This window comes from Burkholderia sp. BCC1640 (assembly GCF_902833125.1).
Classification (GTDB): Bacteria; Pseudomonadota; Gammaproteobacteria; order Burkholderiales; family Burkholderiaceae; genus Burkholderia; species Burkholderia diffusa.
The window spans coordinates 57524-113176 of the sequence record NZ_CADFEF010000014.1; the positions used below are offsets into that span (position 1 = coordinate 57524).

The 55653-nt window shown below is 68.0% G+C and carries 55 protein-coding genes (1 of these 55 running past the window's edge); 44 read left to right on the forward strand and 11 right to left on the reverse strand.

Annotated features, from left to right (window positions below):
- The 8 genes from HWX25_RS16840 to HWX25_RS16875 all read left to right on the forward strand — a co-directional run.
- On the forward strand, positions 1 to 271 hold the 3' end of the coding sequence (locus tag HWX25_RS16840) for an MlaD family protein (protein WP_175909257.1). 662 nt of this gene lie to the left of the window's left edge; only the last 271 of its 933 coding nucleotides appear in the window; the start codon falls outside the window, past its left edge; it ends in the stop codon at positions 269 to 271.
- A gap of 95 nt (positions 272 to 366) precedes the next feature.
- Positions 367 to 990, forward strand: coding sequence for an ABC-type transport auxiliary lipoprotein family protein (locus HWX25_RS16845; protein ID WP_059819997.1), 624 nt, complete (start codon positions 367 to 369; stop codon positions 988 to 990).
- 19 nt (positions 991 to 1009) lie between these two features.
- Positions 1010 to 2161, forward strand: a complete 1152-nt coding sequence (locus HWX25_RS16850; RefSeq protein ID WP_175909259.1) for a VanZ family protein — start codon at positions 1010 to 1012, stop codon at positions 2159 to 2161.
- Between the two features lie 157 nt (positions 2162 to 2318).
- Entirely contained in the window at positions 2319 to 2636 is a 318-nt protein-coding gene (locus tag HWX25_RS16855; protein WP_011694422.1) for a ferredoxin, read from the forward strand.
- A gap of 13 nt (positions 2637 to 2649) precedes the next feature.
- Positions 2650 to 3294 carry an alpha/beta hydrolase gene (locus HWX25_RS16860; RefSeq protein WP_175909260.1) on the forward strand — a complete coding sequence of 215 codons (645 nt, stop codon included), beginning with the start codon at positions 2650 to 2652 and terminating at the stop codon, positions 3292 to 3294.
- 485 nt (positions 3295 to 3779) lie between these two features.
- Positions 3780 to 5096 carry a D-alanyl-D-alanine carboxypeptidase family protein gene (locus HWX25_RS16865; RefSeq protein ID WP_059703286.1) on the forward strand — a complete coding sequence of 439 codons (1317 nt, stop codon included), beginning with the start codon at positions 3780 to 3782 and terminating at the stop codon, positions 5094 to 5096.
- Between the two features lie 48 nt (positions 5097 to 5144).
- A complete protein-coding gene (locus HWX25_RS16870; RefSeq protein ID WP_175909262.1) occupies positions 5145 to 6071 on the forward strand; it encodes a D-amino acid aminotransferase in 927 nt (308 codons plus the stop codon).
- Positions 6071 to 6379 (forward strand): YbeD family protein, encoded by a 309-nt coding sequence (locus HWX25_RS16875; RefSeq protein WP_059524041.1) that lies wholly within the window; start codon positions 6071 to 6073, stop codon positions 6377 to 6379. Before HWX25_RS16870 ends, HWX25_RS16875 begins: the two co-directional genes overlap by 1 nt.
- Here the strand turns inward: HWX25_RS16875 and HWX25_RS16880 are convergent.
- Complete coding sequence (locus tag HWX25_RS16880; RefSeq protein ID WP_175909264.1) at positions 6363 to 7352, reverse strand: transcriptional regulator GcvA; 990 nt, start codon at positions 7350 to 7352, stop codon at positions 6363 to 6365. The two genes, HWX25_RS16875 and HWX25_RS16880, sit on opposite strands and share 17 nt — an antisense overlap.
- A gap of 102 nt (positions 7353 to 7454) precedes the next feature.
- Here HWX25_RS16880 and HWX25_RS16885 point away from each other — a divergent pair, with 102 nt between their 5' ends.
- From HWX25_RS16885 to HWX25_RS16910, 6 genes are all read left to right on the forward strand, one after another.
- Complete coding sequence (locus HWX25_RS16885) at positions 7455 to 7781, forward strand: DUF2917 domain-containing protein (RefSeq protein ID WP_059524043.1); 327 nt, start codon at positions 7455 to 7457, stop codon at positions 7779 to 7781.
- 83 nt (positions 7782 to 7864) lie between these two features.
- Positions 7865 to 8620, forward strand: coding sequence for a lipoyl(octanoyl) transferase LipB (gene lipB, locus HWX25_RS16890; protein WP_175909266.1), 756 nt, complete (start codon positions 7865 to 7867; stop codon positions 8618 to 8620).
- Positions 8613 to 9605 (forward strand): lipoyl synthase, encoded by a 993-nt coding sequence (gene lipA, locus HWX25_RS16895; protein ID WP_057928546.1) that lies wholly within the window; start codon positions 8613 to 8615, stop codon positions 9603 to 9605. Before lipB ends, lipA begins: the two co-directional genes overlap by 8 nt.
- A 257-nt stretch (positions 9606 to 9862) precedes the next feature.
- Positions 9863 to 10879, forward strand: coding sequence for a taurine ABC transporter substrate-binding protein (gene tauA / locus HWX25_RS16900; RefSeq protein WP_175909268.1), 1017 nt, complete (start codon positions 9863 to 9865; stop codon positions 10877 to 10879).
- Positions 10880 to 10927: 48 nt separating this feature from the next.
- Positions 10928 to 11725, forward strand: coding sequence for an ATP-binding cassette domain-containing protein (locus HWX25_RS16905; protein ID WP_175909270.1), 798 nt, complete (start codon positions 10928 to 10930; stop codon positions 11723 to 11725).
- On the forward strand, positions 11725 to 12678 hold the full coding sequence (locus HWX25_RS16910) for an ABC transporter permease subunit (protein WP_175909358.1): 954 nt from the start codon (positions 11725 to 11727) through the stop codon (positions 12676 to 12678). Before HWX25_RS16905 ends, HWX25_RS16910 begins: the two co-directional genes overlap by 1 nt.
- 43 nt (positions 12679 to 12721) lie before the next feature.
- Here the strand turns inward: HWX25_RS16910 and ggt are convergent, their stop codons facing one another.
- Together ggt and HWX25_RS16920 are read right to left on the reverse strand one after the other, a co-directional pair.
- Positions 12722 to 14605 (reverse strand): gamma-glutamyltransferase, encoded by a 1884-nt coding sequence (gene ggt / locus HWX25_RS16915; RefSeq protein ID WP_175909272.1) that lies wholly within the window; start codon positions 14603 to 14605, stop codon positions 12722 to 12724.
- Positions 14606 to 14675: 70 nt separating this feature from the next.
- On the reverse strand, positions 14676 to 15638 hold the full coding sequence (locus tag HWX25_RS16920) for a LysR family transcriptional regulator (RefSeq protein WP_059691426.1): 963 nt from the start codon (positions 15636 to 15638) through the stop codon (positions 14676 to 14678).
- A gap of 250 nt (positions 15639 to 15888) precedes the next feature.
- On the opposite strand from HWX25_RS16920, the gene HWX25_RS16925 reads away from it, so the two are divergent.
- From HWX25_RS16925 to HWX25_RS16965, 9 genes are all read left to right on the forward strand, one after another.
- The gene (locus tag HWX25_RS16925; protein ID WP_175909274.1) at positions 15889 to 18042 is read left to right on the forward strand and encodes a 3-hydroxyacyl-CoA dehydrogenase NAD-binding domain-containing protein; all 2154 of its coding nucleotides are present in this window, start codon (positions 15889 to 15891) and stop codon (positions 18040 to 18042) included.
- Between the two features lie 29 nt (positions 18043 to 18071).
- Positions 18072 to 19268 (forward strand): acyl-CoA dehydrogenase family protein, encoded by a 1197-nt coding sequence (locus tag HWX25_RS16930; RefSeq protein ID WP_175909276.1) that lies wholly within the window; start codon positions 18072 to 18074, stop codon positions 19266 to 19268.
- A gap of 14 nt (positions 19269 to 19282) precedes the next feature.
- Positions 19283 to 20428, forward strand: coding sequence for an acyl-CoA dehydrogenase family protein (locus HWX25_RS16935; protein ID WP_175909278.1), 1146 nt, complete (start codon positions 19283 to 19285; stop codon positions 20426 to 20428).
- A gap of 30 nt (positions 20429 to 20458) precedes the next feature.
- On the forward strand, positions 20459 to 21664 hold the full coding sequence (locus HWX25_RS16940; protein WP_175909280.1) for a CaiB/BaiF CoA-transferase family protein: 1206 nt from the start codon (positions 20459 to 20461) through the stop codon (positions 21662 to 21664).
- A gap of 102 nt (positions 21665 to 21766) precedes the next feature.
- Complete coding sequence (locus HWX25_RS16945) at positions 21767 to 22072, forward strand: DUF485 domain-containing protein (RefSeq protein WP_175909282.1); 306 nt, start codon at positions 21767 to 21769, stop codon at positions 22070 to 22072.
- Positions 22073 to 22083: 11 nt separating this feature from the next.
- Positions 22084 to 23775 carry a cation/acetate symporter ActP gene (gene actP, locus HWX25_RS16950; protein ID WP_175909284.1) on the forward strand — a complete coding sequence of 564 codons (1692 nt, stop codon included), beginning with the start codon at positions 22084 to 22086 and terminating at the stop codon, positions 23773 to 23775.
- Positions 23776 to 24128: 353 nt separating this feature from the next.
- The gene (locus tag HWX25_RS16955) at positions 24129 to 25418 is read left to right on the forward strand and encodes a dicarboxylate/amino acid:cation symporter (protein ID WP_059526276.1); all 1290 of its coding nucleotides are present in this window, start codon (positions 24129 to 24131) and stop codon (positions 25416 to 25418) included.
- 4 nt (positions 25419 to 25422) lie between these two features.
- Positions 25423 to 27432 (forward strand): ATP-binding protein, encoded by a 2010-nt coding sequence (locus tag HWX25_RS16960; protein WP_175909286.1) that lies wholly within the window; start codon positions 25423 to 25425, stop codon positions 27430 to 27432.
- Between the two features lie 71 nt (positions 27433 to 27503).
- Positions 27504 to 28859, forward strand: a complete 1356-nt coding sequence (locus HWX25_RS16965; RefSeq protein ID WP_059465914.1) for a sigma-54 dependent transcriptional regulator — start codon at positions 27504 to 27506, stop codon at positions 28857 to 28859.
- A gap of 97 nt (positions 28860 to 28956) precedes the next feature.
- On the opposite strand, the gene HWX25_RS16970 is transcribed toward HWX25_RS16965, so the two are convergent.
- Complete coding sequence (locus HWX25_RS16970; protein ID WP_175909289.1) at positions 28957 to 29493, reverse strand: TlpA disulfide reductase family protein; 537 nt, start codon at positions 29491 to 29493, stop codon at positions 28957 to 28959.
- Positions 29494 to 29657: 164 nt separating this feature from the next.
- Here HWX25_RS16970 and HWX25_RS16975 point away from each other — a divergent pair, with 164 nt between their 5' ends.
- Positions 29658 to 30230: a hypothetical protein gene (locus tag HWX25_RS16975; RefSeq protein ID WP_175909291.1), complete on the forward strand. Its 573-nt coding sequence runs from the start codon at positions 29658 to 29660 to the stop codon at positions 30228 to 30230.
- A 333-nt stretch (positions 30231 to 30563) separates the two neighbouring features.
- On the opposite strand, the gene HWX25_RS16980 is transcribed toward HWX25_RS16975, so the two are convergent.
- Both HWX25_RS16980 and HWX25_RS16985 read right to left on the reverse strand, forming a co-directional pair.
- On the reverse strand, positions 30564 to 32198 hold the full coding sequence (locus tag HWX25_RS16980) for a YifB family Mg chelatase-like AAA ATPase (RefSeq protein WP_175909292.1): 1635 nt from the start codon (positions 32196 to 32198) through the stop codon (positions 30564 to 30566).
- 240 nt (positions 32199 to 32438) lie between these two features.
- A complete protein-coding gene (locus HWX25_RS16985; protein ID WP_059526259.1) occupies positions 32439 to 32690 on the reverse strand; it encodes an accessory factor UbiK family protein in 252 nt (83 codons plus the stop codon).
- A gap of 354 nt (positions 32691 to 33044) precedes the next feature.
- On the opposite strand from HWX25_RS16985, the gene HWX25_RS16990 reads away from it, so the two are divergent.
- From HWX25_RS16990 to ptsP, 7 genes are all read left to right on the forward strand, one after another.
- Positions 33045 to 33383 carry a P-II family nitrogen regulator gene (locus tag HWX25_RS16990; RefSeq protein WP_006398175.1) on the forward strand — a complete coding sequence of 113 codons (339 nt, stop codon included), beginning with the start codon at positions 33045 to 33047 and terminating at the stop codon, positions 33381 to 33383.
- Between the two features lie 33 nt (positions 33384 to 33416).
- Positions 33417 to 34934 (forward strand): ammonium transporter, encoded by a 1518-nt coding sequence (locus HWX25_RS16995; RefSeq protein WP_059819831.1) that lies wholly within the window; start codon positions 33417 to 33419, stop codon positions 34932 to 34934.
- Positions 34935 to 35176: 242 nt separating this feature from the next.
- On the forward strand, positions 35177 to 36466 hold the full coding sequence (gene gshA / locus HWX25_RS17000; RefSeq protein WP_059451518.1) for a glutamate--cysteine ligase: 1290 nt from the start codon (positions 35177 to 35179) through the stop codon (positions 36464 to 36466).
- 25 nt (positions 36467 to 36491) lie between these two features.
- Positions 36492 to 37448: a glutathione synthase gene (gshB, locus tag HWX25_RS17005; protein ID WP_175909295.1), complete on the forward strand. Its 957-nt coding sequence runs from the start codon at positions 36492 to 36494 to the stop codon at positions 37446 to 37448.
- A 231-nt stretch (positions 37449 to 37679) separates the two neighbouring features.
- Complete coding sequence (locus HWX25_RS17010) at positions 37680 to 38150, forward strand: PTS fructose transporter subunit IIA (RefSeq protein WP_059526247.1); 471 nt, start codon at positions 37680 to 37682, stop codon at positions 38148 to 38150.
- A 74-nt stretch (positions 38151 to 38224) separates the two neighbouring features.
- Complete coding sequence (locus HWX25_RS17015) at positions 38225 to 38494, forward strand: HPr family phosphocarrier protein (RefSeq protein ID WP_006477716.1); 270 nt, start codon at positions 38225 to 38227, stop codon at positions 38492 to 38494.
- Between the two features lie 201 nt (positions 38495 to 38695).
- Positions 38696 to 40468 carry a phosphoenolpyruvate--protein phosphotransferase gene (gene ptsP, locus HWX25_RS17020; protein WP_059526298.1) on the forward strand — a complete coding sequence of 591 codons (1773 nt, stop codon included), beginning with the start codon at positions 38696 to 38698 and terminating at the stop codon, positions 40466 to 40468.
- Positions 40469 to 40551: 83 nt separating this feature from the next.
- On the opposite strand, the gene HWX25_RS17025 is transcribed toward ptsP, so the two are convergent.
- The 3 genes from HWX25_RS17025 to gpmA form a co-directional block, all read right to left on the reverse strand.
- Positions 40552 to 41304: a HesA/MoeB/ThiF family protein gene (locus tag HWX25_RS17025; protein WP_059526244.1), complete on the reverse strand. Its 753-nt coding sequence runs from the start codon at positions 41302 to 41304 to the stop codon at positions 40552 to 40554.
- A gap of 112 nt (positions 41305 to 41416) precedes the next feature.
- Positions 41417 to 42958, reverse strand: coding sequence for a S41 family peptidase (locus tag HWX25_RS17030; protein WP_059526241.1), 1542 nt, complete (start codon positions 42956 to 42958; stop codon positions 41417 to 41419).
- 249 nt (positions 42959 to 43207) lie between these two features.
- Positions 43208 to 43954, reverse strand: coding sequence for a 2,3-diphosphoglycerate-dependent phosphoglycerate mutase (gpmA, locus tag HWX25_RS17035; protein WP_059526237.1), 747 nt, complete (start codon positions 43952 to 43954; stop codon positions 43208 to 43210).
- A 136-nt stretch (positions 43955 to 44090) separates the two neighbouring features.
- On the opposite strand from gpmA, the gene HWX25_RS17040 reads away from it, so the two are divergent.
- The 5 genes from HWX25_RS17040 (at position 44091) to HWX25_RS17060 (ending at position 47015) form a co-directional block, all read left to right on the forward strand.
- Complete coding sequence (locus HWX25_RS17040) at positions 44091 to 44513, forward strand: rhodanese-like domain-containing protein (protein ID WP_050014781.1); 423 nt, start codon at positions 44091 to 44093, stop codon at positions 44511 to 44513.
- The gene (gene grxC, locus HWX25_RS17045) at positions 44510 to 44770 is read left to right on the forward strand and encodes a glutaredoxin 3 (RefSeq protein WP_006752069.1); all 261 of its coding nucleotides are present in this window, start codon (positions 44510 to 44512) and stop codon (positions 44768 to 44770) included. The genes HWX25_RS17040 and grxC overlap by 4 nt, the downstream gene beginning before the upstream one ends.
- A 107-nt stretch (positions 44771 to 44877) precedes the next feature.
- On the forward strand, positions 44878 to 45360 hold the full coding sequence (secB, locus tag HWX25_RS17050) for a protein-export chaperone SecB (protein WP_059681636.1): 483 nt from the start codon (positions 44878 to 44880) through the stop codon (positions 45358 to 45360).
- A gap of 26 nt (positions 45361 to 45386) precedes the next feature.
- Positions 45387 to 46385 (forward strand): NAD(P)H-dependent glycerol-3-phosphate dehydrogenase, encoded by a 999-nt coding sequence (locus tag HWX25_RS17055; RefSeq protein ID WP_175909297.1) that lies wholly within the window; start codon positions 45387 to 45389, stop codon positions 46383 to 46385.
- A 105-nt stretch (positions 46386 to 46490) separates the two neighbouring features.
- A complete protein-coding gene (locus HWX25_RS17060) occupies positions 46491 to 47015 on the forward strand; it encodes an O-acetyl-ADP-ribose deacetylase (protein WP_175909299.1) in 525 nt (174 codons plus the stop codon).
- Positions 47016 to 47047: 32 nt separating this feature from the next.
- Here HWX25_RS17060 and trmL read toward each other — a convergent pair whose 3' ends face one another.
- Both trmL and HWX25_RS17070 read right to left on the reverse strand, forming a co-directional pair.
- On the reverse strand, positions 47048 to 47518 hold the full coding sequence (gene trmL / locus HWX25_RS17065) for a tRNA (uridine(34)/cytosine(34)/5-carboxymethylaminomethyluridine(34)-2'-O)-methyltransferase TrmL (RefSeq protein WP_059691434.1): 471 nt from the start codon (positions 47516 to 47518) through the stop codon (positions 47048 to 47050).
- A 107-nt stretch (positions 47519 to 47625) separates the two neighbouring features.
- Entirely contained in the window at positions 47626 to 48438 is an 813-nt protein-coding gene (locus HWX25_RS17070) for a phosphoribosyltransferase family protein (RefSeq protein ID WP_175909301.1), read from the reverse strand.
- An 83-nt stretch (positions 48439 to 48521) separates the two neighbouring features.
- On the opposite strand from HWX25_RS17070, the gene HWX25_RS17075 reads away from it, so the two are divergent.
- From HWX25_RS17075 to HWX25_RS17110, 8 genes are all read left to right on the forward strand, one after another.
- Positions 48522 to 49487, forward strand: coding sequence for a methyltransferase domain-containing protein (locus HWX25_RS17075; RefSeq protein ID WP_059526219.1), 966 nt, complete (start codon positions 48522 to 48524; stop codon positions 49485 to 49487).
- A 195-nt stretch (positions 49488 to 49682) separates the two neighbouring features.
- Positions 49683 to 50207 carry a DUF2244 domain-containing protein gene (locus HWX25_RS17080; RefSeq protein ID WP_059599867.1) on the forward strand — a complete coding sequence of 175 codons (525 nt, stop codon included), beginning with the start codon at positions 49683 to 49685 and terminating at the stop codon, positions 50205 to 50207.
- A gap of 56 nt (positions 50208 to 50263) precedes the next feature.
- On the forward strand, positions 50264 to 51847 hold the full coding sequence (gene coxB / locus HWX25_RS17085; RefSeq protein WP_059819827.1) for a cytochrome c oxidase subunit II: 1584 nt from the start codon (positions 50264 to 50266) through the stop codon (positions 51845 to 51847).
- A gap of 43 nt (positions 51848 to 51890) precedes the next feature.
- A complete protein-coding gene (gene ctaD, locus HWX25_RS17090; protein WP_175909304.1) occupies positions 51891 to 53498 on the forward strand; it encodes a cytochrome c oxidase subunit I in 1608 nt (535 codons plus the stop codon).
- Positions 53499 to 53567: 69 nt separating this feature from the next.
- Positions 53568 to 53708, forward strand: a complete 141-nt coding sequence (locus HWX25_RS17095; RefSeq protein WP_006760728.1) for a cytochrome oxidase small assembly protein — start codon at positions 53568 to 53570, stop codon at positions 53706 to 53708.
- A 35-nt stretch (positions 53709 to 53743) separates the two neighbouring features.
- Positions 53744 to 54352: a cytochrome c oxidase assembly protein gene (locus HWX25_RS17100; protein ID WP_059507798.1), complete on the forward strand. Its 609-nt coding sequence runs from the start codon at positions 53744 to 53746 to the stop codon at positions 54350 to 54352.
- 16 nt (positions 54353 to 54368) lie between these two features.
- Positions 54369 to 54569 (forward strand): DUF2970 domain-containing protein, encoded by a 201-nt coding sequence (locus tag HWX25_RS17105; RefSeq protein ID WP_006760730.1) that lies wholly within the window; start codon positions 54369 to 54371, stop codon positions 54567 to 54569.
- A 146-nt stretch (positions 54570 to 54715) separates the two neighbouring features.
- Positions 54716 to 55573: a cytochrome c oxidase subunit 3 gene (locus HWX25_RS17110; protein WP_059819826.1), complete on the forward strand. Its 858-nt coding sequence runs from the start codon at positions 54716 to 54718 to the stop codon at positions 55571 to 55573.
- Positions 55574 to 55653: the final 80 nt, after the last annotated feature.

A 55653-nucleotide genomic window follows, 5' to 3' on the forward strand; every position in this document is an offset into this window, starting at 1 on the left:
GCCGCTCGTGTCGAACCTGAACAAGGCCGGCTCGGCTGCCGAGCAGGTCGGCGTCGCGCTGAACGACCTGAACGCGCGGGTCCAGTACGACACGCTGCCGCGCTTCAACGTGCTGGCCGGCAGCGTCGGCGATGCGTCGCGGCAATTGAAGGACGTCGCCGGTGAACTCGGCCGCAACCCGAGCAGTCTGTTGTTCGGTTCGCCCGGCTCCGCGCCCGGCCCCGGCGAGGCGGGCTTCGTCTGGCCGGGGGCAGGGGCCGCCGGGAAATGAAGCAGATCGCCAGCCCATCGACGTCGATCGACCGGCCCGGCGCCAGACCGGGCCACGATGTCATCGAAACCGGAAACATCATGCAGGAACATGCCATGCCACGAATCCTTGATCGCGCGCTGCGTCCCGCCGCGACCGCGCTCGCGACGCTGACGCTCGTGTTCGCCGCCGGCTGCGCCGGCAACGGCGCGGCGCTGTCGAACGTCCGCTACGACCTCGGGCCGGCCGCATCGGCCGTCACGGCCGGCACGGGCCCCGCGCTGAAGGTGCTCGACGTCGCCGCGCCCGACGCGCTCGACACGGACAAGTTCGTCTACCGCCTCGCGTATGCGGATGCGCAGCGCACGGCCGTCTATCGCGACAGCCGCTGGACCGCGCCGCCCGCGCAACTGCTCACGCAGCGGCTGCGCGGCGCGCTGTCGTCGCGCGGCGCGGTGCTCGAAGGCTCCGACGGCGTGCGCGCGCCGACGCTGAAGGTCGACCTGAACGAATTCGAGCAGGTGTTCGACGGGCAGTCGCAGAGCCACGGCGCGGTCACCGCGCGCGCGACGCTGATGCAGGACGGCAAGGTGCTCGGCCAGCGCACGTTCGTCGCGCGCGCGCCGTCGAGCACGCCCGACGCGGCCGGCGGCGCGCGCGCGCTCGCGGCCGCGAGCGACGAGCTCGTGTCGCAGATCGCCGCGTGGGTCGGCGTGCAGGCGTACGCGGGCAACCCGTGACGCAGCGCGCGCAGCCGCGATGAGCGCGCCGGGCACGTCGCGCGCGTCGTCGCTGGCGCGGCAGGCGTTCGCCGCGTATGCGGCGCTCATCGTCTATGCATCGCTGTATCCGTTCGACGGCTGGGTATCGCTCGGCATCGGGCCGTTCGACTACCTGTTCGCGCCGATGCAGCGTTATGTGACCGCGTTCGACGTGGTCACCAACGTGCTCGGCTACATGCCGTTCGGCGCACTCGGCGTGCTCGCGCTGCATCCGCGCTGGCGCGGGGTGGCCGCGACGCTGATCGTGGGCGGCCTCGGCGTACTGCTGTCGGGATCGATGGAGGCGCTGCAGACCTACCTGCCGACGCGCGTCGCGTCGAATCTCGACCTCGCGGCCAACGCGCTCGGCGCGCTGCTCGGCGCGGCGCTCGCGGCACCGGCCACCGGCGCGCTGCTCGACCGCGGCGCATTGCGCCGGCTGCGCTTCGCGTGGTTCGAGGCCGACGGCGCGACGCCGCTGCTGCTTGCCGCGCTGTGGCCGTTCGCGATCCTGTTTCCGTCGCCGTTCCTGTTCGGCATCGGCGACTGGCCGGCCGCGCTGTGGGAGCGCGCCGACGGCTCGATGCAGGACGCGCTGCTCGCATGGCTGCCGGCCGCGTGGCGCGTGAGCGAATGGCCCGAGCGCGTCGACGGCTGGCTGTCCGATTCCGCGTGGGAAGCCGCGCTCGGCGGGTTGATGCTGTTCGCCGCGCTGGCGATCGCGTCGCTCGCGATGCGCGCCCGCGCGCCGCGCGTGCGGCTCCTGATCGCGTTCGTCGCCGCGACGCTTGCGCTGAAGGCGGCCGCGACCTTCATGCAGTCGAGCACCGGCCTCGTCGTCGTGTGGGCGACGCCCGGCGCGCGGCTCGGCATCGAGCTCGGCTTCGCGGCGGCGCTGCTCGCATTGCGCGTGCCGGCCGCGTGGCGCGCGCTGCTCGCGGCGCTCGCGCTGCTGGCCGGTGTGGCGCTCGTCAACCTGCTGCCCGTCAACCCGTTCTTCGACTTCACATTGTCGGGCTGGCGGCAGGGCCGCTACGTGCACTTCAACAGCATCGCGCGCTGGCTCGCGTGGATCTGGCCCTACGCGGCGCTGATCTGGCTCGGCCAGCGGGTCGAGCACGCGTGGCTGCCGGTCGCGCGGCGGCGCTGACGCGGCGGGAGAGGTAACGGGCGGCGCGGCCGCGCCTCGTCGGTCGCGGGCAGCCGCGCGCGCCGGTCGCTATAATCGTCCGCACATCCGTTGCCGCGCGCAACGGCAATCGCCCCTTCTTTCCGCCCGGCGCCGCGCCGGGCCGCACGTCACCATCATGGATTCCTACTACCAGCACCACGTCTTCTTCTGCCTGAACCAGCGCGAACCGGGCGCCGAGCGCCCGAGCTGCGCGCAATGCGACGCGCAGACCATGCAGGAGTACGCGAAAAAGCGCGTGAAGGAACTCGGCCTCGCGGGGCCGGGCAAGGTGCGCATCAACAAGGCCGGTTGCCTCGACCGCTGCGAGGAAGGGCCCGTGATGGTCGTGTATCCGGAAGGCACGTGGTACACGTATGTCGACCAGGCCGACATCGACGAGATCGTCGAATCGCACCTGCGCGACGGCAAGGTCGTCGACCGCCTGAAGATCTGAGCGGGCCGGCCGAATGAACGTTCATACGCAGAAGTCGCTGATCCCCGGCCCGGTCGGGCAGATCGAAATCGCGGTCGACCTGCCCGACGCGGTGCGCGAAAGCGGCGCCGCGCCGCGCGGCATCGCGCTCGTCGCGCACCCGCATCCGCTGTTCGGCGGCACGATGGACAACAAGGTCGCGCAAACGCTCGCGCGCACGCTGGTTCAGCTCGACTACGTGGTGTATCGGTCGAATTTCCGCGGCGTCGGCGCGACCGAGGGCGTGCACGACAACGGCGTCGGCGAGGCCGACGACCTGCTCGCCGTGCTCGCGCACATGCGCGCGCAGCCCGCCTATGCGGACCTGCCGCTGGTGCTCGCAGGTTTCTCGTTCGGCACCTTCGTGCTGTCGCACGTCGCGAAGCGGTTGCGCGACGCGGGCGAGACGATCGAGCGGATGGTGTTCGTCGGCACGGCCGCGAGCCGCTGGCAGGTCGCCGACGTGCCGGAGAACACGCTCGTGATCCACGGCGAAACCGACGACACGGTGCCGATCGGATCGGTCTACGACTGGGCGCGGCCGCAGGAACTGCCGGTCGTCGTGATCCCCGGTGCCGAGCATTTCCTGCATCGCAAGCTGCACGTGCTGAAGCGCATCATCGTCGACGCGTGGCGCTGATCCGCTGAACCCGGCGTGCGGCGCCGCTGCCGCACGACCGCGATGTCGCCGCGCGCGCGACATCGCGCCGCATCGTGTCCCGACGCGATCGCACATACCCGCTCCCGCACGGCGCAACCCGGCTTGCACGGCGCCTGCGCACGCCTTTCGCGCGGCTTCGAGCACGATTCTCCACAGCGAAGCCGCGCTATCCTCCCGAAGCCTGTGTGTGGCCACCTGAGCCCTGGTTCGCGAAAACGCCGTTCGCGGCCACGTATAATGGCCGCATTTCGCGTCGCCCGCGGCCCGGCCGGGCCCATGCGGCGCTCGTTTCGCCGCCTGTCCGCCCGCTCGCGACGGCCGCGAACCGAACGCGTCCGCACGAGTCCAACCGGCGCGTTTCGCGCCGTCCGACGCAGTCGGACGAACGCCGGAACGCTCGCCGCCTTGCCGTTCAACCCCTGCGCGTTTCGCGCCGCACTTTCTGCCACCAGCCTGAATCGATCATGCGTCTGTCTCCCCAAGGCCTCAAGTCCCTCGCTTCTTCCATCGCCTTCGGCACCGCCGCGCGCAACGTCGCGCTGGGCGTGATGCTGCCCGTCGCACTCGCGTCGACGATCGTCGTCGCCGAGGCGAAGCCGGCCGCCAAGGCCAAGGCCGCGCATGCCGCGCCGGCCGCCGCCACCGAGCAGTTCACCGGCGCGCCCGCGACCTTCATGCCGGGCGCGGTGCCGCCGCCGGGCGTGAACGCGCGCTCGTGGGTGCTCGTCGATGCGACCAGCAACACCGTGCTCGCATCGGGCAACGCGGACGAACGCGTCGAGCCCGCGTCGCTGACGAAGCTGATGACGGCCTACCTGGTGTTCGAAGCGCTCGACAAGAAGAAGATCTCGATGGAGCAGATCGTCACGCCGAGCGTAGCGGTGCGCCGTGTCGGCACTGACGAGTCGCGCATGTTCATCGAGGCGAACAAGCCGGTGTCGGTGCACGACCTCGTGTACGGGATGATCATCCAGTCGGGCAACGACGCCGCGATCGCGCTGGCCGAACTGGTCGGCGGCAGCGAAGGGCAGTTCGTCACGCTGATGAACGACGAGGCGGCGCGCCTCGGCATGAAGGGCACGCACTTCGCCGACGTGAACGGCATGCCCGACCCGAACCACTACACGACGGCCGGCGACCTCGCGAAGCTGTCCGCGCACCTGATCCGCGATTTTCCGCAGTACTACAGCATCTTCTCGGAGAAGGAATTCAAGTACAACAACATCCGCCAGGGCAACCGCAACCGCCTGCTGTGGCTGGATCCGACGGTCGACGGCCTGAAGACGGGCCATACGCAAGCGGCCGGCTATTGCCTGATCGCGTCGGCCAAGCGCGCGATCCCGGGTGTCGACAGCCAGCGCCGTCTCGTGTCGGTGATGATGGGCGAGCAGAAGGAAAGCGAGCGCACGCAGGACAGCATGAAGATGCTGAACTACGGCTATAGCGCGTTCGACGCGGTGCGCCTGTTCAAGGGTGGTCAGGCGATGTCGACGCCGCGCATCTACAAGGGCAAGGAAAACACCGTGCAGGTCGGCGTGAAGGGCGACCAGTGGGTGACCGTGCCGCGCGGCCTGGGCGACAAGGTCAAGCCGGAAGTCGAGGTCAACGCGCCGCTGATCGCGCCGCTCGCGGAAGGCCAGCAGGTCGGTACCGTGAAGATCGTCGCCGACGGCAAGACGCTGTCGGAGTTCCCGGTCGTCGCGCTGCAGGCGGTGCCGGAAGCGGGTATCTTCGGTCGTATCTGGGACTCGATCCTGCTGATGTTCAGCAAGAAGAAGTAAGCACGACGGGCCTTTGTTTTCACGACTTCATCCCCATCTGGTATAGCCATGAGCCAAGCCGAATTCGAACCGATCGTCTACCTCAGCGTGTCGTCGCAGGAGGAGCTGGTGCCGCTGTCGCAAGCCCGGGTCCCGGTGCTCGACCGCGGGTTCATCTTCGGCGATGGCGTGTATGAAGTCGTCCCCGTTTATGCGCACGACGGCGCGCACGTGCCGTTCCGGATCGAACAGCATCTGGAGCGGCTCGCGCGCAGCCTGAAGAAGATCGGCATCGACGATCCGCATGACGCGGCCGGCTGGCGCGCGCTGATCGAGCGCGTGGTCGCCGCGAACGCGGAAGGCCTCGGCGACAGCAATGCGCTCGTCTACCTGCAGGTGACGCGCGGCGTCGCGAAGCGCGGCCATGCGTTCCCGGCGAACGCGGTGCCGACGGTGTTCGCGATGACGAGCCCGCTGCGCCTGCCGTCGGACGAGGAGTGCGCGCGGGGCGTGCGCTGCGTGACGGCCGAGGATCGTCGCTGGCTGCATTGCGACATCAAGTCGATTTCGCTGCTCGGCAACGTGCTGATGGCGCAGCATGCGGCCGAACGCGATGCGTTCGAGACGATTCAGCTGCGCGACGACAACGTGACCGAAGGTTCGTCGTCGAACGTATGGATCGTGAAGAACGGCGAGCTGATGGCGCCGCCGCGCAGCAACAGGATCCTCGAAGGGATCCGCTACGCGCTGGTCGAGCAGCTGGCCGAGGAATGCGGCATTCGGTTCGTCGCGCGCGAAATCAGCGAGGTCGAGCTGCGCTCGGCGGACGAGATCATGATCACGTCGGCCACGAAAGAGATTTTGCCCGTCACGTCGCTCGACGATCTGCCCGTGCAGGGCGGCAAGCCGGGCCCCGTGTTCGCGGCGTTGTACGACGCGTACCAGCGTGCGAAGGCGCGCGAGTTTGAACAGTTTGACCTAACCCGGAGAAAATGATGAGCGAACCGACCAAAACCATCGAGGTCACCGGCGCGATCGATACCCGGAAGGAGTCGCTGCTGGAGTTTCCGTGCGATTTCCCGATCAAGATCATGGGCAAGGCGCACCCGGAATTCAAGGACACGATCTTCAAGGTCGTGGCCGTCCACGACAACGAGATCGACGTCGAGAAGATCGAGGAGCGTGCCTCGAGCGGCGGCAACTACACCGGCCTCACGATCACCGTGCGCGCGACGAGCCAGGAACAGCTCGACACCATCTATCGTGCACTGACTGGCCATCCGATGGTCAAGGTCGTGCTCTAAGCGCCGCTTTCCATCCTCCTTCCTGCGCGCACTCGGCGGGGGTCTTCCCCGCCGCGCGCCGCGCGTCCAGCTCGTCGCACAGCAGCTTGTATTCGGCGACTTCCTGAAGCAGCCAGGTCCTGAACGCCTGCACGCGCGGCGTGTTCAGGAGCGGCGGCGGACACACGAAAAAATAGTGCCACGGGCTCTGCCCGTCGATGTCGAACAGGCGCACGAGGCGCCCGTCCAGCAGGTCGTGCACCGCGAGCGAGCGGCGCACCAGCGCAATGCCCTGGCCGTCGATCGCGGCCAGCAGCAGGTTCGACGAATCCTGGTACAGAATCCCCCGTTTCGGCTCGGTCAGCGTATCGAGCCCGGCCGCGTCGAACCACGGCCGCCACAGCTCGTCGTCCGAGCGCAGCAGGTTGTAGTGCACGAGATCGGCGGGCGTCCGCGGCAGCTTGCCGCCGTTCAGCGTCGGCGCGCACGCCGGAAAGAACACCTCCTCGAACAGCGGCTCGACGTGCAGCCCCGGATAGGTGCCGGAGCCGAAGCGGATCGCGAGGTCGACATCGTCGCGCGCGAAATCGGTGAGCGAGTTGGTCGACTGCAGCTCGACGTCGATTTCCGGATGCCGCTCGATGAACGTGCCGATGCGCGGCGTGATGAAGCGCGCCGCGAACGACGACAGCATCGACACCACCAGCCGTCGCCCGCGGTCGCTTGCGCGCACCTCGCGCGTCGCGTCGGCGATCACCATCAGCGCGGTGCGGACCTGCTGCGCATAGCGCATGCCGGCGTCGGTCAGGCACAGCCGCTTGCCGTTGCGCGTGAACAGCTGCACGCCGAGCTCCTCCTCGAGCGCGCGAACCTGGTGGCTGACCGCGCCGTGCGTGACGTACAGCTCGTCGGCGGCGCGGGAGAAATTCTCGTGGCGGGCGGCGGCTTCGAACGCGCGAATCGCGTTCAGCGCAGGCAGCTGGCGGAGGTCCATTTGCTAATTTTCCTCACATCGACGTGAAAATTGGTCGTTTTGTCGGACGCCTTGAAGTGACTACGATTGTAGCCATCGAAGCATTTATTGGCGGAGACGATCATGCAAGAAATTTCTTCAAGCATCACGTTCGAAATTCCCGCGGGCGAAACCGTGCCGATGAAGGTGCAGCGCAGCACCCGTCTGACGGTGCAGTGCGGGCCGGTGTGGGCGACGCGCAGCAACGACGTCGAAGACTACTTCCTGGTCGACGGCGAGACGCTCCGGCTGCGCCGCGGCGAGCGGCTTTGGCTCAGCGCGGAAGGCCGGCAGGGCGCGCATGTCGCGTTCTCGGTGTCGCGGCCGGCCGGGGAGATCGCGCGCGGCGCGCTCGCACGGCTGCGCGATCGCGTGAATGCGCTGCTCCACGACGGCTGGCGCACCGTCTGACGGGCCTTTCCTCCGACGGATACTCGCGATCCGTCCCCTTCCGGAGCCGGCGAGACGCATGGGTTTTCGGTAAACTACCGCCCATGTCCGTCTCGCCGGTTGCCATCGTGTCCACGCCTGTCGCTGTTTCCGAATCGCCCGCCGGGTCTCCGGTTCAGCCCGTCGCGTCGGTCACCGTGCGCTGGCGGGGCAGCGAGGCCTACGAGACGAGCTTCGACGCGATGCGCGCGTTCACCGACACGCGCACGACCGACACCGGCGACGAAATCTGGGTCGTCGAGCATCCGCCCGTCTACACGCTCGGCCAGGCCGGCGACCCGGCCCACCTGCTGGTGGCCGACAGCGGCGTGCCGCTCGTGAAGGTCGACCGCGGCGGACAAATCACCTACCACGGCCCCGGCCAGATCGTCGTCTACCTGCTGCTGGACCTGCGCCGGCGCAAGCTGATGGTGCGCACGCTCGTGACGAAGATCGAGGAAGCCGTGATCGAAACCCTCGCGGCGTATAATCTCGCTTCGGTCCGCAAGGCGGGCGCGCCGGGAATCTACGTGGCATCCGGCGTGCACGAAGGCGCGAAGATCGCGGCCCTCGGCCTGAAGATCCGCAACGGCTGCAGCTATCACGGGCTGAGCCTGAACGTGAAGATGGATCTGCGCCCGTTTCTCGCGATCAACCCGTGCGGCTATGCCGGACTGGAAACCGTCGACATGGCGAGCCTCGAGGTTGCCGCCGACTGGAACGACGTCGCCCACACGCTGGTGGGGCGTCTGATCGCCAACCTCGACGGCGAATCCGCGGCCGCCGACAAGCCGCAGGCACTGGAACATTCGAATGACTGACGTTACCGCTTCCCCCGCACCGGCCGATTCGGCCGCGACCCCTGCCTACGATCCGACCGCCAAGCAGAAGGCGCAGGCGAAGACGGCGCGCATCCCGATCAAGGTCATTCCGATCGAGAAGCTGAAGAAGCCGGAATGGATCCGCGTGAAGGCGGCCACCGGCAGTTCGCGCTTCAACGAGATCAAGACGATCCTGCGCGAGCACAACCTGCATACCGTGTGCGAGGAAGCGAGCTGCCCGAACATCGGCGAATGCTTCGGCAAGGGCACCGCGACGTTCATGATCATGGGCGACAAGTGCACGCGCCGCTGCCCGTTCTGCGACGTCGGCCACGGCCGTCCCGATCCGCTCGACGCGGACGAACCGAAGAACCTGGCCCGCACGATCGCCGCGCTGAAGCTCAAGTACGTGGTGATCACGAGCGTCGACCGCGACGACCTGCGCGACGGCGGCGCCGCTCACTTCGTCGAGTGCATCCGCGAAGTGCGCGAGCAGTCGCCGGAAACGCGCATCGAGATCCTGACGCCGGACTTCCGCGGCCGTCTCGACCGCGCGATCTCGATCCTGAACGCGGCACCGCCCGACGTGATGAACCACAACCTCGAAACGGTGCCGCGCCTGTACAAGGAAGCGCGCCCGGGTTCGGACTACGCGCACTCGCTGAAGCTGCTGAAGGACTTCAAGGCGCAGCATCCGGACGTCGCGACGAAGTCGGGCCTGATGGTCGGCCTCGGCGAGACCGAAGAGGAAATCCTGCAGGTGATGCGCGACCTGCGCGCGCACGACGTCGACATGCTGACGATTGGCCAGTACCTGCAGCCGTCCGAGCACCACCTGCCGGTGCGTGCGTACGTGCATCCGGACACGTTCAAGATGTACGAGGAAGAGGCGTACAAGATGGGCTTCACGCACGCGGCCGTCGGCGCGATGGTGCGTTCGAGCTATCACGCCGATCTGCAGGCGCACGGGGCCGGGGTGGTCTGAGCGCCGCGTTCGCGCATCAGCCTCACATCTCATGCAGTTGAAGAAGCCCGCAGCGATGCGGGCTTTTTCGTTGGTGCGGCCGCCGCCTGCGCGTTCGCACGACAATCGCCATCCGACCGGACGCGCGATCCGGTCGAACGTGGAAAGCAAAGCTGAAACGGCATCGATAGCTTCGCAGGATAAGTTCGCTCCCGCCGCGCGCAAAGCTCGTAAAGTCGGCTCTCCCGCAGCAATGCCCGCATTCGAAGGAGAGCCGCATGTCCCGTTTCAGCTTCGTCCGCCGCGCCGCCGTCGCGCTGACCGCCTTTGCCGCGCTGGGCGCGGCGCACGCCGAATCGCGCGAAGTCGTGATCGCGTATCAGGACATGGTCGTGCCGTGGCGCTACGCGCAGGCGAGCGGTGAAGTCGAAAAGGCGACCGGCTACAAGGTCACGTTCCGCAAGCTCGACAGCGGCGCCGACGTGATCCGCGCGCTCGCGTCGGGCTCCGTGCAGCTCGGCGAGGCCGGGTCGAGCCCGATCGCGGCCGGCCTGTCGCAGGGGCTCGACATCTCGCTGTTCTGGGTGCTCGACAACATTAACGACGCCGAGGCGCTCGTCGCGCGCAACGGCTCGGGCGTGACCAGCGTCGCCGCGCTGAAGGGCAGGAAGATCGGCGTGCCGTTCGTGTCGACGTCGCATTTCCATACGCTCGTCGCGCTGCAGGCCGCCGGCGTGAATCCGAACGACGTGAAGATCGTCAACCTGCGTCCGCCCGAGGTCGCGGCCGCGTGGACGCGCGGCGACATCGACGCGACCTACATCTGGGATCCGGTGCTCGCGAAGGTCAAGCAGTCGGGCACCGTGCTGACGACGTCGGGCCAGGTCGCGAAGCAAAGCGGCAAGGCGACCTTCGACGGCTTCGTCGTGAGCCGCAAGTTCGCGCGCGAGAACCCCGAGTTCGTCGCGCGCTTCGTGAAGGTGCTCGCGTCCGCCGATGCCGACTACCGCGCGCATGCGGCCGCGTGGAAGGCCGGTTCGCCGCAGGTCGCGGCGGTCGCGAAGGTGTCGGGCGCGAACGTGCAGGACGTGCCCGCGAGCCTCGCGCTCTACGCGTTCCCGACGCCGGCCGAGCAGGCGTCGCCGACCTGGCTCGGCGGCGGTGCGCAGTCCGGCGCCGCGAAGTCGCTCGCGGCCACCGCCGCGTTCCTGAAATCGCAGGGCACGATCCAGACGGTGCTCGCCGACTACTCGGTCGGCGTCGATCCGCAGTTCGTGCAGAAGGCCGCGCGCTGAACGCGGCGCGTCAGGCGACTCAGGCCACTCATCGCGGAGCCCTCGATCATGAGCATGCTGGAAGTCCGTCAGGTATCGGTCGCCTATCCGGGCGAACGCGGTCGGCCGACGACGCAGGCGCTCGCGCGCGTCGACCTGCGCATCGATTCCGGTGAATTCGTCGTCGCGCTCGGCGCGTCCGGGTGCGGGAAGACGACGCTGCTGAACTGCATGGCCGGCTTCGTCGCGCCGACGACGGGCGACGTGCGCGTCGACGGCGTGCCGGTCGCGGGCCCCGGCGCCGATCGCGGCGTCGTGTTCCAGAAATATGCGTTGCTGCCTTGGCTCGACGTGCTCGAGAACGTCGCGCTCGGGCTGCGCTTCGCACGCGTGTCGAAGGCGGAGCGCGAAGCGCGCGCGACGGAGATGCTCGCGCTCGTCGGCCTCGAGCGCCATGCGCATGCGCGCGTGTACGAACTGTCGGGCGGGATGCAGCAGCGCGTCGGCATCGCGCGTGCGCTCGCGAGCGATCCGCGCGTGCTGCTGATGGACGAGCCGATGGGCGCGCTCGACGCGATGACGCGCGGCACGATGCAGGCGCTCGTCCTCGACGTATGGGCGCGCACGGGCAAGACGGTGTTCTTCATCACGCACGACGTCGAGGAGGCGCTGTTCCTCGCGACGCGCCTCGTCGTGATGACGCCCGGCCCCGGCCGCATCGCGGAAACCTTCGAGCTGCCGTTCGCGCGGCGCTACGTCGAATCGCGCGATGCGCGCGCGGTGAAGTCGTCGCCGGAATTCATCGCATGGCGCGAGCGGCTGATCGCGTATCTGCATCGCGACGAGGCGGTCGCGGAGGTCACGTGATGCACGAATTCGCGCGGCAGGGCGCGTCCGTCGGGCGCGGCCGGATCAGTACTTTGCACAGGCAGGACGACATGAGCACGCAGGATTCCTGGGCGGCCGACCGAGTGGCCGGGAGGGGCGAGCAGGACGAGCACACGACGCGGCGCAAGGCGGCGCGGCCGTCGCGCCGCTACCGCTTGCCGGGCCAGGGCAAAACCGCGGGGCTCAGCGCGGCGACGGTCGCGGCGCTGGCCGTGCTGTGGTGGAGCGCAACGCATTGGCAGTGGTTGCCGCCGCTGTTCCTGCCCGCGCCGGAAGCGGTGTGGGCGGCATTCGTCGATGCGTGGCACGGCCGCATCCAGGGCGGCCTGCCGCTGTCCGAGCATTTGCTGTGGAGTGCCGCGCGCGTGTTCGGCGCATTCCTGCTCGCCACTGCGATCGGCGTGCCGGCCGGCGTCCTGATGGGCGTGAGCCGTGTCGCGCGCGGCGTGCTGGATCCGCTGCTGGAGTTCTACCGGCCGCTGCCGCCGCTGGCGTACCTGCCGCTCGTCGTGATCTGGTTCGGCATCGACGAGACGGCGAAGCTGGTTGTGATCTTCCTCGCGTGCTTCGCGCCGATCGCAATGGCCGCCCGTGCGGGCGTGCGCGCGGCAACGGTCGAGCAGATCAACGCCGCCTATTCGCTCGGCGGCAGCTTCGCGCAGATCGTGCGCCACGTCGTGCTGCCGGCCGCGCTGCCGGAAATTCTCACCGGCCTGCGGATTGCGATCGGCTTCGGCTGGACGACGCTCGTCGCGGCCGAGATGGTCGCCGCGACGGCCGGGCTCGGGCAGATGGTGCTCAATGCGTCGAGCTTCCTGCGCACCGATATCGTCGTGATGGGCATCCTGATCATCGGCGCGATCGCGTGGCTGTTCGATCTCGCGATGCGCTGGGTCGAGCGGCGGATCGTGCCGTGGAAAGGGCGCGGATGACACGCAGCAGGCGGCGCATTCAAGCCGCCTCTGCCGGCCGCCTTCAATCCCCCATCGCAATCCCTTCCCGCCGCGGGTCGGCCCCGCCGAACCACACCGTCTGCCCCTGCACGTTCAGCCGCTGGATCCCCTGCAGTCCGGAATTCATCTCGACGACCTGCACGTCGTGCCCGCGTCCCTTCAGCCCGTCGACGAGCGCGTCCGACACGCGGCCGCGCTCGAGCTGCGTCGGCCCGTTCATCGACCCGATGTTCGGTAGCGCGATCGCCTGCTGCATCGTCATCCCCCAGTCCATCACGCCGATCAGCGTCTTCGCGACGTGGTTGATGATCGCGGGGCCGCCGGCCGAGCCGACGATCATCGTCACCTGTTTCGTCTTCTTGTCGAACACGAGTTCCGGCGCCATCGACGAGCGCGGCCGCTTGCCCGGCTGCACGCGGTTCGCGACGGGCCGGCCGTTCTCGCTCGCCACGAACGAGAAATCGGTGAGCTGGTTGTTCAGCATGAAACCGCGCACCATCAGCCGCGAACCGAACGCGTCCTCGACGCTGGTCGTCATCGACAGCGCCTGGCCGTAGCGGTCGACGATCGCGATGTCGGACGTCGACGGCAATTCGGGGCTGCGGTCGTCGGCCAGCGCGAGCGTCGCGCCCTGCGGCGTGCCGGCCTGCGCGACGCCCATGCTCGTGTCGCCGATCAGGCGCGCGCGCTGCGCGAGATAGGTCCTGTCGGCGAGGCTCGCCCAGCTGCCGCCCGGCAGCGGCGCGAAATCGGGATCGGCGACGTAGCGCGCGCGGTCCGCATATGCGAGGCGCCCGGCTTCGCTGAACAGGTGCGCGGCGAACGGCGTCGGCTCGTAGCCGAGCTCGGTCCGCACTGGCTTCTGCGCGCCGATCTGCTGCCAGTCGGGCATCGCCTCGAGGATGCCGAGCATCTGCGCGACCGCGAGGCCGCCCGACGACGGCGGCGGCATCCCGCACACCACCGAGCGCCGGTAGTCGGTGCACAGCGGCGCACGCACCTTCGCCTTGTAGCGCGCGAGATCCTGCAGCGACAGCAGGCCCGGGTTGGTCGGGTGCTTGCGCACCTTCGCGACGATGTCGCGCGCGATCGCGCCGGTGTAGAACGCATTCGCGCCGCGGTCGGCGACCTGGCGCAGCACGGTCGCGAGCGCGGGGTTCTTCAGCACCGTGCCGGCCGCCTTCGGCGTGCCGTCCTTGTTGTAGAAGTACGCGCGCGCGGCCGGGTCGTTCATCAGGTACTTGTCGTTCGCGATCAGCATCGCCAGGCGCGGGCTGATCGTGAAGCCGTGCTCGGCGAGCCGGATCGCGGGCTGGAACAGCCGGCGCCACGGCAGCTTGCCGTGCGCGCGGTGCGCGGCGTCGAGCATGCGCAGCACGCCCGGCGTGCCGACCGAACGGCCGCCGACGACACCTTCGTAGAAGCCCATCGGCTGGCCGGTCGGGCCGTAGAACAGGCGGTCGGTCGCGGCAGCCGGCGCGGTTTCGCGGCCGTCGTATGCCTGCGTCGTCTTGCCGTCGGCGTACAGCATGAACGCACCGCCGCCGAGCCCCGACGATTGCGGCTCGACGAGCGCGAGCACCATCTGCGTCGCGATCGCCGCGTCGATCGCGGTGCCGCCGGCCTTCAGCATGTCGTAGCCGGCCTGCGTCGCGAGCGGGTTCGCGGCCGCGATCATGAAGTGCTGCGAGGTCCAGCCCGGCTTGTCGATCCAGCCGGACGAGCGTTCGGGCGCGTGGACGCCGGGCAGCGGCACCGCGGTGCCCGACGCGGCGGCGACCGGGACGACGGCGCCCGACGGCGCGGACGGGGACGTGCAGCCGGCGCTGAACGCGGCGAGCGCGACGAGCGCGAGCGCGGCGACGGGCGTCCAGGGACGCGAATACGGACGAATCCGGTCGAACATTGAACCCTCGGCAACGGTGAATTCGAAGGCGGCGGCGTATGCGCGGCACGCGCTCCGCGCGGGCGGCGCGCTATTGTCGCCGCGCGGCCGGCGGGTTGTCACCCGACAGGAAACCCTGACGCATCCCGTCGGGCCCGCCCCGGCCGGTCTTCCCGGCCTGTTCGAGGATGAACTCTATGAACGTCGCGGTCGCGCGCGTGTGGTGCCGGTTCGGCATGTAGAGCATGTACATGTGCGTGCCGAAGATGCTGAGCCGGTACGCGTCGAGCGAGGTGACGACCGTGCCGCGCCGCATATCGTCCTGCATCACGTAGTCGGGCACGATGCCGACGCCGATCCCGGCGAGGATCGCCTGGCGCAGGAACAGGAAGTTCTCCGAAATCAGCGTGGGTTCGAGCAGCACCTCGTGGCGTTCGTCGCCGAGATACGCGGCGATCCGCAACTGCCGCCCCAGCACCGTCGCGGTGACGACCGGCGCGGCGGCCAGCGCGCCGAGGCTCGCGGGCATCCCGTGCGCGGCCGCGAACGCGGGCGACGCGCACGCGACGTAGCGCACCGCGCCCATGTCGCGCGCGACGAGATTCTGCGGCGGTTCGGACATCACGCGGATCGCGATGTCGACTTCGTCGCGCATCAGGTCCTCCACGCGATTCTCGAACACCACGTCGAGCACGATGCCCGGATGCAGCCGCTTGAACGCGAGCAGCCACTCGGACATCACCATCTGCCCGTAGCCGCTCGGCACCGACAGCCGTACGCGGCCCTGCAGGTCCTGGCCGAGCGTCGTCACCGATTCCTGCGCGGCGAGCAGTTCGTTGCGGATGCGCCGGCCGTGCTCGTACAGCTTCAGCCCGATCTCGGTCGGCTCGATGCGGCGCGTCGTGCGGCGCACGAGTTGCTGGCCGATCGAGCGCTCGAGCTGGTTCAGCCGGTAGCTGACGTTCGCGCGGCTCATCTTGAGCCGCTGCGCGGCCTTGCTCAGGTTGCCCGCATCGAGGATCTCGACGAGCAGCGTCAGCGCGTTCAGGTCCATGTCTTGTGTCTCCCGATCCGGCCCGCTTAAGGGCCGGAAACGGTCCGAAAGCATCCAATGTCAAGTCAGACTTGACAGCTTGTAAAGGCGCGCGGGAATTGTCAATGAATCTCGATCAATCGAGAATCGAGTCATGCCCGGCAACCACGCCGGATCGTTTCCCGCCGCGCGGCACCAGGCTCGGGAGCCGGCACCGCTCGCCGGCCCGACGACCGGTTCCGCCCGCGCGGCGCACCGCACTGGAGACACGATGAATTCACCCGCTTCCCCCGAACCTTCCGGCGCCGGCACCGTCACCGTCACCGTCACCGTCACGCGCGAACGGCGCGACAAGGTGCTCGTCGTCACGATCGACCATCCGCCCGTCAACGCGCTGTCCGCCGACGTGCGGCGCGGTCTCGCCGACGCGCTCGACGCCGCGCAGGCCGACGACGCGATTCGCGCGGTGCTGATCGTCGGCGCCGGCCGCAACTTCATCGCGGGCGCCGACATCCGCGAGTTCGGCAAGCCGCCGGTGCCGCCGTCGCTGCCGGACGTATGCGAGCGGATCGAATCGAGCGCGAAGCCGGTCGTGGTCGCGCTGCACGGCGCGACGCTCGGCGGCGGCCTCGAGGTCGCGCTCGCCGCGCATTACCGGCTCGCGGTGCCCGGTGCGAAGCTCGGCCTGCCCGAAGTCACGCTCGGCCTGCTGCCCGGCGCGGGCGGCACGCAGCGCACGCCGCGCCTGATCGGCGCGAAGGCCGCGCTCGACCTGATGCTGACGGGGCGTCACGCCAGCGCCGACGAAGCGCTCGCGCTCGGCCTCGTCGATCGCGTCGCGCACAGCGACGACACGCTCGCCGAAGGTCTCGCCTATGCGCAGGAACTCGTGTCGCTCGGCGCGCCGGCGCGGCGCACGCGCGATGCGCAGGGGCTCGCCGATCGCGCGGCCGCGCAGGCCGCGATCGATGCGGCGCGCGCCGAGCTGCCGAAGAAGTCGCGCGGCCTGTTCTCGCCGGCGAAGATCGTCGATGCGGTCGAGGCTGCGCTCACGCAGTCGTTCGACGCGGGGATGAAGCTCGAACGCAGCCTGTTCCTGCAATGCATCGACAGCCCGCAGCGCGCGGGCCTCGTGCACGCGTTCTTCGCGGAACGCGAGGCCGCGAAGGCACCCGAGGCGCGGCGCGCGAGCGCGCGTCCAGTCGAGCGGATCGGCGTGGTCGGCGGCGGCACGATGGGCGCGGGCATCGCGGTCGCGGCGCTCGACGCCGGACTGCCCGTGACGATGATCGAACGCGACGAAGCGTCGCTCGCGCGCGGCCGCGCGCATGTCGAGAAGGTGTACGACGGCCTCGTCGCGAAGGGGCGGATGACGCCGGCCGCGCACGCGGCGCGGCTCGCGCGCTTCAAGGGCAGCACGTCGTACGACGCGCTCGCGCAGGCCGACGTGGTGATCGAGGCCGTGTTCGAGGACATGGGCGTGAAGAAGGCGGTGTTCGCCGAACTCGCGCGCGTGTGCAAGCCGGGCGCGGTGCTCGCGACCAACACGTCGTATCTCGACATCGACGAGCTGGCTGCCAGCATCGACCGTTCGGCCGACGTGATCGGCCTGCATTTCTTCTCGCCGGCCAACGTGATGAAGCTGCTCGAGATCGTCGTGCCGGCGCGCGTGAGCGCGGACGTCGTCGCGACCGCGTTCGCGCTGGCGAAACAGATGAAGAAGACGCCGGTGCGCGCCGGCGTGTGCGACGGCTTCATCGGCAACCGGATCCTCGCGGTCTATCGCACCGCCGCCGACTACCTGATGGAAGACGGCGCATCGCCTTACCAGATCGACCGCGCGGTGCGCGAATTCGGTTTTCCGATGGGGCCGTTCCAGGTCGTCGACCTTGCGGGCGGCGACATCGGCTGGGCGACCCGCAAGCGCCGCGCGGCGACGCGCGACCCGCGCGCCCGCTACGTGGAAATTTCCGACCGGCTGTGCGAGCGCGGCTGGTTCGGGCAGAAGACCGCGCGCGGCTATTACCTGTATCCGGACGGCGCGCGCGTCGGCACGCCGGACCCGGAAGTCGAGGCGATCGTCGCCGACGAGCGCGCGAAGAAGGGCATCGCGCCGCGCACGTTCACCGACGACGAGATCATGCGCCGCTACCTCGCCGCGATGATCAACGAAGGCGCGAACGTCGTGCACGAGAAGATCGCGCTGCGCCCGCTCGACGTCGACGCGGTGTTCCTGTACGGCTACGGCTTCCCGCGCTATCGCGGCGGCCCGATGCACTACGCGGACACGGTCGGCCTCGCGAACGTGCTTGCCGACATCCGCGCGTTCGCGAAGGAGGATCCGCTGTTCTGGAAGCCTTCGCCGCTGATCGTCGAGCTGGTCGAGCGCGGCGCGGATTTCGCGAGCCTGAACCATATCGACTGAACGCCCACCGCATTCGCAACGGACTCACGATGGACCTCAATTTCACGCCCGAAGAGGAAGCGTTCCGCACCGAAGTGCAGCGCTTTCTCGCCGCCGAACTGCCCGCGCGCACCGCGCGCAAGGTGAAGAGCGGCCTGCATTTGACGCGCGACGACATGCGCGAATGGCACGCAATCCTGAATGCCCGCGGCTGGCTCGCGAGCCACTGGCCGCGCGAGTATGGCGGCCCCGGCTGGAGCGTCGCGCAGAAATTCCTGTTCGACAACGAATGCGCGCTCGCCGGCGCGCCGCGCATCGTCCCGTTCGGCGTCAACATGCTCGGGCCCGTGCTGATCAGGTACGGCGACGAAGCGCAGAAGCGCCACTGGCTGCCGCGCATTCTCGACGGCACCGACTGGTGGTGCCAGGGCTATTCGGAGCCGGGCGCCGGTTCCGATCTCGCGGCGGTGAAGACGAGCGCGGTGCGCGACGGCAATCACTACGTCGTGAACGGCCAGAAGACGTGGACCACGCTCGGCCACTACGCGAACATGATCTTCTGCCTCGTGCGCACCGCGACCGACGTGCGCAAGCAGGAGGGCATCAGCTTCCTGCTGATCGACATGGCCACGCCGGGTGTCGAAGTGCGCCCGATCATCACGCTCGACGGCGAGCACGAGGTGAACGAAGTGTTCTTCACCGACGTGCGCGTGCCCGTGGAGAACCTGGTCGGCGAAGAGAACCGCGGCTGGACCTACGCGAAATACCTGCTCACGTACGAGCGCACCAACATCGCCGGAATCGGCTTCTCGACGGCCGCGCTCGACCGGCTGCGCGCGGTCGCCGCGAAGGTGACGAAGAATGGCCGGCCGCTCGCGGACGATCCGTTCTTCGCGGCGCGCATCGCGCGCGTCGAGATCGAGCTCGAGAACATGCGCACGACCAACCTGCGCGTGCTGGCTGCGGTCGCGGGCGGCGGCGTGCCGGGCGCGGAAAGCTCGATGCTGAAGATCCGCGGCACGCAGATCCGCCAGGAAATCACCGCGCTGATGCGCCGCGCGATGGGGCCGTACGCGCAGCCGTTCGTCGAGGAGGCGCTCGACGCCGATCACGACGGCGAGCCGGTCGGCCCAGACGGGGCCGCGAGCGCCGCGCAGCAATACTTCAACAACCGCAAGCTGTCGATCTTCGGCGGCTCGAACGAGATCCAGAAGAACATCATCGCGAAGATGATGCTCGGGCTGTAACGAGGGACGCGACGATGGATTTCCAGCACACAGAAGACCGCCGGATGCTGGCGGACACGTTGAACCGCTTCATCGCCGAACAGTATGCGTTCCCGGTGCGCGACCGCATCGCGCAGTCGACCGACGGATTCGATCGCGCGATGTGGCGGCGCTTCGCCGAACTCGGAGCGGTCGGCGCGCTGTTTCCCGAAGCCGACGGCGGCTTCGGCGGCGCGGGTTTCGATATCGCCGTGGTGTTCGAATGCCTCGGGCGCGGGCTCGTCGTCGAGCCGTTCCTCGGCGCGCTGCTCGCGGGCCGCGCGCTGTCGCTCGCCGGCGGCGACGCGCATCGCGAACGGCTTGCCGCGCTGATCGACGGCAGCGCGAGCGCCGCGTTCGCGCACGACGAGCCGGGCTCGCACTACGAACTGACGACCGTGCGCACGCGCGCCGAGCGCGACGGCGACGGCTGGGTGCTGACGGGCGCGAAGGGCGTCGTCGACCAGGCCGCGCAGGCGGCGTTCTTCGTCGTCAGCGCGCGCGTGTCCGGTCATGACGACGACGCGGCCGGCATCGGCCTGTTCGTCGTGCCGGCCGACGCGCCGGGCGTGTCGCTGCGCGACTACAGGAAGATCGACGGCGGTCGCGCGGCCGAAGTGCGTTTCGAGCGCGTCGTGTTGCCGGCCGATGCCGCGCTCGGCGCGCCGGATGCTCGGGACGGAGATGCCGGCGCCGCGCTGCTCGAACGCGTGCTCGGCTACGGGCTGCTGGCGCTGTCGGCGGAGGCGCTCGGCGCGATGGACGTCGCGAAGGACGCGACGCTCGAATACCTGCGCACGCGCAAGCAGTTCGGGCTGCCGATCGGCAGCTTCCAGGCGCTGCAGCACCGGATGGCCGATCTGCTGCTCGAAGTCGAGCAGGCGCGCTCGGCGGTGATCAACGCGGCCGCGCAGCTCGATGCGCCGCGCGCGGTGCGCGAGCGCGCGCTCGCGGCGGCGAAATACAGCATCGGCCGGATCGGCACGCTCGTCGCCGAGGAAAGCATCCAGCTGCACGGCGGGATCGGGATGACGTGGGAGCTGCCGCTGTCGCATTACGCGAAGCGGCTCGTGATGATCGATCACCAGCTCGGCGACGAGGATCATCATCTCGCGCGCTACATCGCGCTGTCGAAACAGTAAAGGCATGCGACGCGAATGGAGGAGACAAGGATGACGAACGACCCGCGCGCGTTGCCGCTGGCCGGCGTGAAGGTGCTCGATTTCTCGCGCGTGCTCGCGGGCCCGTGGAGCGCGATGGTGCTCGCCGATTTCGGCGCGGACGTGATCAAGGTCGAGCATCCGGTGCGCGGCGACGACACGCGCGACTGGGGGCTGCGGATCGGCGAGACCGAGACCACGTATTTCAACAGCGTGAACCGCAGCAAGCGGTCGATCTGCGTCGACCTGCAGACCGAAGAAGGGCAGCGCATCGCGCGCGAGCTGGCCGCGCAGGCCGACGTGCTGATCCACAACTTCAAGTTCGGCGGTGCGGAGAAACTCGGCCTCGGCTACGACGCGCTGGCCGAACTGAATCCGCGGCTCGTGCATTGCGCGATTTCCGGCTACGACCGCTCGGGCCCGGAGGCCGCGCGGCCCGGCTACGACCTCGTCGTGCAGGGCGAGGCGGGGCTGATGGCGCTGAACGGCGAGGCCGGCCAGCCGCCGCTGAAATTCGGCGTCGCGGCGGTCGACCTGTTCACCGGCATGTATTCGGCGCAGGCGATCCTCGCCGCGCTGTACGAGCGCCACGCGACGGGGCGCGGACGGCGCATCGAGATGGCGCTGTTCGACTGCGGGCTGATGATCACCGCGTACTACGGGCTCGACGCGCTGCTGATGGGCGAGGATCCGCCGCGCTACGGCAACGCGCATCCGTCGATCGTGCCGTACGGCGTGTTCGATGCGGCCGACGGCCCGCTCGTGATCACGGTCGGCAACAACACGCAGTTCGCACGTTTCTGCGATGCGATCGAGCGGCCCGATCTCGCCGCGGACGACCGCTACAGGACCAACCTCGGCCGCTCGGAAAACCGCGCCGCGCTGCTGCCGGAGATTCGCGGCGAACTCGCGCGGCGGCCGCGCGCGATGCTGCTCGCGGCACTCGCCGATGCGGGCATTCCGTGCGGCGAGGTGCTCGGGCTGCACGACGCGCTGACGTCGGAGCGCGCGACCCGCGCGGGGCTCGTCACGCGGCAGCCGCATCCGGTCGCGGGCGGCGTCGACGTGCTCGCGCCGCCGTATCGCTTCGACGGCGCGCGCCTGCCGGTGCGCGGTGCGCCGCCGGTGCTCGGCGCCGATACGGACGACGTGCTCGGTCGCTGGCTCGGGCTGTCGCCGGACGACCTGGCGCGGCTGCGTGCGGATCGCGTCGTGTAGCGCGTGTCATGTATTGCCGCCGCGGCGCGGGCGGAGCAGTCGACGCGCGCCGACCATCCATAAGACACGCCTCGCGAACGACGAGGGGACATCGGAGACACCATGGAGCATTCCGTCATCGAATCGGTCACGGCGCGCCGTGACTACCAGCAGCTCGTGCGTGCGCGACGCCGCTTCAGCTTCACGCTGACGGCGCTGATGATCGCCACCTACTACGGCTTCATCCTGCTCGTCGCGCTCGCGCCGCGCGTGCTGGCCACGCCGCTGTACCGCGGCGCGACGACCACGGTCGGGATCGTCGCGGGCGTCGCGATCATCCTGGTCGCGATCGGCCTGACCGCGTGCTACGTGCTGCGCGCGAACCGTGCGTTCGACCGCCGCGTCGACGCGATCCTGCAACGTTCGTGACGGAGGCAGACATGCGACGCATCTCGCGCGCGCTCGGCGCGCTGGCCGTTCTCGTTTTCTTCACCTCCGCCGCGCGCGCGAGCGCCGTCGCGGGGCCGATGCCCGACAAGGTCGAACTGAACCCGGTCGCGATCGCGATGTTCTTCGCGTTCGTGTTCGCGACACTCGCGCTCACGCGCTGGGCCGCGCGCCGCACGCGCTCGACACGCGACTTCTACACGGCCGGCGGCGGCATCACCGGGCTGCAGAACGGGCTCGCGATCGCGGGCGACTACATGTCGGCCGCGTCGTTCCTCGGGCTGTCGGGGATGGTGTTCATGTTCGGCTTCGACGGGCTGATCTACTCGATCGGCTTCCTGGTCGGCTGGCCGTTCGTGATGTTCCTGATCGCCGAGCCGCTGCGCAACCTCGGCAAGTTCACGTTCGTCGACGTCGTCGCGTACCGCTTCGCGCAGCGGCCGATCCGGCTGCTGACGTCCGCGAACGCGCTGACGATCGTCGTGCTGTACCTGGTCGTGCAGATGGTCGGCGCGGGCAAGCTGATCCAGTTGCTGTTCGGGCTGTCGTACGGCACGGCCGAGCTGATCGTCGGCGTGCTGATGGTCGTGTACGTGTTCTTCGGCGGGATGACCGCGACCACCTGGGTGCAGGTGATCAAGGCCGTGCTGCTGCTGTGCGGCGCGACGCTGCTCGCGTTGCTCGCGCTCGGCGAATTCGGCTTCAGCGTTGACGAGATGTTCCGCCGCGCGGTGGCCGTGCATCCGGGCGCGCTGTCGATCATGGGGCCCGGCAAGCTGATCCGCGATCCGGCCAACGCGCTGTCGCTCGGCATCGCGCTGATGTTCGGCACGGCCGGCTTCCCGCACATCCTGATGCGCTTCTTCACGGTGCCGAACGCGAAGGAGGCGCGCAAGTCGGTGCTCTACGCGACCGGCTTCATCGGCTACTTCTACCTGCTCACGTTCGTGATCGGCTTCTCGGCGATCGTGCTGCTCGCGCAGCATCCGGAATTCTTCCGGCTCGGCGCGAACGGCACCTTCAACCTGACGCACGACCTGCTCGGCGGCTCGAACATGGTCGCCGTGAAGCTCGCGCAGGCGGTCGGCGGCAACTGGTTCTACGGTTTCATCGCGGCCGTCACGTTCGCGACGATCCTCGCGGTGGTCGCCGGGCTGACGCTCGCCGGCGCGACCACGATCTCGCACGACCTGTATGCGCAGATGTGGGCGCGCGGCAAGCCCGACGAGCGGCTGGAGATGCGCATCTCGCGCGCGGCGACGATCGGGCTGTCCGCGGTCGCGATCGCGCTGTCGATCCTGTTCGAGCACGTGAACGTCGCGTTCATGGTCGGCCTCGTCGCGGCGGTGGCCGCCAGCGCGAATTTCCCTGTGCTCGCGATGTCGATCTTCTGGCGCGGGATGACGACGCGCGGCGCGGTGCTCGGCGGCGGCCTGGGCCTCGCGTCGGCGGTGGCGCTCACGGTGCTGTCGAAGTCGGTGTGGGTCGACGTGCTGCATCACGCGCATGCGCCGGTGTTCCTCGACAACCCGGCGCTCGTGTCGGTGCCGCTCGCGTTCGTCGGGATCGTCGTCGGCTCGCTCGCGGACCGCGGCGAGCGCGCGCGGCGCGAGCGCGAAGCCTTCGCGCGGCAGGAGTTCTACGCGCAGACGGGCGTGCTGGCCGGTGAGGCCGTGCAGCATTGATTCGTCGGATGAAACGATCCCTCCGTCCGGATCGCCGGACGGATATTTTCCGGAAATCCGGAATCCCGGATTTCCTTGCCTGCCGCATTATGAGAAATACAATGAAAACAACGGCTTGAGGGGTTCCGGAAACCTGGCATCGACCTTGCGATATGAAAAGCACGGCCATCCCCCCGGCCTGACTATTAAACCAAGGAGACAATCGATGACCACTGCCTTCCACTCCCTCCGGACGTCCTGAGGCATCGCTTGTTGCGGCACGGCAGCCGCGCGGGCGAATGGCTCTTCCCCTGACATTCGTCCGCGCGCGTGACGCCGTTTCCACCGGCTCATCTACTTCAGCAGGAACCATCGTGAAGAAGAAACCCTTCTACAAAGTGCTCTACGTGCAGGTGATCTTCGCCATCATCGTCGGCGTGATCCTCGGCCACTTCTACCCGGCGCTCGCCACCGACATGAAACCGCTCGGCGACGGCTTCATCAAGCTGATCAAGATGGTGATCGGACCGATCATCTTCTGTACGGTCGTCACCGGCATCGCCGGCATGGAGGACATGAAGAAGGTCGGCCGCGTCGGCGGCAAGGCGCTGCTGTACTTCGAGATCGTGTCGACCTTCGCGCTTCTGCTCGGCCTCGCGGCCACGCACATCCTGCGTCCGGGCGTCGGCTTCAACATCGATCCGGCGACGCTGAACGGCAAGGAAGTCGCGTCGTACGCGGCGAAGGCGCACGGGCAGTCGACGGTCGACTTCCTGATGCACATCATCCCGAACACGATGGTCGATGCGTTCGCGCAGGGCGAAATCCTGCAGATCCTGCTGATCGCGCTGCTGTTCGGCAGCGTGCTCGCGCACCTCGGCGAGCGCGGCAAGGTCGTGACCGACTTCATCGACGGCCTCACGCGCGTGCTGTTCGGCATCGTGCACATCGTCACGAAGCTGGCGCCGATCGGCGCGTTCGGCGCGATGGCGTTCACGATCGGCAAGTACGGCGTCGGCTCGCTGGTGCCGCTGCTCAAGCTGATCGGCACGTTCTACCTGACCTCGGTCGTGTTCGTGCTGGTCGTGCTCGGCGCGATCGCACGCGCCACGGGCTTCTCGATCATCCGCTTCGTGTCGTACATCAAGGAAGAGCTGCTGATCGTGCTCGGCACGAGCTCGTCGGAAGCGGCGCTGCCGCAGCTGATGGAGAAGCTGGAGAAGGCCGGCTGCTCGCGCTCGGTGGTTGGCCTCGTCGTGCCGACCGGCTACTCGTTCAACCTCGACGGCACCAACATCTACATGACGATGGCCGTGCTGTTCATCGCGCAGGCGACCAACATCGAACTGACGTGGATGCAGCAGCTCACGCTGCTCGCGGTCGCGATGCTGACGTCGAAGGGCGCGAGCGGTGTCACGGGCGCGGGCTTCATCACGCTGGCCGCGACGCTCGCCGTCGTGCCGACGATCCCGCTGTCGGGCATGGTGCTGATCCTCGGCATCGACCGCTTCATGAGCGAATGCCGCGCGCTGACCAACATCATCGGCAACGGCGTCGCGACCGTCGTCGTGTCGGCCTGGGAAAAGGAACTCGACCGCAACAAGCTGCGCCAGGCGCTGAAGGGCGGCGGCGAGGTCACGACGACCGAGACGGCCGGCGTCTGACGTCATGAAGGAGCAGGCGGCGGCACCGCCCGCGGGCGGCGCGCCGCGCGGCGGCCCGGGCGGCGATGCGGAGCCCTATGACACAATAGGCGATCCGCATCGCCAGGAAGTCACGTCCGTGAAGCGCCGCCTGCTCATCCTCGTCGTGCTTGCCGCCGCGCTCGCGGCGGCGTGCGCGCTGACGTGGACCGTCACGTGGCGGCGCGGCGTCGCCGAGCTGCAGCGCAACGCCGCGGTGCGCGTCGACCGCACTACCAACGCGCTCAAGAGCACGCTCGACCGCTACGAGTCGCTGCCTTATCTGCTCGGCAGCCACCCGTACGTGCTGGACCTGCTCGCCGAGCCGAAGCGCGCCGATTTCACCGCGCGCGCGAACCGTTATCTCGAAGACCTCAACGAACACGCCCATGCGACCGTCACCTACGTGATCGGTGCGGACGGCCTGTGCGTCGCCGCCAGCAACTGGCGCGCGCCCGACAGCTTCGTCGGGACCGGATACCAGTTTCGTCCGTATTTCATCGATGCGATGGGCGGCCAGGTCGGCCGCTTCTTCGGGATCGGCACGATCTCGCGCGATCCCGGCTACTACATCTCGCAGCCGGTGTGGCGCGACGGCAGGATCGCGGGCGTCGTCGTCGTGAAGCTCAATCTCGAATGGTTCCAGGGCGCCGACGCGTCCGAGCCGCTCGTCGTCGCGGACGATCACGGCGTGGTGTTCCTGTCGTCCGTGCCCGCGTGGAAATATCACACGCTGCATCCGTTGACGGGGCCCGTCGCCGCGTCGATCTACGAGACGCGCCAGTACGCGCAGCAGCCCGTCACGCCGCTGCCGCTGCGCGTCGAGCAGGTGCTCGACGCCGACGCGGAGATCGTGCGCCTCGGTCCCGGCCTGCGCGCGCCGCGCTTCCTCGCGAGCAAGCGGCGGATCGGCGAGCCCGACTGGCTGCTGGTGACGCTCGCGCCGATCGCGCCCATCGACGCCGACGCGCGCAACGCGACGATCGTCACCGGCTTCGGCTTCGTGTCGGTCGCGCTGCTCGCGTTCTACTGGCGCATGCGCCGCGCACGCGTGCGCGAGATGATCCGCGGCCGCGCATTGCTGCAGCAGGCGTATGCGGAGCTGAACCGGCGCGTCGAGGAGCGCACGGCAGACCTGTCGGAGGCGAACGAGCAATTGCAGAAGGAGGTCGGCGACCGGATCCGCGCGGAACAGGAATTGCGCGCCGCGCACGACGAACTGATCCAGGCGAGCAAGCTCGCCGCGCTCGGCCAGATGGCGGCCGGCATCACGCATGAACTGAACCAGCCGCTCGCGGCGCTGCGCAGTTTCTCGGACAACACGCGCGTGCTGCTCGATCGCGGCGAGCAGGCGGCCGCGCGCGAGAACCTCGAGGCGATCGCCGCGTTGACCGAGCGGATGGGCAAGATCACCAATCAGCTGAAGCTGTTCGTCGGCCGCGCGAAGCCGCGCAACGAACGGGCGCTCGTCGTGCGCGCGCTGCGCAGCGTGCTGTCGCTGCTCGGCGACCGGCTGCGCGGCGTCGCGCTCACGCTGACGCTGCAGGATGCGACGGTGTCGTCCGCGCAGGATGCACCGCTCGACCTCGCGTGCGACTATCCGGAACTCGTCGCCCGCTGCGAGGACCTGCGCCTCGAACAGGTGCTGATCAACCTGATCGGCAACGCGCTCGACGCGGTCGCGGGCGTCGCGGCACCGGCGATCGAAGTGACGATCGCGGTGTCGGTCGCGACGCTCGCGATCGAGGTGCGCGACAACGGCTCCGGCATCGCGCCCGACTTGCTGCCGCGCCTGTTCGAACCGTTCTTCACGACCAAGGAAATGGGGCGCGGGCTCGGGCTGGGCCTCGCGATCTCGTCGTCGATCGCGAGCGATGCGGGCGGGGCGCTGACCGCGCGCAATGCCCCGTCCGGCGGCGCGCTGTTCGTCTTGACGCTGCGGCGCGCGCGCACGCATCATCCGGACTCGGTGTCCGAACCGGCGGGCTCGCACTAGGGCCCGCGACCGGCATCAACGAGAGCCGCGCGCACCAGCGCCGCGCGGCCTGTCAGGAGCAAGTGACCAAGATGGCCAACCGGCTGCAAGTGATCTATATCGAAGACGATGCGCTCGTTCGCCGGGCGAGCGTGCAGAGCCTCCAGCTCGCGGGGTTCGACGTCGTCGGGTTCGAATCGGCCGAGGCGGCCGACAAGGCGATCGTCGCGGAAACCGCCGGCGCGATCGTCAGCGACATCCGGCTGCCCGGCGCGAGCGGGCTCGACCTGCTCGCGCAGTGCCGCGAGCGCGTGCCCGACGTGCCGGTGATCCTCGTCACCGGCCACGGCGACATCTCGATGGCCGTGCAGGCGATGCGCGACGGCGCGTACGACTTCATCGAAAAGCCGTTCGCGGCCGAGCGGCTGATCGAGACCGTGCGCCGCGCGCTCGAGCGGCGCGAGCTGGTGCTCGAGAACCATGCGCTGCGGCGCGAGCTGGCCGGGCAGAACATCGTCGCGCCGCGCATCATCGGCCGCAGCCCGGCGATCGAACAGGTGCGCAAGCTGATCGCGAACGTCGCGCCCACCGACGCATCGGTGCTGATCAACGGCGACACGGGCGCCGGCAAGGAGCTGATCGCGCGCAGCCTGCACGAGCTGTCGCCGCGTCGCGACAAGCCGTTCATCGCGGTGAACTGCGGCGCGCTGCCCGAGCCGATGTTCGAGTCCGAGATGTTCGGCTACGAGCCCGGCGCGTTCACCGGTGCCGCGAAGCGTCGCGTCGGCAAGCTCGAATACGCATCCGGCGGCACGCTGTTCCTCGACGAAATCGAAAGCATGCCGCTCGCGCTGCAGGTGAAGCTCTTGCGCGTGCTGCAGGACGGCGTGCTCGAACGGCTCGGCTCGAACCAGCCGATCCGCGTGAACTGCCGCGTCGTCGCGGCCGCGAAGGGCGACATGAGCGAACTCGTCGCGGCCGGCACGTTCCGGCGCGACCTGCTGTATCGGCTCAACGTCGTGACCATCGCGCTGCCGCCGCTCGCCGAGCGCCGGGAGGACATCGTGCCGCTGTTCGAGCACTTCATGCTCGACGCGGCCGTGCGCTACGGGCGGCCGGCTCCCGTGCTGACCGACCGGCAACGTGCGAGCCTGATGCAGCGCGACTGGCCCGGCAACGTGCGCGAGCTGCGCAACGCGGCCGACCGCTTCGTGCTCGGCGTCGCCGACATGCCGCAGGAAGCCGGCGCGGGCGGCGACGATGCGGAGAGCGACCAGACGCTGAAGGAGCGCATCGAGCAGTTCGAGCGCGCGGTGATCGCCGAGGCGCTGAACCAGACGGGCGGCGCGGTCGCCGCGACGGCCGACCGGCTGCATGTCGGCAAGGCGACGCTGTACGAGAAGATGAAGCGCTACGGGCTGTCGGCGAAAGGCGAAACCGAGCGCTGAAAAAGAGACGGACCGCGGAACCGGGCTGGCCGGTCGGGCGGTCCGTGGTGCGGAGCAGGGCGCGGTGGGCGGCCCTGCGAGTCTTGTCGTGCGGCGCTCAGGCCGCGTTGCCGTCGAGTGCCTTCTTGAGCAGCGCGTCGAGTTCCGCGAACTGCGGGGCGCCGACGTAGCGCTTCAGGATCTTGCCGTCCTTGTCGACGACGAAGGTCGTCGGCGTGAGCTGCACGTTGCCGAACTGCTTCGCGACGCTGCCGTCGTCGAGCGCGACCTTGAACGGCAGCTGACGCGTCTGCGCGTAGTTCGCGACGTACATCGGCGGATCGTAGTTCATCGCGACCGCGACGAATTCCAGCCCCTGGCCCTTGAAGCGATTGTAGGTATCGACCATCTGCGGCATTTCCTGCATGCAGGTCGCGCAGCTCGTCGCCCAGAAATTCACGAGGTAGACCTTGCCCTTCAGGTCGCCGGCCGTCGACACCTTCTGGCCCGACAGCAGCGTGAACGTGGCGTCCGGCACGGTGGACTTGCCGTTGAAGGCGAAGAAGCCGGCAACGGCGATGGCCGCGACGACGACGGCCGCGACGATATAGCGGACGGGGCCGGTGCGGCGCTGGGCGGGAGTCGTGGTGTTCATCTGCGGTGCTCTCGGAGTCGGTCGATGACGCGGATCGATGCAAAGGACGTCGAAATTCGGCGCTCATTTTAGCGCGAATGCGGCGCGCGCACCGGCGGCCGCCACGCATACCGGGTGTCGGCTTCGGCGGATAATGGGCGTTTTTGCCTGTCCCCATCACTGCCATGCCGAAGGAAGTTCTCCATTCGTTGTGCCCCCTTTTTCGTCCGCTGCGACACTTCGCCGCGCTCGCATGCGTGAGCGCGGCGCTGGCCGCGTGCTCGCCATCGTATGACTGGCGCACGCTGCACAACGACGCCGGCTACACGATCGACCTGCCGGCGAAGCCGACCGTCGAGGATCAGCCGGTGGCGGTCGGCGGCGCGTCGATGCCGATGCGGATGCAGGCCGCGCACGTCGACGGCGCGGTGTTCGCGGTCGGCACGCTGACGCTGCCCGACGACCGCGACGATACGCGCCGCGCGGCGCTCGAGTTTCTGCGGTCCGGGTTGTCGCGCAATCTCGAAGGCGTGCCGCAGACGGCCTCGGTGCCGGTGCCGCTCGCGGCCGGCGGCGCGGTGAACGGGCTCGAACTGCGCGTCGCGGGCGCGGCCAGCGGCGGCGACCATTCGCACAAGACGATCGTCGCGCGGCTCGTGGCGCGGGGCCGGCACGCGTACCAGGCCGTCGCGATCGCCGACCGGCCGCTCGCGCAGGAGCAGCTCGACCAGTTTTTCGGTTCGTTCAAACTCGACTGACAGCGGCCGGCGAGGGCGCTTGGACGCTCTGTGACAATTGAAAGTTCATTCGCAGCTTTCGACGCTAATCGCTGGATTTTGCGGGGATTTTTCGGCTATCCACAGTGCATGTGGATAACTTTGTTGAAAAGTTGATCGAATCTCCCGCAAAGCCGCGCCGGACGGCCGTCCGGCGCATTTCAGAGCTCGTGATCACTTTGCGAAAAAACAATAAAAACAAAGAGATACGAATTTTGCGATGAAAGGGCGCCCATGCAGGGTGATCCGGGGCCGGATTCGTGAAATTGTGCATAAGTCAAGTCTTGACAGCCGTATTTTGTCCTCCGAAGGCGCTCACAGCGCCGTGAGCGCACGCCGGTAGCGGATCGCTTCGGCGATCTGCGCGGCCGTCGGCAACGGGTCGCCGGCCAGATCGGCGATCGTGCGCGCGACCTTCAGCACGCGGAAATACGCGCGCGCCGACCAGCCGAAGCGCTCGCCGGCCTCACGCAACAGCCGCTCGCCGTCGTCGGTCGGCCGGCACAGGTCGTCGGTTTCTCGGCCGCTCAGCATGTGATTGGTCTTGCCCTGCCGGTCGCGTTGCAGCGCACGCGCCTGGGCGACCCGTGCGGCGACCGCCGCGCTCGGCTCGCCCGGTGCCGTCGCGCGCGACGCGAGTTCGGCCGGCGACAGCGCGGGCAGGTCGATCTGGATGTCGATCCGGTCGAGCAGCGGGCCCGACAGCTTGCGCAGGTAGCGCGCGGCGGCATCGGGCGTGCAGCGGCAACGCCCGGACGGATCGCCGTGCCAGCCGCACGGGCACGGGTTCATCGCGGCGATCAGCTGGCAGGCGGCGGGGAAGTCGGCCTGCTGCGCCGCGCGCGAGATCGTGATGCGGCCCGCTTCGAGCGGCTCGCGCAGCATTTCCAGCACGTGCCGGTCGAATTCGGGCAGCTCGTCGAGAAACAGCACGCCGAGGTGCGCGAGCGTGATCTCGCCCGGCTGAGGCGGGTTGCGGCCGCCGACCAGCGCGGCGGCGCTCGACGAATGGTGCGGCGAGCGGAACGGGCGCCGCCGCCATTGCGAGGGCGAGAAGCCGATGCGGCTCGCGGAAAGGAGTGCGGCCGACGTCAGCGCCTCGTCGTCGGTCAGCGGCGGCAGGAGGCCGGGCAGCCGCGCGGCGAGCATCGACTTGCCGGCGCCGGGCGGCCCGATCATCAGCATGTGGTGCCCGCCCGCGGCAGCGACTTCGAGCGCGCGCCGGGCGCCGCGCTGGCCGACGACGTCCGCGAGATCGGGCGCGGCGGGCGCCGGCACGCCGTCGAGGCAGGGCGCCGCGACCGGCGTGAGCCGGGCATCCGGCGTGCCGGCCAGGTGCGCGCACAGCGCGGGGAGGTCGGGCGCGCCGAACACGGTGACGCCCGGCACCAGCGCCGCCTCGGCCGCGCTGTCGAGCTGCAGGTACAGCTCGGGCGGGCGCGACCGGGCTGACACGCCGGATATCGCGATGCAATCGACGCCGGAATGGCCGCTGGAATCGAAACCGGAACCGTGACCGGAATCGAGGTCCGCTGCGGCATGACCCGCGCGCCAGTCGCGCGCGGCGCCGCACGCCATCGCGAACGCACCGCGCATCGGCCGCAGCGCGCCGGTCAGCGACAGTTCGCCCGCGAATTCGCGGCCGGCCAGCGCATCAGCCGGGAGCTGGCCGTTCGCGGCGAGGATGCCGAGCGCGATCGGCAGGTCGAAGCGGCCCGATTCCTTCGGCAGGTCGGCCGGCGCGAGATTGACGGTGATACGCCTGACGGGGAAGTCGAATCCGCAGTTCTGCAGCGCGGCGCGCACGCGCTCGCGGCTTTCGCGGACTTCGAGATCAGGCAGGCCGACGATCGAGAACGACGGCAGCCCGTTGGCAAGATGAACTTCGACGGTGACGTCCGGCGCGCGGCCGGCCGCCGGCGCGCGACTGCGCACCACGGCGAGCGACATGGCGAGGCTCCTGTAGATGAATCGGACGGGCTACGGCCGTTCGGGGCCGCATGCCGCGGGAATCGGAGGAATCGGTGCGCGCTGCCGGCGTGGCGCGGGAAAGAACGAGGAACGACGAACTGCGAAGAGCGAGGAACAGCGAAGAACGACAAAACGGCTAGCCGACTGGCTGATTTCCGGGGGACAGGCGCGGGCCGCACGAGGCGGCCCGCGCCCGGACCAGTCGGTCGGGTGGGGGCGTCAGGCCTGGGACGCTGCGAGCTTCTGCTCGAGTTCCGCGACGCGCTTCTCGAGTTCCTCGAGACGCACGCGAGTGCGGGCGAGCACATGTGCCTGCGTGTCGAACTCCTCGCGCGTGACGAGATCGAGCTTCGAGAAGCCTTGCGACAACATGGCCTTCACGTTGCGCTCGACATCCTTGGCCGGCGAGTTTTTCAGCAGATCGCTGACGCGCGACTGCAGGTCGTTGAAAACGTCGCTGGGTTGCTTCATGAGATTTCCTTCCTTGCACAAAAAGTGTGCATATTCAGTTGCATACGTGCCCATGATGCACGCATGACCGGAAATGGTGCGCCCGCGGCGCGATTTCCGGGCACGGCGCCCGCATGGGTGAATGGCCCGGTAAGCCGGGACGTGCGTGCACTCTAGCAACGATCCTTTCGGCGCGCCAGCAAACCGGGCCATGTTGGCCATTCGGCCGGGCTTCCGCACCTTTCAGCATCAGATGCGACCCTGTTTAAGAGCGGTTCGAGGCGGTCTTCGCACGAACATGGCATGCGAGTTGCTGAGGAGAGACCGTTACACCATTCCAACCAATTCGACGGGACCACCCAGCGAGAGGACTTCATGAAACTGATTACCGCAATCATCAAGCCGTTCAAGCTCGATGAGACGCGCGAAGCGCTCTCCGCGCTCGGCGTCTCGGGCATCACGGTCACTGAGGTGAAAGGGTTCGGGCGCCAGAAGGGGCACACCGAGTTGTACCGGGGCGCCGAATACGTGGTCGATTTCCTGCCGAAGATGAAGATCGAGGCGGCCGTGTCCGACGATCTCGTCGACCAGGCGGTCGAGGCGATCGAGCGTGCCGCCCGCACCGGCAAGATCGGCGACGGGAAGATCTTCGTCACGCCGATCGAGCAAGTGATCCGGATCCGGACCGGGGAGACCGGCGCAGACGCGCTGTAACAGACAAAGACAAGCGACAAGAGGAAACCCGAGATGCGCAAACTTCTGATGTCCCTGCTGATGGCCGGTTCGCTGATCGCGGCCGGTGTCGGCCCCGCGCTCGCCGACGACGCGGCTTCCGCCGCGGCTGCGTCCGCGCCCGCCGCAACGGCGTCCGATGCGTCGGCCGCCGCCGCTCCGGCTGCTTCGGCACCGGCCGCCACGGACGCATCGGCACCTGCCGCTGCCGCCGCACCCGCTTCGGGCGCCGCCTCCGACGCATCGGCCGCTGCCGCCGCGTCCGCGCCGGCCGCACCCGCCGCGCCGACCGAGCCGTTCTCCGTCGATTCGTCGAAGATCAGTGCCGGCGACACCGCGTGGATGCTGACGTCCACCGCGCTCGTGCTGTTCATGACGATCCCCGGCCTCGCGCTGTTCTACGCGGGCATGGTCCGCAAGAAGAACGTGCTCGCTACCGTGATGCAGAGCTTCGCGATCACCGCGGTGATCACGGTGCTGTGGACGGTGGTCGGCTACAGCCTCGCGTTCACGCCGGGCAACGGCTTCATCGGCGGGCTGTCGCGCGCGTTCCTGCACGGCATGAGCTACGTGAAGGGCGACAAGGCGACCACGCTGACCGTCAGCCACCTGGCGACGACGATTCCGGAATCGGTCTACTTCGTCTACCAGATGACGTTCGCGATCATCACGCCGGCCCTGATCTGCGGCGCGTTCGCCGACCGGATGAAGTTCTCGGCAATGCTCGTGTTCATGACGCTCTGGTCGCTGATCGTCTATGTGCCGATCGCGCACATGGTGTGGGAGCCGACCGGCTGGCTGTCGGCCGACGGCGTGCTCGACTTCGCGGGCGGCACCGTCGTGCACATCAACGCCGGTATCGCGGGCCTCGTGTCGTGCCTGATGCTCGGCAAGCGCGTCGGCTTCGGTCGTGAGTCGATGGCGCCGCACAACCTCGTGCTGACGATGATCGGCGGCTCGATGCTGTGGGTGGGCTGGTTCGGTTTCAACGCGGGTTCCGCGGTCGCGGCCGACGGCCGTGCCGGCTTCGCGATGCTGACGACGCAAGTCGCGACGGCGTGCGCGGCGCTCGGCTGGATGTTTGCCGAATGGATCTCGCACGGCAAGCCGTCGGTGCTCGGCATCGTGTCGGGCGCGGTCGCGGGCCTCGTCGCGATCACCCCGGCCGCCGGCTTCGTCGGCGTGACGGGTGCGCTCGTGATCGGTATCGCGGCAGGCGTCGTGTGCTTCTGGTCGGCGACGTGGCTCAAGTCGAAGCTCGGCTACGACGATTCGCTCGACGCGTTCGGCGTGCATGGCATCGGCGGGATTCTCGGCGCGCTGCTGACGGGCGTGTTCGCGGTCAAGGACATCGGCGGCGCCGACGGCAGCCTGCTGCTGCAGGCCAAGGGCGTGCTGATCACGCTGGTGTACAGCGGCGTGCTGAGCTTCGTGCTGCTGAAGCTGATCGACCTGACGATCGGCCTGCGCGTGACCGAAGAGGAAGAGCGCGAAGGCCTCGACGTGGTGCTGCACGGCGAGCACGTCGAATAAGTCGTACGGATGACGGCGGGCCGCCGCGCAGACGGCGCCCGCCCCGAATGAGCGCAGCGACTTCGGCCCGCCCGCCCGGCGGGCTTTTTTTCTCCTGCCGCGTGCTGCCGTAGCGCATAACCCTTCACGCTATCGGGTCAATAGCCGAAAACTTCCTCCAAACCCTTGCGAAGCCGGGAACAATCCCCAAATGGGCGGGGCAATTGCTCTACAATCTTCATTCTCCCGCTCGCGAGTGATTCATGGTTCCCCACCTCGTTACCGCGTTGAACGGTCCGCTGCTCGAGCTCGAGCAGAAGATCCTCGACGCGACGCCTGCGATCGAACGCTGGTTCAGGCTCGAATGGCAGGAACACACCCCGCCGTTCTATTGTTCGGTGGACCTGCGCAACGCCGGTTTCAAGCTGGCGCCCGTCGACGCGAACCTGTTCCCCGGCGCGTTCAATAATCTGCCGTCCGAAGTGCTGCCGCTCGCCGTCCAGGCCGCGATGGCCGCGATCGAGAAGATCTGCCCGGACGCGAAGAATCTGCTCGTGATTCCCGAGCTGCCGACCCGCAACGCGTTCTACCTGGAAAACGTCGCACGGCTCGCGACGATCATGCGCCAGGCCGGCCTGAACGTGCGCTTCGGCTCGCTCGACCCGAGCATCACCGACATGACGCCGATCACGCTGGCCGACGGCCAGAAGATCGTGCTCGAACCGCTCGAGCGTTCGCAGCGCCGTCTCGGTCTGAAGAATTTCGATCCGTGCTCGATCCTGCTGAACAACGACCTGTCGGCCGGGATTCCCGCCGTGCTGGAAAACCTGCACGAGCAGTACCTCCTGCCGCCGCTGCACGCGGGCTGGGCCGTGCGCCGCAAGTCGACGCACTTCTCGTGCTACGACGACGTCGCGAAGAAGTTCGCGAAGATGGTCGGCGTCGATCCGTGGATGGTGAATCCGTATTTCGCGCACGTCGAAGGCGTCGACTGGCAGGGCCATGAAGGCGAGCAGGCGCTCGCCGACGCGATCGACGGCGTGCTGAAGAAGATCGCGCGCAAGTATCGCGAATACGGGATCAGCGAAAAGCCGTACGTCGTCGTGAAGGCCGACGCGGGCACCGCCGGGCGCGGCGTGATGACCGTGCACGACGCGGCCGAGATCGGCCGCATGTCGAAGGCCGAGCGCGCGCAGATGGCCGAGTCGAAGGCCGGCCTCGCGGTGCGCGACGTGATCGTGCAGGAAGGCGTCTACACGTTCGAGCGCGTCGGCGACGAAGTCGCGGAGCCGGTCGTGTACATGATCGACCGCTACGTGGTCGGCGGTTTCTACCGCACGCACGGCGGCCGCGAGCGCGACCAGAACCTGAACGCGCCCGGCATGCACTACGTGCCGCTCGGCTTCGAGCACACCGCGCTGCCGGATGCCGGCGCGAAGCCGGGCGCCGCGCCGCCGAACCGTTTCTACATGTACGGCGTCGTCGCGCGCCTGTCGCTGATCGCGTCGTCGATCGAACTGGAAAAGACCGATCCCGAAGCCATCCAGGTGTAACGGCTTCGCTACGTACAGGACCCGCATGGACATTCTCTTTATCGCCGACCCGCTCGAGCGCTTCAAGATCTACAAGGATTCGACCTACGCGATGATGGCGGAGGCCGCGCGGCGCGGGCATGCGGTCTACGCGTGCCAGCCGCACCAGCTCGCGTGGACGGGCTCGGGCGTCGAGGCGGACGTGCAGCGCGTGACGATCGTCGGCGACACGGCCGACCTGCATCGCCATCCGTGGTACGAGACGGGCGCGCACGAATCGCGTCAGCTGACGTCGTTCGGCGCGGTGCTGATGCGCAAGGATCCGCCGTTCGACATGGAGTATGTGACGGCCACCTGGATGCTCGAGCTTGCCGAACGCGCGGGCGCACGCGTGTTCAACAAGCCCCAGTCGATCCGCGATCATTCGGAGAAGCTGGCGATCGGCGAGTTTCCGCAGTTCGTCGCGCCGACGCTCGTCACGCGCGACGCCGCGCGCTTGCGTGCGTTCCACGCCGAGCATGGCGACGTGATCGTGAAGCCGCTCGACGGCATGGGCGGGATGGGCGTGTTCCGCGTGAAGGCCGACGGGATGAATCTCGGCGCGATCATCGAGATGCTCGGCCACGACGGCACGCGCTCGCTGATGATCCAGAAGTTCATCCCCGAGATCACGGCCGGCGACAAACGCATTCTGCTGATCGCGGGCGAGCCGGTGCCGTATTCGCTCGCGCGGATTCCGCAAGGCAGCGAAGTGCGCGGCAATCTCGCCGCGGGCGGGCTCGGCGTCGCGCAGCCGCTGACGCCGCGCGACCGCGAGATCGCCGAGACGCTCGGGCCGGTGCTCGCCGCGCGCGGGCTGCTGCTGGTCGGGCTCGACGCGATCGGCGACTGGCTGACCGAGGTGAACGTGACGAGCCCGACGTGCTTCCGCGAAATCATGGAGCAGACGGGTTTCGACGTCGCCGCGATGTTCATCGACGCGCTGGAGCGGGCGGCCGCGTAGCCCGCTTTCCGCGCAAGCCCGGCGGCGGCCGCGCAGGTCCCCCGTCGCCGGAGCGGTTCGACCGGCCTGCTACAATGCCCGCTTGCCCGGTGCCGCGACCAGCGCGCCGAAGGCCCGGCGGTCGGGCCGAAACCGTTGCAAGGCTGAACATGAAACGATTCCCTCACTCGCTACGCTCGTTGCCCCGCTGCGGGGCGTCGGCCCGCCAGGGGCGGCCGGGGGCAGTCTGACATGGCCGGGATTCTGATCATCGCGCACGCACCGCTCGCCACCGCGCTGCGGGACTGCATCGCGCACATCTACGGCGGCGTGCCCGCGCGCATCGGCTGCATCGACGTGCTGGCGGACAGCGATCCCACTCAGGTGATGGCGTTCGCGCACGCGGAGCTCGCGCGGCTCAGGGAAGAAAATGGCGTCGTCGTGTTGACCGACATGTACGGCGCGACGCCTGCGAACATCGCGGGCCAGCTCGCGAAGCTCGACAACGTGCGCGTGCTGGCGGGCGTGAACCTGCCGATGCTGGTGCGGGCCGTCTGCTACCGGACCGTGCCGCTCGACAAGCTCGTCGACAAGGCGCTGTCCGGCGGCGCGAAGGGCGTCCACGAAGTCGCGGCCGGCACACCGCCGCCGCCGACCGAAGTCGGCTGCGGCCAATGCGCGCCGATTCCGCCCGAGCCGCAACCGCGCACCGAATCGCACTAACTGCCCCGTTTTCCGTTTTAGACCGACCCGCCGACGCACGTCGCCGGCGGCCGCGACCGACCCGACCGAGAACCATGCTTCAACAAGAAACCACCATCGTCAACAAATTGGGGCTCCATGCACGCGCATCGGCCAAGCTTACGCAACTGGCCGGCAACTTCCAGTCGGAAGTCTGGATGACGCGCAACGGACGCAAGATCAATGCAAAAAGCATCATGGGCGTGATGATGCTCGCGGCGGGCATCGGCAGCACCGTGACGATCGAGACCGAAGGTCCCGACGAGCGCGAGGCGATGGATGCGCTGCTCAAGCTGATCGCGGACAAGTTCGGCGAAGGTCAGTGATCCCCGCGCGGGATCGTTGTCGTTTCGAAGCAGAATGCCGCGTTTGTCGCGGCATTTTTTTCGTCCGCGGCATTGATGCGGAAATGGCAATGCTGCGCTGCACGCTGTCAGCATGGAGGTACGGAATTTATAATCGCTAACCGGGGTCATAAGCGCATCGCAGCAGTGTGCCGCGGCTTTACATGTACAGAGGAGGTGCGCGTGTCCTTCACGCTGCATGGCATTCCCGTCTCACGTGGTATCGCGATCGGGCGAGCGTACCTGATCGCGCCGGCGGCGCTCGACGTCGCCCATTACCTGGTCGAGGCGAACCAGATCGACGCCGAGGTCGCGCGTTTCAGCACGGCGCGCGAGGTCGTGCATCACGAGCTCGAGGCGCTGCGCGCCGACCTGACCGACGACACCCCGACCGAAGTGGCCGCGTTCATCGACGTCCACGCGATGATCCTGAGCGACGCGATGCTCGTGCAGGAAACCATCGACCTGATCCGCACGCGACGCTACAACGTCGAATGGGCGCTGACCGAGCAGCTCGAGCTGCTCACGCGCCACTTCGACGACATCGAGGATGAATACTTGCGCGAGCGCAAGGCCGACATCGAGCAGGTGGTCGAGCGCGTGCTGAAAGCGCTCGCCGGTGCGCCGTCGGCGTCGCAGGCGCTCGATGGCGCCGCCGCGCAAGGCCAGAGCGAGATGATCGTCGTCGCGCACGACATCGCGCCGGCCGACATGATGCAGTTCAAGTCGCAGTCGTTCCAGGCGTTCGTCACCGATCTCGGCGGCCGCACGTCGCACACGGCGATCGTCGCGCGCAGCCTCGGCATTCCCGCCGCGGTCGGCGTCCAGCATGCGAGCGCGCTGATTCGGCAGGACGACCTGATCATCGTCGACGGCGACCAGGGGATCGTGATCGTCGATCCCGCGCCGATCGTCCTCGAGGAATATTCGTACCGTCAGTCCGAGAAGCTGCTCGAGCAACGCAAGCTGCAGCGGCTGAAGTTTTCGCCGACGCAAACCCTGTGCGGCACGAAGATCGAGCTGTACGCGAACATCGAGTTGCCCGACGACGCGAAGGCGGCGGTCGAGGCCGGCGCGGTCGGCGTCGGGCTATTCCGCTCCGAGTTCCTGTTCATGCATCAGAAGGAGATGCCCGAGGAGGAGGAGCAGTTCGCCGCGTACAAGCGCGCGGTCGAGTGGATGAAGGGCATGCCGGTGACGATCCGCACGATCGACGTCGGCGCGGACAAGCCGCTCGAGGCGCTCGACGAAGGCTACGAGACGGCGCCGAACCCGGCGCTCGGCCTGCGTGCGATCCGCTGGAGCCTGTCCGAGCCGCAGATGTTCCTCACGCAGCTGCGCGCGATCCTGCGCGCGTCCGCGTTCGGGCAGGTGAAGATCCTGATCCCGATGCTCGCGCACGCGCAGGAGATCGACCAGACGCTCGACCTGATCCGCGAGGCGAAGCGCCAGCTCGACGACGCGGGGCTCGCGTACGATCCGAACGTGCGCATCGGCGCGATGATCGAGATTCCGGCCGCGGCGATCGCGCTGCCGCTGTTCCTGAAGCGCTTCGATTTCCTGTCGATCGGCACGAACGACCTGATCCAGTACACGCTCGCGATCGACCGCGCGGACAATGCGGTCGCGCACCTGTACGACCCGCTGCATCCGGCGGTGCTGCACCTGATCGCCTACACGCTGCGCGAAGCGAAGCGGGCCGGCGTGTCGGTGTCGGTGTGCGGGGAGATGGCGGGCGATCCGGCGCTCACGCGCCTGTTGCTCGGGATGGGGCTCACCGAATTCTCGATGCATCCGAGCCAGTTGCTGGTCGTGAAGCAGGAGATTCTGCGTGCGCATCTGAAGGCGCTCGAGAAGCCCACGGCCGACGTGCTGGCCGCATTCGAGCCGGAGGAAGTGCAGGCGGCGCTCAAGCGCCTGTCGGTCGCGGAGCCGCGCGCCGACGCGGCCGCCTAGGCGGCGTGGGCCGCGTCGCGGAACCGTCACGAAGGTTGCGAAACGTCACGCATGCGCCATTCGGTGCATGCATCCTGCGCACGTCAGTGCCGGCCTTGGCACACGGGGCAGTCGGCCTGGCGCGCGATCTTCATCGTCGTCCATTCCATCCGCAGCGAATCGAGCATCATCAGCCGGCCGTTGAGCGTCGTGCCGATCGCACCGATCACGCGTAGCGCTTCGGCGGCCTGCATCGCACCGATGATGCCGACCGTCGGCGCGAACACGCCCATCGTCGCGCACGCGACTTCCTCGAACGGCTGGTCTTCCGGAAACACGCACGCGTAGCAGGGCGCGGCCGGGTCGCGGAAATCGAACGTGCTGATCTGGCCGTCGAAGCGCAGCGCGGCGCCCGACACGAGCGGCACGCCGTGTGCGACGCACGCGCGGTTGATCGCATGGCGCGTCGCGAAGTTGTCGGTGCAGTCGAGCACGACGGTGGCCCGCGGCACATGTTCATCGAGCCACGCATCGTCGACGCGCGCCGCGACCGCATGCACGGTCACTTCCGGGTTCAGCCGCGCGAGCGCGTCGCGCCCCGATTCGACCTTGCTGCGGCCGACCGATGCGGTCGCGTGGAGGATCTGCCGCTGCAGGTTCGTGAGGTCGACCGTGTCGGCGTCGACGAGCGTGATCGTGCCGACTCCGGACGCCGCGAGATACATCGCGGCCGGCGAGCCGAGACCGCCGGCACCGACGACGATCGCATGCGCGTCGAGAAAGCGCTGCTGCGCCTCGATGCCGATTTCGTCGACGAGGATGTGGCGGGAGTAGCGGAGGAGTTGATCGTCGTTCATGGGGAAGTCGTGAGCGGGGCGGAAGCGCCGGCGTATCGATTCATTCTAGGCGCACATGAAAAACGGGCCATCGCGGTCTTCCCGCGATGGCCCGTCGGATGCCGGCCGGCGCTTACTGCGGTGCCGACGCGGGCTTCGGTGCGGCCGCCTTCGCGCCCGACGCCTTCGTGGTGGACGCGGCCTTGGCTGCAGGGCTCTTCGTCGTGCTCTCGGCGAGCAGCGACTTCGATTCCTGCACCGGCTTGCCCTCGAGCTTGTTGAGCGCCTGCTGCATCATGAAGTCGTCGGTGCTGCCGAACTCGATCGGCTTGCGATCGCGGTCCTTCTGGCGCTGCTCCGGCGTCTTCTTGTCGTTCTGCTCCTCGAGGACGCGCAGCTGGTCCATCCGGCGCTGCTCGCGTTCTTCCTGTTCCTTCTTCTCGTTCGGATCCTGCGTGTTCGCGAGGTGGTTCGTGTAGTCGACCTCGCGCGTCACGAGCACGTCGTCCGGATCGCCGTCCGCGTACTGATCGACCGGCACGTCGGGCGTGATGCCCTTGTTCTGGATCGAACGGCCGCTCGGCGTGTAGTAGTAGGCCGTCGTCAGGCGCAGCGCGGTGTCGGCCGTCATCGGACGGACCGTCTGCACCGAGCCCTTGCCGAACGTCGTCTTGCCCATGATCTGCGCGCGCTTCGAATCCTGCAGCGCGCCGGCGACGATTTCCGATGCGGACGCCGAATACGCGTTCGTCAGAACGACCATCGGCACGGTCTTGAAGACCGGCGGCAGGCTCTTCAGCGGATCGCCGTCGAAGGACGGCAGGCGGTAGTTGTCGTAGGTGTCGCGGTAGACCTGCTTCGAATCCGGGATCTGGCCGTTGGTCGACACGACGACGGAGTCGGGCGGCAGGAACGCGCCGGCGACGCCGACCGCGCTTTGCAGCAGGCCGCCGCCGTTGTTGCGCAGGTCGAGGATCAGGCCCTTCAGATTCGGCTGCTGGCGAGCGATGTCCTGCAGCTTCGCGGCGAGATCGGGCGTCGTGCGCTCCTGGAAGCTCGTGATCCGGATGTATGCGTAGCCCGGGTCGAGCAGCTTCATCTTGACGCTCTGGACCCTGATGATCGCGCGCGTGACCGTGATCGGGAACGTGCGGTCGTCGCTCTTGCGGAAGATCGTCAGCGTGACCTTGGTGCCCGGCTCGCCGCGCATCTGCTTGACGGCCTTGTCGAGCGTCATGCCGCGCACGGGCTTGTCGTTGATGCGGGTGATCAGGTCGCCCGGACGGATGCCGGCGCGGAACGCGGGGGTATCTTCGATCGGGGAGATCACCTTGACGAGACCGTCTTCCTGCGAGATCTCGATGCCGAGACCCGCGAAGCGACCCTTGGTCTGCTCCTGCAGTTCGTCATAGTCGGTCTTGTCGAGGAACGACGAATGCGGGTCGAGGCTCGACACCATGCCCTTGATCGCTGCCGTCAGCAGCTTCTTGTCGTCGACCGGTTCGACGTACTCGCGCTTGATCTGGCCGAACACTTCCGCGAACAGGCGGAGCTGGTCGAGGGGAAGCGGCGCCGTGGCGGTCTGCTCGGCCGACGCCGAAACCTGCAGCGTGGCGAATACGCCCGTGGCGAGGCCCGCGGCAATCAGGCCGATGTTCTTCAATTTCATTCGCATAGAGAGTCTGGTGCGGTCGGGAAGCGCGTGGCGGTAGCGGGGATGTAGCGGACAAGTATAACTGTTCGTCCGATTGCCCAGTGGAACGGTGCGAATTGGCCCCGGAGCCCTGGTTCCCGTCGGGTGCCGCCGGACGCGCAGCGGATTCGAAAGCGGATTCGACCGCACCGGGGCCGCGAAGGTTCGCGCCGCACGCCGGGTTGGGCCGGGCAGGCCGCGCGCGTGGCGGCATGCCCGGCATCGCGGGTATCAGCCCGCCTTGCCCTGTTTCGCGACGGCAGCCTGCGCCTTCGCGATCGCGTCCTGGTCGCCCAGGTAGTAGTGCTGGATCGGCTTCAGGTTCTCGTCGAGTTCATACACGAGCGGCACGCCGTTCGGGATGTTCAGGCCGACGATGTCGCTGTCCGAGATGCCGTCGAGGTACTTGATCAGCGCGCGCAGCGAGTTGCCGTGCGCGGCGATCAGCACCTGCTTGCCCGCACGGACGGCCGGCGCGATCGATTCGTTCCACAGCGGCAGCACGCGCGCGACCGTGTCCTTCAGGCATTCGGTGAGCGGCAGCTGTTCGCGCGGCACCTTCGCGTAGCGCGGGTCGGCGAACGGCGCGCGTTCGTCGGTCGGCTCGAGCGCCGGCGGCGGCGTGTCGTAGCTGCGGCGCCACACGAGCACCTGGTCGTCGCCGAACTTGGCGGCCGTTTCCGCCTTGTTCAGGCCCGACAGCGCACCGTAGTGGCGTTCGTTCAGGCGCCACGAGTGGACGACCGGCAGATACATCAGGTCCATCTTGTCCTGCACGTGCCACAACGTGCGGATCGCGCGCTTGAGCACCGACGTGTACGCGATGTCGAACGTGTAGCCTGCCTCCTTGAGCAATTCGCCGGCCTGGTAGGCCTCGTTGCGACCCTGTTCGGTCAGGTCGACGTCGACCCAGCCGGTGAAGCGGTTTTCCTTGTTCCACGTCGATTCGCCGTGGCGGATGAGAACGAGTTTGTACATGGATCTTGCGGTCGGTAGTGATAGGGAAGCGGGGCGCGTCGCGCGGTACCCGGTCCGGGCCCGCCATCGCGCAAGACGGTTATTTTATAATGGCAGGATTGTCCTTTTCCGATTTCTCTTTTTCCGGCGGCATTCCGTGACGTTCTTTACCAATTACACGAACCTGGCCCTTATCGCGATCCTGCTGGTTTCCGGCGGCCTGCTCGCATGGCCGGCCCTGCGCCGCGGCCGTGGCGGCCTGTCGGCCGCGGAGGCGACGCAGCTCATCAATCGCCGCAACGCGGTCGTGATCGACCTGCGTACCGCGTCCGACTTCGCCGCCGGCCATCTGCCGTCGGCGCGTCAGGTCGCCGCCGGCGAGATCGGCGCGAAGATCGCGCAGGTCGCGAAAAACAAGAGCACCCCCGTGCTGCTCGTCTGCCAGAATGGCCAGCAGTCGCAGAAGGCGGCGCGCGAGGTCGAGGCGGCGGGCTATGCCGAGGTGCACGTGCTCGAGGGCGGCGTTGCCGCCTGGCAGCAGGCCGGGATGCCGGTCGTCAAACAAGGAGTGGCGAAGTGAGCAAGGTTTTGATGTACAGCACGCAGGTGTGTCCGTATTGCATTCAGGCCGAGCGCCTGCTGAAGCTGCGCGGCGTCGAGCAGATCGAAAAGGTGCTGATCGACCGCGATCCGGCCCGCCGTGACGAAATGATGACGCGCACGGGCCGTCGCACGGTGCCGCAGATCTACATCGGCGACACGCACGTCGGCGGTTACGACGATCTGTCGAAGCTCGACCGCGAAGGCGGCCTCTTGCCGCTTCTGCAAGCGGCCTGATTAGGGCAGAATGGCCGCCGGTCGCGCCGCGGCTCGAGCGCGCAGGATTCAACCGAGGCGGCCGGCGTGAAGCCGGGCCGCCCCGTCACCACTTTTAGGGAAACACCATGTCCGACGTCGAAAACCAACCGTTCTTCAACATCCAGCGCGTCTACCTGAAGGATATGTCGCTCGAGCAGCCGAATTCGCCGGCGATCTTCCTCGAGCAGGACATGCCGTCGGTTGAAGTCGAAGTCGACGTCAAGGCCGACCGCCTCGCGGAAAGCGTGTTCGAGGTTGTCGTGTCGGGTACCGTCACCGCGAAGGTGAAGGACAAGGTCGCGTTCCTGATCGAAGCGAAGCAGGCCGGCATTTTCGACATTCGCAACATTCCCGACGAACAGCTCGACCCGCTCGTCGGCATCGCCTGCCCGACGATCCTGTTCCCGTACCTGCGCTCGAACATCGCCGACGCGATCACGCGTGCGGGCTTCCCGCCGATCCACTTGGCGGAAATCAACTTCCAGGCGCTGTACGAGCAGCGTCTCGCGCAGCTTCAGCAGCAGCAGGCCGGTGCGGCAGGCGCGCCGAACGGCACGACGCTGAACTGACGTTTCACTCCGGACCGGTGCTGGGTATGAAAGTAGCCGTTCTCGGCGCCGGTGCTTGGGGCACCGCGCTCGCGGGCCATCTGGCCGCGCGGCACGATACGCTTCTCTGGGCGCGCGACGCCGCGCTGATCGCCGGGCTGCAGGCCCGGCACGAAAATTCCCGTTATCTGGACGGCATCGCGCTGCCCGATGCGCTGCGCTACGACGCCGATCTCGGCGCCGCGCTCGCGCACGGCGCCGCGGACGACGCGCTGTGCGTGATCGCCGCGCCCGTGGCCGGGCTGCGCACGCTGTTCGGCGCGATGCGCGACGCAGGCTGCGTGCCTGCGCACATCGTGTGGGTCTGCAAGGGTTTCGAGGCCGACACGCACCTGCTGCCGCACCAGGTGATCGCGGCCGAGTTGCCGGAGCAGCACAGCAACGGCGTGCTGTCGGGGCCGAGCTTCGCTCGCGAGGTCGGGCTCGCGCTGCCCGTCGCGCTGACGGTCGCAAGCACCTCCGCCGAGTGCCGCGAGCGCACGCTAACCGCGTTCCATCACGGCGCGATGCGGATCTATACGGGTGACGACGTGGTCGGCGTCGAGGTCGGCGGTGCGGTGAAGAACGTGCTGGCGATTGCGACCGGCATCTCCGACGGCCTTGGGCTCGGGCTGAACGCGCGCGCCGCGCTGGTCACACGCGGCCTCGCCGAAATGTCGCGGCTCGGCGTCGCGCTCGGCGGCCGTGCGGAAACCTTCACGGGCCTCACGGGCCTCGGCGACCTGATCCTCACAGCGACGGGCGACCTGTCGCGCAATCGCACGGTCGGCCTGCAACTGGCGGCCGGCCGCTCGCTGAACGACATCCTCGGCGCGCTCGGCCATGTGGCCGAAGGCGTGCGCTGCGCGCAGGCCGTGCTCGCGCTCGCGCGCGCGCAAGCGATCGAAATGCCGATCACCGAAGCCGTATGCGGTGTGCTGTTCGACGGCGTCGCACCGCGCGATGCGGTCAGCGGCCTGCTGCGGCGCGACGCGCGCGCCGAATAACACTGACAAATCACACCGATTTTTGCGGCCGGGCGCGCCCGCGCAAAGCGGGCGGCGCCAAAGCGCACTACGCTTGAACAGTCTCCGGTGTTTCGGGAGGGTGTCATGCTGCAGATCGGTTCCACCACGTTCGACGCGCAACGCGTCGACATCACGACGCTCGACGTCGACGCGATCGTCAACGCCGCGAACGGTTCGCTGCTCGGCGGTGGCGGGGTCGACGGCGCGATTCATCGCGCGGCCGGCCCGGGCCTCCTGGCCGAGTGCCGCACGCTCGGCGGCTGCGAGACCGGCGATGCGAAGCTCACGCGCGGCCACGCGTTGCCGGCGAGGTACGTGATTCATGCGGTCGGCCCGGTGTGGCATGGCGGGGGGCGCGGCGAGTCCGAACTTCTCGCCGCATGCTACCGGCGCGCGATCGAGCTGGCCGAGGAAGTGGCGGCGACCTCGATCGCATTCCCGGCGATCAGCTGCGGCGTGTACCGCTATCCGGCCGAGGAGGCCGCCGACATCGCCGTCGGCACGGTCGCCGAAATGCTGCCGCAGGCGCCGAACCTCGCACGCGTGGTATTCGCGTGTTTTTCATCCGATATCTACGACCTGTATCGCGCGCGGCTCGCGCGCAGCTAACGTTGCGCGATGCGGTTCGGGCCGGGCGCGCGTCAGGCGCCGCCTTCGAAACCGGCCTGGCGCCACGCCTCGAACACGACCACGGCCACCGTATTCGACAGATTCAGGCTGCGGTTGCCTGGCCGCATCGGCAGGCGCACGCGCTGTTCGTTCGGGAAGCGTTCGAGCAATTCGGCCGGCAGGCCGCGCGTCTCGGAGCCGAACACGAACCAGTCGCCGGGCACGAACGCATGGTCGTGAAAGCGGCCCGAGCCGCGGGTCGTGAATGCGAACATCCGCGCGGGATCGGGTGCTTCGGTAGCGACGAACGCGTCCCAGTCGCGGTGCACGCGCATTTCCGCGTACTCGTGATAGTCGAGGCCCGCGCGGCGCATCTTCGCGTCGTCGAGCGGAAAGCCGAGCGGCTCGATCAGATGCAGGCGCGCGCCGGTATTGGCGCACAGGCGGATCACGTTGCCGGTGTTCGGCGGAATTTCTGGGGCGACGAGGACGACGTTGAACATGGTTGGGTCTGGCTGGGCCGGCCGGGGCGGAGCAGCGTGCATTCCGTCCCGGTCGGCCGGTTCGTGACGGCCGTCGCCGCGTGCGGGCGGCCGGCCTCTCTAACTAATTAACCCCTGGCGGTGCGCAGCGCAACCAGATTCGTCACGCGCGCGGCACCCGCCGCCTTCAATGCATTCGCGGCTGCCGCGAGCGTCGCACCGGACGTCATCACGTCGTCGACGAGCGCCACGTGGCGGCCGGTGAGGTCGCCCGCCGCCGCGAACGCTGCCTGCACGTTGTCGCGCCGCGCACGCCGGTCGAGCCGCGACTGCGGCGCGGTTTCGGTCACGCGTGCAAGCAGCGCCGCGTCGGCGCGCACGCCGAGCCGGCGCGCGAGCGGCTGCGCGATCGCCCACGCCTGGTTGTAGCCGCGCGCGACGAGCCGTCCGCGCGACAGCGGCACCGGTGCGATCACGTCGAAGCGGCCGGCGGCGCGCATCGCGTCCGTGTCGTCGACCCGCTGCGCGAGCCGGGCCGCGAATTCCGCACCCAGCGCGAGCCGCGCATGAAACTTCAGGCCGCGCGCGAGCCCGTCGAGCGGGGCGCGGTAATCGGCGAGCGCGAGCGTCGCATCGAACGGCGGCGGAGTCGCGCGGCATGCGTCGCACCGGTACGCGGACGCGGAACCGGCGCCATCATGCCGGCCGCGCGCTCGGCGCGGCCGCGGCTGCCCAGCACCCAGCGGCACCGCGCAGACGTCGCAGCGCAGCCGCGCTTCGTTCCAGTACGCAGCGTCGCAGGCGCTGCACATCACCGTATGTGACAAATTGCCGCACAGTGCACACCGATTCGGCAACGCGAGTGCGACGACGCGCACGGCTAGCGTACGAACCTGCGACAAAACGACGCGCATTGGGCGCGGGGCGAAACGGCGATCCATCGCGAACACTCCTGGCGGCCCCGTCTCGCTGAAGGCAGCGAGGCGAGCGAGTATACTTCGGGCTCTTCGCCAGTGTGCCTGACATGTCCCCAGCTTCGACTTCAACCGGCCGTCCGGCCAATGACGCCCGGCGTTTGCGGCGGATCTTCGATCGCCGCGCCGCCGCGTTCGACGCGGTCGCGTTCCTGCCGCGCGAGATCGCGCAGCGGATGAACGAGCGCCTCGAATACATCAAGGTGAGCCCCGCGGCCGTGCTCGACGCGGGCTGCGGTCCGGGCGACGACCTGCCGGCGCTGCGCGCGCGCTTTCCCGAAGCCCCGGTGTTCGGTGTCGACCTGTCCGGCGCGATGCTCGCGCGGGCGGGCCAGCGCGAGGTCGAGCAGACGAGCTGGCGCCGCTGGCTGCCCGCGTCGCTCGGCCGGGCGCTGGGCCAGCGCGGCCCGCGCGTCGCGCAGGCCGACTTCTCGATGCTGCCGTTCGCGGCCGGCGCGTTCGACCTGATCTGGTCGAATCTCGCGCTGCACTGGCATTCGCGTCCCGATACGGTGTTCCCCGAATGGCAGCGCGTGCTGCGCGTGAACGGCCTGCTGATGTTCAGCACGCTCGGCCCCGACACGCTGCGCGAACTGCGCGCGGCCTGCGCGGACGCCGAAGCGGCGCTCGGCATCGCGCCGCCCGCCGCGCGCGTCGTCGATTTCGTCGACATGCACGACCTCGGCGACATGCTCGTCGAGAGCGGCTTCGAGATTCCGGTGATGGACCAGGAAGTGCTGACCGTCACGTACAAGACCGCCGATTCCCTGCTGGCCGACGTGCGTCGCTGGGGCGCCTATCCGTTCGACCGCGCGGTGCCGCAGCATGCGGCGCGGCGCTTTCGCGCGGCGCTCGGCGACGCGCTGGAAGCGCGCCGGCGTGCGGACGGTACGATTCCGCTGACGTTCGAAGTGATCTACGGCCACGCGTGGAAGGCTGTGCCGCGCACGACCGCCGAGGGGCATGGGATCGTGCGCATCGAAGATATCGGAAAGGGGCGTCCGAAGAATCGTTGAAGCGGTAAAGAGGGGTTTTGTTATGTCCGAAATTAGCGGCGCAAAGCGGGGTCGAATTGACGCGAAAAACGGCCGGGAAGCTTGTGGCGCTTGGCTCGCGGGCCGATAGCCGCTTGCTTGTGGATGCCATTGAACCCGCCTATAATGCGTCAGCTTGTCGTCCCGGGGTCCCCGCAATACGGGCCGGCGAGCCCGATGCAGGCATGCATCGCATGCCATTCGCGTGAGGCGGCGATGGAAGCAGCGAGGGTTTTGGCGGAGACGACGAACGGTGAGCCGGTCCTCGAAGACTGGCTCATGAAACGCAACTGTTCGGTGTCGCCGCGCCAGTTCGTGCTGTTTTACGCGTCGCTCGCGGGCTTCTCGCTGGTGATCGCGGCATTGCTGATGTGGCGGGGGGCCTGGCTCGTCATGCCCTTCACAGGAATTGAATTGCTGGCGGTAGGCGTCGCGTTTGCGGTCTACGCCCGTCATGCGGTCGATTACGAGCGCATCAGGCTGTTTCCGCACCGGCTCGTGATCGAGCGGATGGATGCGGAGCGGTTCACGCAGATCGAATTCAACCCGCGCTGGGTGCGGGTCGAGCCGGGTGCGACGCCACGCGATCCGATTCGACTGGTATCGCGCGGGCAGACCGTCGTAATTGGGCAGCATCTCGCGCAGCACAAGCGTGCGCAGTTCGCCGACGAACTGCGCGTGTCGCTCAGGCGCTGCGGCTGACGAGGCGCGGGCATCGGCCGGAACGGGCCGACGGCTTGCGACGGGGGAGGGTTTGAATGGAAATTTTGGGTAAGGATGCTATGAAAACAATCAAGCGAGCCCTCACGGGCGTGCTGGCATGCAGCGGATTGCTCTTTGCCGGCGCTGCTCTGGCGGTCGGTGATAGCCCGGGCGGCCCCCGCGTCAACGAGATCAACTTTCAGCCGCCGGTCACGAAGATCGCCGAGGAGCTCTACGATCTCCACACGATGATGCTGATCCTGTGTACGGTGATCTTCGTCGGCGTGTTCGGCGTGATGTTCTATTCGATCTTCGCGCACCGCAAATCCAAGGGCCATAAGGCCGCCAATTTCCATGAAAGCACGACCGTCGAAATCATCTGGACGATCGTGCCGTTCATCATCGTCGTGCTGATGGCGCTGCCGGCCACGAAGGCCGTCGTCGCGATGAAGGACACGACCAACGCCGATCTCACGATCAAGGTCACCGGCTACCAGTGGAAGTGGGGCTACGACTACGTGAAGGGCCCGGGCGAGGGCATCAGCTTCCTGTCGACGCTCAGCACCCCGCGTGACGAAGTGATGGGCAAGAAGCCGATCACCGAGACGTACCTGCAGGAAGTCGACAATCCGCTCGTCGTGCCGGTCAACAAGAAGATCCGCATCATCACGACCGCGAACGACGTCGTTCACTCGTGGTACGTGCCCGCGTTCGGCGTGAAGCAGGATGCGATCCCCGGCTTCGTGCGCGATACGTGGTTCAAGGCCGACAAGGTCGGCACGTTCCGCGGCTTCTGTACCGAACTGTGCGGCAAGGAACACGCGTTCATGCCGGTCGTGGTCGTTGTGCTGTCGGACGACGACTACGCGAAGTGGGTGACCGCGCAGAAGGCCAAGCTGGCCAGCGCTTCGGTCGATCCGAACAAGGTTTACACGATGGCCGAACTCGTCGCGCACGGCGAGGAAGTCTACAAGGCGAACTGCGCGGCCTGCCACCAGGTGAACGGCAAGGGCCTCGGCGCCTTCCCGGCGATGGACGGCAGCCAGATCGTGAATGGCCCGATCGCCGGTCACGTCGAGCGCGTGCTGCACGGCAAGGGCGCAATGCCGTCGTGGGCATCGCTGTCGGACCTCGACATCGCGTCGGTCATCACGTACGAGCGCAATTCGTGGGGCAACCACAAGAACGACCTGCTGCAGCCGAAGCAAGTGGCTGACGCGCGCAACGGCAAGATGCCGGAAGACGCGGCAGGCGCGGCGGCTCCGGCCGAAGCGGCCTCGGCACCGGCGCAAGCCGCGTCGGGCGCGGAACCGGCGGCAGCATCGGCTGCGCTGTCGACGATCTACTTCGAGACCGGCAAGAGCGTGCTGCCGGCCGACGCGAAAGCGGCGATCGCCGCAGCGGCCGACTATGCGAAGGCACATCCGGACGCGAAGCTCGCGCTGTCGGGTTTCACCGACAAGTCGGGCTCGGCCGACGCGAACGCTGAACTCGCCAAGCATCGTGCACAGGCCGTGCGCGACGCGCTGAAGGCAGCAGGCGTGGCGGAAGACCACATTATTCTCAAAAAGCCGGAAACGATCACGGGCGGGGCTGACGCCAAGGAAGCCCGGCGGGTCGAGATCGGGCCGGCGGCTTGACGTGTCGCTGAGTTAGTCGACGTATTCGCATTAGGAGATTCTCATGTCTAGCATCGGGCACGACGTAGCCGCGGACCACGCGCACGACGACCACGCGCACGAAGCCCCGCACGGCTGGCGTCGCTGGCTGTTCGCCACCAACCACAAGGACATCGGTACGCTGTACCTGCTGTTCTCGTTCATCATGTTCCTGTCGGGCGGCGTGATGGCACTCGGCATCCGTGCCGAGCTGTTCGAGCCGGGCCTGCAGATCATGCGTCCGGAGTTCTTCAACGAACTCACGACGATGCACGGCCTGATCATGGTGTTCGGCGCGATCATGCCGGCGTTCGTCGGCTTCGCGAACTGGATGATTCCGCTGCAGATCGGCGCGTCCGACATGGCGTTCGCGCGGATGAACAACTTCAGCTTCTGGCTGCTGCCGGTCGCGGCCGTGCTGCTGGTCGGTTCGTTCTTCGCGCCGGGCGGCGCGACGGCCGCCGGCTGGACGCTGTACGCACCGCTGTCGACGCAGATGGGCCCGGGCATGGACTTCGCGATCTTCGCGGTCCACATCATGGGCGCTTCGTCGATCATGGGCGGGATCAACATCGTCGTGACGATCCTGAACATGCGCGCACCGGGCATGACGCTGATGAAGATGCCGATGTTCGCATGGACCTGGCTGATCACCGCGTACCTGCTGATCGCCGTGATGCCGGTTCTGGCAGGCGCGATCACGATGGTGCTGTTCGACCGCCACTTCGGCACGTCGTTCTTCAACGCGGCAGGCGGCGGCGACCCGGTGATGTATCAGCACATCTTCTGGTTCTTCGGCCACCCCGAGGTGTACATCATGATTCTGCCGGCGTTCGGGATCGTGTCGCAGGTGATCCCGGCGTTCGCACGCAAGACGCTGTTCGGCTATAGCTCGATGGTGTACGCGACGGCTTCGATCGCGATCCTGTCGTTCATGGTCTGGGCGCACCACATGTTCGCAACGGGCATGCCGGTCACCGGTCAGCTGTTCTTCATGTACGCGACGATGCTGATCGCGGTGCCGACGGGCGTGAAGGTGTTCAACTGGCTCGCGACGATGTGGCGCGGCTCGATGACGTTCGAAACCCCGATGCTGTTCGCGATCGGCTTCCTGTTCGTGTTCACGTTCGGCGGTCTGACGGGCCTGATGCTGGCGATGGCGCCGCTCGACATCCAGTACCACGGCACCTACTTCGTGGTGGCGCACTTCCACTACGTGCTCGTGGCCGGGTCGCTGTTCGCGCTGTTCTCGGGCTGGTACTACTGGGCGCCGAAGTGGACGGGCTGGATGTACAACGAGACGCGCGGCAAGATCCACTTCTGGTCGTCGATGATCTTCTTCAACCTGACGTTCTTCCCGATGCACTTCGTCGGTCTCGCGGGCATGCCGCGCCGCTATGCGGACTACCCGGCGCAGTTCACGGACTTCAACCAGGTGGCGACGATCGGTGCATTCGGCTTCGGCCTCGCGCAGGTGTACTTCCTGTTCGCGGTCGCGCTGCCGGCCTACCGTGGCGGCGGCGAGCTGGAAAAGGCGTCGGACAAGCCGTGGGATGGCGCGACGGGCCTCGAGTGGACGGTGCCGAGCCCGGCTCCCTTCCACACGTTCGAGCAACCGCCGCACGTCGAATAAGTTTCACCCAGCGTTCCGCCGTTGCCTGCCGCGCAGGCAGGCGCGGCGGGCGCGGAACCGAAGTTTCAGATGAACCGGAATCCACAAGAAAGACGAACGCCCGAGCAGATTCGCGCGGGCAACAAGCGGCTCGGCCTCATCCTGCTCGTCATCGCCGCCGTTTTTTTTGTGGGTGTCGTGATCAAGCAGTGGTGGCTGTCCACTCACTGATGCAGCAACTGACGCAGTAGCGAGGAAGTAGTCGTATGTCGAAGCCGGAAGAGGGCGCCGTCGATCGCGCGTTCAATCGTTCGATGCTGATGAAGCTCTTCGTCGTGGCCGGGCTGATGTTCGGCTTCGGCTTCGCGCTGATTCCGATGTATCGCGCGATTTGCCAGATCACCGGCATCAACAACCTGGTGCAGCGCGATGTCAGTGAACGCGAGGCGAAGAACACGCAGGTCGACTACAGCCGCACGGTGTCGGTCGAGTTCGATGCGAATGCGCGCGGCCCGCTCGGGTTCAAGCCGGAGCACAACAGCCTCGACGTGCATCCGGGCGAACTCACGACGATCGTGTACGACGTGACCAACGGGCAGGGCCGGCCGATGGTGGCGCAGGCGATTCCGAGCTACGCGCCGAAGCAGGCAACGGAATTCTTCAAGAAGATCGAGTGTTTTTGCTTCACGCAACAGACGCTGGCCGCGAACGAGTCGCGCAAGATGCCGGTGGTGTTCGTGATCGATCCGAAGCTGCCGAAGGACGTGAAGACGATCACGCTGTCGTACACGTTCTTCGAGCTGAACACGCCGGCCGCGCCGGCGCCGGCACCGCGCAAGACGGCGGCGCAGGGCGCGGCGAAGCCGGACGCATGACGATGGAGACGGGGCGGTGACAGAGACCAAGCGGAGCGGGTCGTTCGGCCAGGCGTTGCGAGCGGTGTTGTGGTCGTTCTTCGGGGTGCGCAAGCGGCGCGACCTGGAGGCCGATGCGACGCAGCTCAATCCGCTGCACGTGCTGATCGTCGCGTTGATCGCGGCCGGTGTGTTCATCGGCGTGCTGATCCTGATCGTGCGCGCGGTCGTGGGCTGAGGCCCGCAGCACGCGGCCACGAAAGAATGCAGTGCGTGGCGCCCGGGCGCCGCGTGCGGGAAAGAGCGGCGGCGGCACGCGCCGTGCAAGAAATAAAGCCGGAGCGGTTTCCGGTACACAAATTGGACTGAAGTGGAGAATCAAGCATGAGCGGTCAAAACCAGACCCCGTACTATTTCGTGCCGCATCCGTCGCAGCATCCGATCAGCGCGGCCATCGGCCTGCTGGTCATGCTCGCGTCGGTGGCGCTGTGGATCAACGGTCACGACTGGGCTCCGTACACGGCGCTGCTTGGCCTGCTGTGGTTGCTCTTCACGCTGTATCACTGGTTCGGTGACGCGATCGCCGAGTCGGAAGGCGGTCATTACGGCAAGAACGTCGACAAGTCGTACCGCTGGAGCATGAGCTGGTTCATCTTCTCCGAAGTCATGTTCTTCGGCGCATTCTTCGGCGCGCTGTTCTATGCGCGTGAAATCGCGCTGCACCAGCTCGGCAGCCTCGACTACAAGCTGATCTGGCCGGACTTCTCCGCCGTGTGGCCGAACGAAGGCCCCGCTGCTCTCGCCGGTCACTTCAAGACGATGGGCCCGTGGCCGATCCCGACGCTGAACACCGCATTCCTGCTGGCGTCGGGCGCGACGTTGACGGTGTCGCACCACGCGCTGCGCGACGATCACCGCAACAAGGCGATCGCCTGGCTGGCCGCGACGCTCGTGCTCGGTGTCTGCTTCCTGTTCATGCAGGGCTTCGAGTACTACCACGCGTACAACGAACTGAACCTGACGCTGAACTCGGGCGTGTACGGCTCGACGTTCTTCCTGCTGACGGGCTTCCACGGCTTCCACGTGTTCCTTGGCGGCACGATGCTCGCGGTGGTGCTGGTGCGGATGATCCGCGGCCACTTCAAGCCGGATCACCACTTCGCATTCGAAGGCGCCGCGTGGTACTGGCACTTCGTCGACGTCGTCTGGCTCGGCCTGTACGTCGTCGTCTACTGGCTGTAAATGCAGGAACGGCCCGCGCAGCGATGCGCGGGCCGTTTTCATTGGCGGGGACGGGGCAGCGGCTGGTTGCCTGCGCTCAA

Bases quoted from the DNA above. Each gene is read 5' to 3' on its own strand.
- HWX25_RS16845 (WP_059819997.1), top strand. From the start codon at position 367: ATGCCACGAATCCTTGATCGCGCGCTGCGTCCCGCCGCGACCGCGCTC.
- HWX25_RS16850 (WP_175909259.1), top strand. From the start codon at position 1,010: ATGAGCGCGCCGGGCACGTCGCGCGCGTCGTCGCTGGCGCGGCAGGCG.
- HWX25_RS16855 (WP_011694422.1), top strand. From the start codon at position 2,319: ATGGATTCCTACTACCAGCACCACGTCTTCTTCTGCCTGAACCAGCGC.
- HWX25_RS16860 (WP_175909260.1), top strand. From the start codon at position 2,650: ATGAACGTTCATACGCAGAAGTCGCTGATCCCCGGCCCGGTCGGGCAG.
- HWX25_RS16865 (WP_059703286.1), top strand. From the start codon at position 3,780: ATGCGTCTGTCTCCCCAAGGCCTCAAGTCCCTCGCTTCTTCCATCGCC.
- HWX25_RS16870 (WP_175909262.1), top strand. From the start codon at position 5,145: ATGAGCCAAGCCGAATTCGAACCGATCGTCTACCTCAGCGTGTCGTCG.
- HWX25_RS16875 (WP_059524041.1), top strand. From the start codon at position 6,071: ATGAGCGAACCGACCAAAACCATCGAGGTCACCGGCGCGATCGATACC.
- HWX25_RS16880 (WP_175909264.1), bottom strand. From the start codon at position 7,352: ATGGACCTCCGCCAGCTGCCTGCGCTGAACGCGATTCGCGCGTTCGAA.
- HWX25_RS16885 (WP_059524043.1), top strand. From the start codon at position 7,455: ATGCAAGAAATTTCTTCAAGCATCACGTTCGAAATTCCCGCGGGCGAA.
- lipB (WP_175909266.1), top strand. From the start codon at position 7,865: ATGTCCGTCTCGCCGGTTGCCATCGTGTCCACGCCTGTCGCTGTTTCC.
- lipA (WP_057928546.1), top strand. From the start codon at position 8,613: ATGACTGACGTTACCGCTTCCCCCGCACCGGCCGATTCGGCCGCGACC.
- tauA (WP_175909268.1), top strand. From the start codon at position 9,863: ATGTCCCGTTTCAGCTTCGTCCGCCGCGCCGCCGTCGCGCTGACCGCC.
- HWX25_RS16905 (WP_175909270.1), top strand. From the start codon at position 10,928: ATGAGCATGCTGGAAGTCCGTCAGGTATCGGTCGCCTATCCGGGCGAA.
- HWX25_RS16910 (WP_175909358.1), top strand. From the start codon at position 11,725: ATGCACGAATTCGCGCGGCAGGGCGCGTCCGTCGGGCGCGGCCGGATC.
- ggt (WP_175909272.1), bottom strand. From the start codon at position 14,605: ATGTTCGACCGGATTCGTCCGTATTCGCGTCCCTGGACGCCCGTCGCC.
- HWX25_RS16920 (WP_059691426.1), bottom strand. From the start codon at position 15,638: ATGGACCTGAACGCGCTGACGCTGCTCGTCGAGATCCTCGATGCGGGC.
- HWX25_RS16925 (WP_175909274.1), top strand. From the start codon at position 15,889: ATGAATTCACCCGCTTCCCCCGAACCTTCCGGCGCCGGCACCGTCACC.
- HWX25_RS16930 (WP_175909276.1), top strand. From the start codon at position 18,072: ATGGACCTCAATTTCACGCCCGAAGAGGAAGCGTTCCGCACCGAAGTG.
- HWX25_RS16935 (WP_175909278.1), top strand. From the start codon at position 19,283: ATGGATTTCCAGCACACAGAAGACCGCCGGATGCTGGCGGACACGTTG.
- HWX25_RS16940 (WP_175909280.1), top strand. From the start codon at position 20,459: ATGACGAACGACCCGCGCGCGTTGCCGCTGGCCGGCGTGAAGGTGCTC.
- HWX25_RS16945 (WP_175909282.1), top strand. From the start codon at position 21,767: ATGGAGCATTCCGTCATCGAATCGGTCACGGCGCGCCGTGACTACCAG.
- actP (WP_175909284.1), top strand. From the start codon at position 22,084: ATGCGACGCATCTCGCGCGCGCTCGGCGCGCTGGCCGTTCTCGTTTTC.
- HWX25_RS16960 (WP_175909286.1), top strand. From the start codon at position 25,423: ATGAAGGAGCAGGCGGCGGCACCGCCCGCGGGCGGCGCGCCGCGCGGC.
- HWX25_RS16965 (WP_059465914.1), top strand. From the start codon at position 27,504: ATGGCCAACCGGCTGCAAGTGATCTATATCGAAGACGATGCGCTCGTT.
- HWX25_RS16970 (WP_175909289.1), bottom strand. From the start codon at position 29,493: ATGAACACCACGACTCCCGCCCAGCGCCGCACCGGCCCCGTCCGCTAT.
- HWX25_RS16975 (WP_175909291.1), top strand. From the start codon at position 29,658: ATGCCGAAGGAAGTTCTCCATTCGTTGTGCCCCCTTTTTCGTCCGCTG.
- HWX25_RS16980 (WP_175909292.1), bottom strand. From the start codon at position 32,198: ATGTCGCTCGCCGTGGTGCGCAGTCGCGCGCCGGCGGCCGGCCGCGCG.
- HWX25_RS16985 (WP_059526259.1), bottom strand. From the start codon at position 32,690: ATGAAGCAACCCAGCGACGTTTTCAACGACCTGCAGTCGCGCGTCAGC.
- HWX25_RS16990 (WP_006398175.1), top strand. From the start codon at position 33,045: ATGAAACTGATTACCGCAATCATCAAGCCGTTCAAGCTCGATGAGACG.
- HWX25_RS16995 (WP_059819831.1), top strand. From the start codon at position 33,417: ATGCGCAAACTTCTGATGTCCCTGCTGATGGCCGGTTCGCTGATCGCG.
- gshA (WP_059451518.1), top strand. From the start codon at position 35,177: ATGGTTCCCCACCTCGTTACCGCGTTGAACGGTCCGCTGCTCGAGCTC.
- gshB (WP_175909295.1), top strand. From the start codon at position 36,492: ATGGACATTCTCTTTATCGCCGACCCGCTCGAGCGCTTCAAGATCTAC.
- HWX25_RS17010 (WP_059526247.1), top strand. From the start codon at position 37,680: ATGGCCGGGATTCTGATCATCGCGCACGCACCGCTCGCCACCGCGCTG.
- HWX25_RS17015 (WP_006477716.1), top strand. From the start codon at position 38,225: ATGCTTCAACAAGAAACCACCATCGTCAACAAATTGGGGCTCCATGCA.
- HWX25_RS17025 (WP_059526244.1), bottom strand. From the start codon at position 41,304: ATGAACGACGATCAACTCCTCCGCTACTCCCGCCACATCCTCGTCGAC.
- HWX25_RS17030 (WP_059526241.1), bottom strand. From the start codon at position 42,958: ATGCGAATGAAATTGAAGAACATCGGCCTGATTGCCGCGGGCCTCGCC.
- gpmA (WP_059526237.1), bottom strand. From the start codon at position 43,954: ATGTACAAACTCGTTCTCATCCGCCACGGCGAATCGACGTGGAACAAG.
- secB (WP_059681636.1), top strand. From the start codon at position 44,878: ATGTCCGACGTCGAAAACCAACCGTTCTTCAACATCCAGCGCGTCTAC.
- HWX25_RS17055 (WP_175909297.1), top strand. From the start codon at position 45,387: ATGAAAGTAGCCGTTCTCGGCGCCGGTGCTTGGGGCACCGCGCTCGCG.
- HWX25_RS17060 (WP_175909299.1), top strand. From the start codon at position 46,491: ATGCTGCAGATCGGTTCCACCACGTTCGACGCGCAACGCGTCGACATC.
- trmL (WP_059691434.1), bottom strand. From the start codon at position 47,518: ATGTTCAACGTCGTCCTCGTCGCCCCAGAAATTCCGCCGAACACCGGC.
- HWX25_RS17070 (WP_175909301.1), bottom strand. From the start codon at position 48,438: ATGGATCGCCGTTTCGCCCCGCGCCCAATGCGCGTCGTTTTGTCGCAG.
- HWX25_RS17075 (WP_059526219.1), top strand. From the start codon at position 48,522: ATGTCCCCAGCTTCGACTTCAACCGGCCGTCCGGCCAATGACGCCCGG.
- HWX25_RS17080 (WP_059599867.1), top strand. From the start codon at position 49,683: ATGCAGGCATGCATCGCATGCCATTCGCGTGAGGCGGCGATGGAAGCA.
- coxB (WP_059819827.1), top strand. From the start codon at position 50,264: ATGGAAATTTTGGGTAAGGATGCTATGAAAACAATCAAGCGAGCCCTC.
- ctaD (WP_175909304.1), top strand. From the start codon at position 51,891: ATGTCTAGCATCGGGCACGACGTAGCCGCGGACCACGCGCACGACGAC.
- HWX25_RS17095 (WP_006760728.1), top strand. From the start codon at position 53,568: ATGAACCGGAATCCACAAGAAAGACGAACGCCCGAGCAGATTCGCGCG.
- HWX25_RS17100 (WP_059507798.1), top strand. From the start codon at position 53,744: ATGTCGAAGCCGGAAGAGGGCGCCGTCGATCGCGCGTTCAATCGTTCG.
- HWX25_RS17110 (WP_059819826.1), top strand. From the start codon at position 54,716: ATGAGCGGTCAAAACCAGACCCCGTACTATTTCGTGCCGCATCCGTCG.